We start from the raw sequence: 55,435 nt of genomic DNA on the forward strand, positions 1-55,435 counted from the left end.
ATCGCCCCGATCCAGTGCCACTGGAGCATCCGGGTGTGCAGCATCGACTCCTTGAGCAGCGTCACCGTGCGCCGCCCGGGGTTGTCGTTGCGGCTGATCGGCGTGCCCACGCGGACGGTGCCCACGATGGAGCGCACCGCCCGCACCGTCATCGCCACGGCGACCGCCGTGAACGCCAGGGACACCACGATGGCGAAGGTCTGCATGCGGACGTGCTCCTCGGGTTCTGTTGGCGCGCGGCTTCCTGCGCGCCTGCGTGAGCCTAGGCCCCGGGGCCGACGCCGTCAGGCCTCGGTCGGGGTGAGATGCAGCCTACCGGGCGGTAACTTCAACGCCAGCGACTGTCTGCGCCCTGGGCCCGCCCGGGCCCGCTCCCCTCCTCACGTGCGGCGTACGCCGCGCAGGCTGCCGCGCTTGGTGAAGGTCGCGGTCATCTCGACCTCCGCGCCGCCCTGGGTGGCGCAGAAGCCGAACGTGCGTCCGAGCCGGGTGTAGGGCTGGCCCACGACCTTCATCACCTGCCGCGTGCTCATGCCGCGCTCGAGGCGGCGCTGCACGGTGGCGACCGGCAGCTGCTGCTCGGGGTTGCGGCAGGAGTCGGGGGCGATGCCGTAGGCGCGCTCCCACATCTGCAGGTAGCCCTCGGCGCCGCGCGCCATGTCGTCGAGCACCGCCGACCCGTCGCCCTGCTGGGCGTCGGCGACCTTGCCGAGGTCCTCGATCCAGTCGGGGTAGAGGCCGTACTGCGCGACGCCGTCGGCGTTGATGTCGTAGACCCGCTCGCCGGCACGCTGCTGGCGCACGGTGACGCCGCCCAGGCCCTTGAACGGGTAGGTCACCGGGTTGGGCACGTCGGCACCGCGCGGGTCGCCCTGCGCGCCCAGGCCGTTGATGTCGGCGCCGTAGCCCATCGCGAAGTAGTAGCGCTCGTCGGCCCAGCCGACGTGCTTGCGCCACTTCTCCACGAAGCCGGTCGAGTCGCCGGCGTACGGCGTGATGAAGCCGCCGAGCTCGTAGATGCGCGGGTAGGCGTCGGGGGTCGACCAGGAGTGGCTCGAGAGCAGCCCCTGGTAGCCGAGCTCCTCGATCTGGTCGAGGGCCTGGTTGCGGGCCTTGACGCTCATGTGGTCGGGGTCGAAGACGATCCTGCGCTTCGCCAGGCTGTTGATGGTGTGCTCGCCCAGTGTGGTCAGCCCACGGTCGTTGCAGTGGTTGGTGCGCGGGTAGAGCGGCAGCGCCGGCAGGTTCAGCGAGCCGAAGAGCTGCCCGATCGCACCGAAGAGCGCGTCCTGCTGGTCCGCGGAGATCTCGGGGGCGGCCAGCGTCTGGTTGCGGTCGTGGTTCTCGGTGCCGGCGGGCGAGCAGGTGCGCATGTCCCAGTAGGTGCCGGTCTCGAGGAAGTTGGCGTTGTTGACCGCCACGCCGGTCTCGCCGGCGTCGCCCGCGATGCCCGACAGGGCGTTGTCGAACTTGTTGACCAGCTCCATCTGGCGTACGCCGAGGTCGTGCATCTCGTCCATCTGCTCGTCGATGGTCTCGGCGTCGCACTGGGCGAGGTCGCCCCCGGGCAGCTTCTTGAAGGTGCAGCCGAACGGCACGGAGGTCTCGATGCCCAGGATCACGGCCATCTTGCCCTCGTTGATGACCCGGCGGGCCTCGAAGGGGCTGGTCACGATCCGGTAGAAGCCCCTGCCCGGGCCGCCGAACTGCGCGTCGACGTAGTCCTGGAACTCGAAGGTGCGCTGGATCTGCAGGCGCACCGAGTCCATGTCGTCGCAGGAGTTCCGCTTCAGCGGGTAGAGCTGGCACAGCTGGTTGTTCTCGACCAGCAGGTTGGTGAACAGCCGCTGCCCGCCGCGCCAGGCGCGCTCCATCCAGCGGTAGTAGGTGCCCTCGTGGGTCAGCGAGGCCGGCGCGGGCCAGTCGACGAAGGTGGGCCAGCCGACCGGGTCGTGGCCGACCTCGCCCGACAGCGCGGTCTCGAGCAGCGCGCCGTAGCCGCCGGTGGCGTTGTGGTCGTCGCAGTCGGTCAGCGCGACCTCGACGCCGAAGCGGTCCCACGGCTTGCCGCAGTGCACCTCGCCGCCCAGGAACTCGTAGGCCATGTGGTGGGTGTGCGCGTCGACGTAGCCACGCACCTCCTGGAAGGGGGTGACCCCGGAGTGCGGGCGACCGGAGACGTCGACCTGTGCCTCGGGCCAGGTCGCGCAGCCCTTCGCGGTGGTCAGCCGGAACGCGGTGCGGCCCTCCACCTCGAGGCGCTCGCCGTCGTTGGCCAGCGAGACCAGCCGGCCCTTCTTCGACGCCGTCCAGACCGTGGCGTCGCTGGGCTCGTCGGCCCGCCCGCCGCCGGCGGCGACCAGCTGCTCGTCGGGGGTCAGCAGCAGGTACTCGCCGAGGTCGGTGGCCTGGAAGTACGTCGGCTCGCCGCCGGGCACGAGCGTGTAGCAGCCGCGGGCCATGGCGTAGCGGGTGCGCGGGTGGGTCGTGCGCCGCGGGTAGGCCTTGGTCGAGCCGAGACGGGGGTCGCGGCGCGCCCGCTCCCGGGCCACGTACGCCGCCGCCGCGGCCCGCTCGGTCGCGGTCGTGGGGTCGTGGGTCTCGGCGCCGACCTCCTCGCCGGCGCGCGAGACCGCGTTCTTGGTCGCCGGGTCGACGTCGAGACGCACCTCGTGGCCGTGGGCGTCGGTGAAGGGCAGGGTGCCGCGGCCGCTGGCCGCCTCGTGCGCCGCCTGCAGGCCACCGCGGGCGCGCTCGCCCTGCGCGTCCGTCGGGCCGGCCGGCTCCCCGACCACACCGGGCACCACCACGGCGGCGCCGACGACGAGCGCGGCACCGATCGCGGTCCAGGCCAGGCGGCGGGTGGTGCCGGGCTCGCGCGGGGGACGGGTGGGGGACGTGCTGCGACGCATGGGGACCTCCGGAGGGAACGTGACAAGAAAGTGACACATGTTCACGTCACTGTCGAGGCGCTCGTCACAGTGTGGGCACCGACCCGGTCCCACGTGCGGCGTTTCGCCGAGTCCGGCCCCTGGAGGGTCAGCCGGGGTCGGTGCGTCGCGGCACGCCCGGCAGTGCCGCAGTGGGGCCGGCGGCCACCGCCGCGGCGTTCACGGCGCCCTGCTCGTCGCGGGCCAGCCCGGCCACGGCGGCCAGGATGAGCGCGGCGCCGACGAGCCCCGTGGGCGCCAGCCGCTCACCCAGCACGACCGCGGCCAGTGCCGCCGCCGACAGCGGCTCGACCAGGGTGACCAGCGTCGCGGTCGAGCCGCGCGTGGTGCGCAGGCCCGCGTAGAAGGCGGCGTACGCGGCGGCCATGGTGAAGACACCGAGGTAGGCCAGCAGGGCGAGCACCCCGGGGTCGGCGGTGAGCAGGGGGCCGCCGCCGAGCACGGCGAGCGGCACCAGGACCAGCACACCGACGCCGGTGGTGGCCGCGGTGAGCACGAGGGGCGGGGTGCCGCGGGCCAGGTCACCGCCCCAGCCGGTCGCCAGCGCGTAGAGGACGCCGGCGGCGACGGCGACCGCGAGCCCCGCCGCCGGCCGGGGCCCGACCGCACCGCCGCCGTGGCCGGTGGCGGTGGAGACCAGGACGAGGCCGGCCAGGGCCGAGGCGACCACGACCAGCCGGGTCGGGCCCGGCACCCGTCGGGCGCTCACCGCCTCGCCGACCCCGAGCAGCACCGGGGCCAGCCCCAGGCTCACCACGGTCGCGACGGTGACTCCGGCCCAGGTGACGGCCAGGAAGTAGAGCAGCTGGTAGCCCGCCGTCGCCAGACCGACGGCCAGCACCCGCCGCGGCCGCTGGCGCAGCAGCACGAGCAGGCGGCCGCCGGCACGCTGGGCCAGCACCACCACCAGCAGCGCCACCAGGGCCAGTCCCAGGCGCCAGGCGCTGATGGTCGGCACCGTCATCGGCACTCGTTCGCGCACGAGCTGGACCACCAGGCCGCCGGTGCCCCAGAGGAAGGCGGCCAGGGCGACCTGCGGCACGCCCCACCGGGCCCCGGCGCGGCTCGCCGTCACCGGGCCCGCCCGCCGCCGAGGCGGCGGGTCAGCTGGTCGGCGGTGCGGCGGACCTCGGCGGCCAGGGCCTCGACCCCGTCGGCCCCGGCGGCCCCGTCGACTTCGGCGACCGGGTAGGTCAGCGCCACACCCGCCACGGGGTGGTCGTTGTGGTCGCGCACGGCGGCGGCGACGCTGGCCATGCCCTCGCTCACCTCGCCGTCCTCGGTGGCGTACCCGCGCTGCCGGGTCTGCACCAGCAGTTCCTTGAGGGCGCGCGGGGTGGCCGGGCCCAGGCCGGTGCGCTCGACCATCGACTCGGGGCCGGGAAAGGTCGCGCGGACCTGGGCGGGCGACAGCCCGGCCAGCACGGCGCGGCCGCTGGCGGTCAGGTGGGCCGGGAGGCGGACCCCCACGTCGGTGACTAGGGGAGGGCGCCCGGGGGCGCGCTCCTCGAGCACGTAGAGCACGTCGCGACCGTGCAGCACCGCCAGGTGCGCGTTGTGGCCGGTGCGGTCGACCAGGGTGGCCAGGGCCCGGCGCGCGATGCGCTGCAGCGGCACCTGTCGGGCGTAGCCGGAGCCGACCTCGAAGGCCGCCACGCCCAGGCCGTAGAGGTGCTCCTCGGGCAGGTGGGTCACGAAGCCCTCCTCGACCATCACGCCGAGCAGGTGGTACGCCGTGGAGCGGGGCAGGTCGCAGGCGCGGGCGATCCGGTCGACCGGCACCGGGTCGGGCTGGCCGGCCAGGAAGCGCAGCACCCGGAGGGTGCGGGTCGCTGCCGGCACCTGGGTGCCGGGGCGGCGCGGTGGGAGCGCGGCGGGCTGCATGTTCGCAGCCTCCCAGACCCGCGGGGCGGGTCAGGCGCGGTGTCGGCCCTCGGAGTCGTCGTCGGTGCCGTTCCCGTGGTCATTCGCGTGGTCGTGGGTGACGCCGTTCCCGGGGTCGTTCGTCGGGGCGGTGTCCGTCCCGGTGCTGTGCTCGGCCTCGCGGTGCGGGTCGAGGTCGTCGGCGGCACGCAGTCGGTCCTCCTGCTGCGCCTCGTCGTGGGCCAGCACCTGCTCGGCCAGGTGCACGTCGCGGTCGGCCTCGTCGGCGCGGGCGTGCGCCTCGTCGGCGCGCACCTGCGCCTCCTCGACCCGGTTGCGCGACGCCGCGATCGGCTCGTCGTGGGCGGCCGCCTGCGTGCGCAGCTGGCCGGCCTGCTCGACCCGTGCGGACCGGAGGCGGGCGTTGCGCTGCAGCAGCACCACCACGGCGACCGCGACGAGAGCGGCGACGACCAGGACGGCGATGACGAGGAGGACCAGGCTGGTGGTGGACATGGGTGTCCCCTACCCCGATCGCGGCCTTCTCGAACCCGTTCACCCGGACGGGTCGCATCCCCTCAGGCCAGGTCGCGCTCGTCGCGCACCGGCACCAGGCCCACCGCCAGCAGCGGGAAGAGCCCGGCGAGGGTGAAGGCGGCGGCGTATCCGGCCCGGTCGACCAGGAGCCCCGCGAGCGGCGGCACGGCCGAGGCGGTGAGGTACTGCGCGGTGTTCTGGGCGCCCAGGGCCCGCCCCGACCAGTGCGGCCCGGCGCGCTCGGCGACGGCGGTGAAGGCCAGGCCGTTGTCGGCGACGGTCAGCACGGTGGCCAGCACCACCAGCGGCACCGCCACCGCCGCGTCCTGGCCGGCAGCCAGGCCCAGCAGCACCATCGTGAGGCCCGCGGCGACGGCCACCCACCGCAGCGGGCGCAGCCGGCTGGCCACCACGTCGCTGAGCTGGCCGGCGGCGATCCGGCCGAGCGCGCCGGCCAGTTGGGCGCCGGCGACCAGGCTGCCGGCGGCCGCGGCCGACCAGCCGCGGTCGCTGACCAGCCAGACCAGGGCGAAGGTCCACACCAGGAACTGCGGGACCACCAGCAGCACCGAGACGCCGTGGATGCGAGCGAGGTAGGAGTCGCGGCGGTAGGGGTTGGGGGCGCGCTCCCCGGCGCGGAGCGCGGGACGGGGCGGGTCGACCACCACGAGGGCGACCACGAGCGCGGCGAGGGTCGCGAGGGCGACCGGGACGCCCAGCGCGGCCGCGACGCCGTACGACTCGGCGACGACCGCGATGCTGATGGCCGCCACCGCGACCCCGGTGGGCTGCGCCATCTGGCGCACCCCCATGGCCAGGCCGCGCCGGTGCGGCGGGAACCAGCCGACCACCACCCGGCCGCTGGCCGAGCCGGTGCTCGCCGCGGCGGCGCCGGCGACCAGGAGGGCGACGAACAGCGCGACCGGGCCGCGCACGGCCATCGCGACCACGCCCGCCACGGCCGTCAGCGCGAGGCCGGTGACCAGCACGAAGCGCTCGCCGCGGCGGTCGGTGAGCAGGCCCCAGGCGACCAGGGTGAGCATCACGCCGATCGTCGGCGCTGCCGCGACCAGCCCGGCCTGCGGCAGGCTCAGGCCCTCGTCGCGCAGCACCGGGATCAGGAACGCCGGGCCGTGGATCGTCACCGCGGCCGCGCCCTGGGCCAGCGTCGAGGCACCCAGCATCGCCCAGCGGCGCCGGGTCGTGGGCCGCGTCGCGGGCGGGCTCGTGGACGTGCGGGTGGTCACCGCCCCATCTGACGCCCTCGCTGTGCGGTGGGGCCACTCGTCCCACGCCTCGGCGGTGTGAGAAACCAGACGGCCCGGGACGACGGCCCGCGTGCTGCGGGTCGTCGCCCCGGGCCGGTGCCGGGTGCGGGTCGGGTCAGCGGTCGGCGATCGACAGCTTCGACGTGGCCAGGTCGATCACGGCGCCGGTGCCGTCGAGCAGCGTGATGCGCAGCCCGACGATGCGGATGCCGTCCTTGATCTTCTTCTTCAGGCCGGTCTCGATCTTTAGCACGCCCGGGATCTCGAGCCCGTCGAGGTCCTCGAGGCTCTGCGGGTCACCGTCGCCGCCGGTGATGGAGCCGACCTTGGCGGTGGCGCTGCGCTTGAGCCTGCCGTTCTTCAGCCGGGTGACCGTGGCCTTCGACTCGATGGCGTCGAGCACCAGGGCGCCGCCGCCGAGGTCCAGCTCGGCGATGCGCGCGACCTCGGTCCCGACGGCCTTGCGGTTGGTCTGCTTGCCGCGCTGGCGGGCGCTGGCGGCCTGGACGACGATCTGGTCGCCCAGGTTGACGTCGGCGGCGTCGGCCTCGAGGACCTCGCCGTCGGTGCCCAGGCAGGGCATCACCTCACGGACGACCCGGCCGACCTCGGCGAGCTCGCCGAGCACCTTGGCCTTCACGGGGATGGCGCTGCCGCCGAAGATGCCGGTCTTGAAGCCCCGCTCGAGCTTCGACATGCTGCGCGCCAGCTTGATGGTGGTCCCGGACGGGACCAGCTCGACAACCACGCCGACGGCGTACGCGCGGGAGCGGTCCTTGGCCGGCTCGGGCTTCTCGATCATCCGGCCCAGGGTGATGTTGGCCAGCCCGGGGACGGGGATGGTCTCGCCGGGCGAGGGGATGTCGATCTGGACCGGGTCGCCGCCGGCCGGGGTGAGGGTGATGCCGGCGATCTTGGTCTCGGCGCTCGCCTGCCAGCCGTCCTTCGCGCTGAACGACGCCTGGGTGGTCGACACGATGCCGTTGATCGACAGGCTGCCCAGCGGGGTCTCGGCGAGCACGAGCTCGGCGACCTTGTGCTTGGACTTCTGGAAGGTGGTGCCGCCCTTCTTCTTGCTCACCACCCGGGAGAAGACGCCGCGCACGGTGCCCAGGCCGGGGATCTCGCTCTCCTCGACGAAGTTGCGGTTCTTCCGGCCGGCGATGGTCGTGCAGGCCATCGAGCTCAGGGCCACGCGGCTGGAGTCGACGGGCAGCTCGCCGCCCTCGACCGAGGTGCCGTAGCCGTTGCCCTTGAAGACGAAGGGGGTGCGGGTGCGCTTCTCGAGGACGCTGGGGGCGGCCGCCGTGGCGGCGGTGGACCCCTCGCGCGGGGTCGGCTCGGCGGCGCCGGCGGTGGGTGCCAGGGCCAGGCTGAGCGCCAGGGCAGCGGATGTGGCCAGGCTGGCCACCAGGGGGACAGGCTTGGTGGGGGACATGAGACTCCTTCGACGCGGAGCCCGGTCCCGAGTCAGGAGTCCGCGTGGTCGGTGGGGGGCGGTGCCGGTGAGTTGCCGGTGGGGGCCGTGAGGCTGGTGCCGCTGGTCCACACCAGTGTGCCGATCCTGGGGCGCGCGCGTGGCGTTTTGCCTCACCCGGTCGGTGAAGTCTCACCCCGGCCACCGGTGCGACACACTGGCGCCCATGAAGGCACTCGTGCTCGGCGGCGGCGGCATCACCGGCATCGCTTGGGAGACCGGACTGCTCACCGGGTTGGCCGCGGCCGGCGCCGACCTGACCGGTGCCGACCGGGTCATAGGCACCTCGGCGGGCTCGATCGTGGGCTCCCAGGTCACCAGCGACACCCCGCTCGAGGAGCTCTACCGGCGCCAGCTCCTCGAGCCCGGCGCCCCCGAGGGACCGACCGAGGCGCCGCTGGCGGCGATCGGCCCGCGGGTGCTGGCGACGTACGCCGTCGCGATGCTGCGCGCCCGCGGCGACGCCGAGCGGTTCGGCCGGCTGCTGGGCACCCGCGCGGTGCGGGCCGCGGCGCGCGGGCGGACCCCCAGCATCGCCGAGCGCTACGACCAGGTGCGCCAGCGGCTGACCACGACGCAGTGGCCCGACCGCGACCTGGTCGTCACCGCCGTCGACGCCGCGACCGGTGAGCTGGCCGCCTTCCGGCCCGGCGGAGAGGTCGGGCTCGAGGACGCCGTCAACGCCAGCTGCGCGGTGCCGTGCGTCTACCCCGCGATCCCGATCGGCGCGCGCACCTACGTCGACGGCGGCATGCGCTCGGGCGCCAACGCCGACCTCGCCGAGGGCTGCGACCGCGTCGTGGTGCTCTCGCCGCTGGACCGCTCGCTCGGGCCGATCCGCAGCGCCCGGCAGCAGCTCGAGGAGCTCGGCGTGCCGTACCTGGTGATCACCCCCGACGACGCCTCCCGCGCCGCGATCGGCAAGAACGTGCTCGACCCCGCCGCCCGGCCGGGCTCGGCGCGCGCCGGGCACGCCCAGGCGGCGGCGTACGCCGACCGGGTGCGCGAGCTCTGGGGCTGACTCTGCGGCTGAGCGCGCCTCAGCGGGGGCTGTCGAGGAGCATCGTGACCGGGCCGTCGTTGACGCTCTCGACCTGCATGTCGGCGCCGAAGCGGCCGCGCTCGACGTGCGCGCCCAGGCGCTCGAGCTCGGCGCACAGGGCCTCGTAGAGCGGCTCGCTGACCGGGCCGGGGGCGGCCGCCGACCAGGAGGGGCGCCGGCCCTTGCGGACCTCGCCGTAGAGCGTGAACTGGCTGACCACCAGCACCGGCGCGTCGGCGTCGACGGCCGAGCGCTCCTCGCGCAGCACCCGCAGCTCCCAGATCTTGCGGGCGGTCCAGGCCACGTCGGCGGGGCCGTCGCCGTGGGTGACGCCGAGGTAGACCAGCAGCCCGGGCCGGTCGGTGCGGCCCACCACCTCCCCGTCGACCACCACGCGCGCATGCAGGGTTCGCTGGATGACGGCTCGCACGCGCCCATGGTGGCCCCCACGGGCGCGCGGGCCTGGACGCCACCCCGTGCGTCGAGCAGTCTGTGCGCGTGGCCCACCCGCGGATGTTCGACGACGACCCGGTCCTGGCGCGTGTGCGTGCGATCGCGCTGGCCGGGCCCGACGCCGCCGAGAAGGTCAGCCACGGCCGCCCGGCGTTCTTCACCACCAAGGTCTTCGCCTACTACGGCGGCTCGCTCAAGCTCGACGGCGAGTGGGTGCAGCACCCGCAGTCGGTGATGGTGCTGCCCGACCCCGACGACCGGGCGGCGCTGGTCGACGACCCCCGGGTCTTCGTGCCGGCCTACCTCGGGCCCTCCGGGTGGCTGGGCGTCGACCTCGACCTGGGGCGCAGCGACTGGGACGAGGTCGCCGAGCTGCTCGACGCGTCGTACCGCCACACCGCCGGGGCGCGCCGGGTGGCGCGCCTCGACGGTCGCTGAGGGCGTACGCCGCCTGGCTCAGCCCTCGAGTGCCTGCACGGCGTCGTGGATGGCCAGGGTGCGGCGGGCCGACTCGACGTGCAGGTTCTCGACCATCTTGTTCTTGTAGGTCACCACGCCGGAGCCGCGTCCGTCCTCCCAGGCCTGGATCAGGCCGCGGGCGTCCTCGACCGCCTCGGGCGAGGGAGCGAACTGCTCGTTGGCCGGCGCGACCTGGCCGGGGTGGATCAGGGTCTTGCCGTCGAAGCCCATCTGGCGGCCCTGGGTGCACTCGGCCAGGAAGCCTTCGTCGTCCTTGACGTCGTTGTAGACCCCGTCGAGGATCTGCACGCCCGCGGCGCGGGCGGCCAGAAGGCTCAACGACAGCGAGGTCAGCAGCGGGGCGCGGCCGGGCACGTGCTCGGCGTACAGCTCCTTGACCAGGTCGTTGGTGCCCATCACCAGCACGGCCAGGCGCTCGGAGGCGGCGGCGATCTCGCGGACGTTGAAGATCGCCTCGGGCGTCTCGACCATCGCCCACAGGCGGGTGTGGTCGGGGGCGCCGGCCTTCTCGAGGGCCGCCACCAGGGCGTGCACCTCCTCGGCGCTGTTGACCTTGGGCACCACGACCGCGGCGGGGCCGGCCTGGGCGGCGGCGACGATGTCGTCGTCGTGCCACTCGGTGCCGATGCCGTTGACGCGGATGGTCACGGTGCGCCGGCCGTACTCGCCGGAGGAGGCGGCCGCGGCGGCCTGCTCGCGCGCGGCGGGCTTGGCGTCGGGGGCGACGGCGTCCTCGAGGTCGAGGATCAAGCCGTCGCAGGCGATCGACTTGGCCTTCTCGAGCGCCCGCTCGTTGGAGCTGGGCATGTAGAGGACGCTGCGCAGGGGGGTCACGTCGGTCATCTCAGGACTCCTGTCCGGGCTGGCCGGGAATCTCGATGGCGTCGTACTGCTTCTTGAGCTCGGGGTCGATCGCGGCCAGCTCCTCGGCCAGCTCGACCATCACCAGGCACTGCTTGAGCGAGGCGTCGTCCTCCATCTTGCCGTCGAGCATCACCGCGCCGGTGCCGTCGCCCATGGCGGCGACCACCCGGCGGGCGTGGGTGACGTCCTCGACGCTGGGGCTGAAGACGCGGTTGGCGATGGCGATCTGCTTGGGGTGCAGGCTCCAGGTGCCGACGCAGCCGAGCAGGAAGGCGTTGCGGAACTGGTCCTCGCAGGCCACCACGTCGGCGATGTCGCCGAAGGGGCCGTAGTAGGGGTAGATGCCGTGCATCGCGCAGGCGTCGACCATGCGGGCGATCGTGTAGTGCCACAGGTCCTGCTGGTACGTCGTGCGGGCGGCGTTGACCGCCTCCTCGCCGGAGCCGTCGGGGTCCTGGCGCACCAGGTAGCCGGGGTGCCCGCCGCCGACGCGGGTGGTCTTCATGCGGCGGTCGGCGGCCAGGTCGGCCGGGCCCAGCGAGAGGCCCTGCATGCGCGGGCTGGCGCCGCAGATCTCCTCGACGTTGGCCACGCCGCGCGCGGTCTCGAGGATCGCGTGCACGAGGATCGGCTTCTCGAGCCCGGCCTTGGCCTCGAGCTGGGCCAGCAGGCGGTCGACGTAGTGGATGTCCTCGGCGCCCTGCACCTTGGGCACCATGATCACGTCGAGCTTGTGCCCGATCGCCGGCACCAGCGTGGTCAGGTCGTCGAGCACCCAGGGGCTGTCGAGGGCGTTGATCCGGGTCCACAGCTGGGTGGGCCCGCTAGCCCCTCCGAGGTTGGCGGTCTCGCTCGCGATCTTCACCAGGCCGTCGCGGGCGGCCTCCTTGTTGTCGGCCTTGACGGCGTCCTCGAGGTTGCCGAGCAGCACGTCGACGCTGCCGACCATCTGCGGGATCTTCGCCGCCATCTTGGCGTTGCTGGGGTCGAAGAAGTGGATCGCCCGGCTGGGCCGGGCCGGGATCTCGCTCGGCGGGGTCGGTGCCCCCACGGCGAGGGGGCGGAAGAAGTCCTTGGCGCTGCGGCTCGAGCTGGGCATGCGCGCGAAAGTAGCAGCGAAGCGTTACCCGTGGGTATGACGGATCTGACAGCGGCGGGGTGGTCCGGGTGGCCGCACGAGCGTCAGCGGCGGCGCCACCAGGGTCGCCAGGGGGTGGAGGCGGCGGCGTCGACCTGGGCCTGGCGCTCGGCCTCCGCGCGGGCACGGGCCACCGCCGCACGCGCCGTACGCCGCTCGCGCCAGGCGGCGAGGGTCGCCTCGACATCGCGGGGCATGGTGATCAGCGGTGGGGTGCCGTCGGCGGGGGTGTAGCGGGCGCGGATGACCCGGGCGTTGAAGTCCTCGACCTCGCGGCGGGCCTCGCGCTCGACGGCGAGGGTGTCGAGCCGGGCGTCGAGCTCGGCGTCGTCCTTGCGCAGCTGCAGGCTCGGGGGCAGCACCCCGGTGATCTGCTCGCGCTCGACGAGGCGCTTGACCCACCAGTCGGGGTCGTGCTCGGAGCCGAGGTCCTCGATCGGCCGGCCGCTGCCGGGCAGGTCGTCGAACTCGCCCTTGGCCATCGCCACCCGCACCTGCTGGTCGACCCAGGTGGCCTGGTTGGCGATCCGGGCGGCGGCGATGCTCTCACCGCTGCGCTTGCGCCGCTCGACCTCGTCGGCGGCCCGGGACTCGTCGGTGGGCCGCGCGGCGTCGGCGCGGCGGCGGGGCTCCTCGGACATGTCGCCACCTCCCTCGCCCCGATGATAGGCAGCCCGCCCGAGGCGGGCGGCGGCTCAGGAGCCGAACAGCAGCTGCAGGGAGACCAGCCCGAGCAGGCCGAAGGTGACGACCGAGCCGAGGACCACCAGCGTCCAGGCGTCGGTCCGCAACCGCACCCGTCGGGCCTGGAGGACCATCGCCGCGGAGACCAGGAACGGGACCGCCAGCACGACCGCGACCGCGATCCCCAGCGAGGCCGTCGAGGAGCTGGTGTCGTTCCAGGAGAGGGTGGCCAGCACCAGGCAGCCGACCAGGGCGAGCAGGTCGAGGGTCAGCACGACGCGCGCCAGCCGGATCAGGCCGACGGGACGTGGCGCGACCGCTCGGGGCGTGAGGTCGGTGGTCATGGGCACATCCTGCTCTCCGGTCTCGGCCGGCGTGGTCGTTGTGGGGGATCGGTCAGTACGGGGCCAGGTAGCGACTGGCGGCGAGGCCCACCAGAGCGATGACGGCGAGCGCGGCCCAGGCCAGCGCCTGGCTGGCCCCCGGGCTGTGCCGGCGCACCCGGTGGGCGAGGCCGAGCAGCGTCAGCGACGCGATCGCGGGCACGGCGAGGATGAAGGCGTAGACGAAGAGCAGGCCCGCCCAGGGATCGGTGTCGACCCAGCCCAGGACCGACAGCGCGACGGCGGCGGCCAGGGCCAGGCAGCTGGGCACCAGTGCCAGCAGCGCCGGCACGGCGTACGCCGCCCCGGGCGAGCGCGACGTCGTCGGGGCGCCGTACATCGTCGGGACCGGGTCGGTGCGGGAGCTCATGGGCACAGCCTGCCCCGCGTCGGGGCCTCCGGTCGTGAGCCCGCGTACCCAGATCGGTGCTCAGGGCACCGGCACGGCCTCGACCGGCGTCTCGGGTGCGTCCTCGACGATGCGCGGCGTCATCAGCAGCACCGCGGCCGCGACGACCGCCGAGACCGAGCAGATGGCCCACACGGTGAGGTAGCCCGACAGCGGGGCCTGGCCGGCGCCCGGCTCGTCGAGGGAGCCGGTGGAGGCCAGGGCGATCGCGAAGACCGAGCTGGCGAAGGCGCCGCCGACGGTCTTGGTCGCGTTGGTCATGCCCGTCGCGAAGCCGGTGCGGTCGGGCGGGGCGGCGGCGGCCGCGGTCGCCGGCAGGGCCGCGACGAGGGCGCCGGAGCCGACACCCGCGACCGCCATGTTCACCAGCGTCTGGGTGGTGGAGTCGTGCAGCGGCAGGAAGAGCCCGTAGCCCAGGGCCACCAGCAGCGCGGCCGTCACCAGCGCGCCGCGGGGGCCGAGCAGGCGGGCGCTGAGCGGCAGCGTGAAGGCGCCGACGGCCAGGAAGACGACGTACACGCCGACCAGGGTGGAGACGAACGCCGCGTCGGCGCCGAGGCCGTAGCCGACCACGTCGGGGTCGGTGCGGGCGAAGGTGGAGAGCGGGATCTGGGCGCCGAGCACGGAGATGCCGAAGAGGAACGCCGTCAGCTGCACCGGCCACTGACCGCGGGTGGCGAGCAGGCGCACGTCGATCATCGGGTCGGGGCGGGAGGCCTCGACGCGGTGGAACGGCACCAGCACGGCGAGCCCGGCGACGATCAGCAGCCACGGCAGCACGCTGGCCGGGCCCTGCAGGCGCACCGCGATCAGTCCGCCCATCACCAGCAGCAGCGCGGCGGTGACCAGCCCGAGGCCGGGCCAGTCGAAGCCGCCGGTGGCCTCGCCGGGCACGTCGTCGATGCCGACCCAGATGACGAGCAGGCACAGCGTGACCACGATCGCGGGCAGCGCCAGCAGCACCGTCATCGAGGTGCGCTCCACGAGCATCCCCGAGGTCAGCGCGCCGATGATCACGGCCAGCTCGAGGGCCCCGACCAGCACGGCGGCCGAGCGGCGGGTCAGCACGCCCTGGCGCCCGGAGCCGGCGGTGCGGCGGTAGATGATCGCGACCTCGAGCGGCAGCCACACGACGTAGAAGCCCTGCAGCGCCCAGGCGACCAGGAAGGTCTCGAAGGACGGTGCGAAGGCCACCCCCCAGGAGGCGGCCGCGGTCACCGCGGTCGAGAGCAGCAGCACCTTCTTGTGGCCCACCAGGTCGCCCAGCCGCGCCAGCGGCGGCACGCACAGCGCCGAGACGAGCAGCTGGGCCGCCTCGAACCAGTTGACGTCGGCGTCCTGGATGCCGAGGTGGTCGGCGATGTCGCTGAAGATCGGCGTGTAGTAGCCCTGCAGCACGCCGCTGGCGAGCTCGACGACGACCAGGAAGCCGACGATCGTGGCCAGGCCACGGGCGCCGGGGGGCAGGGAGCGGTTCACGAGAGCCTCTCGATGAGTCGGCGGTACCAGTCGACGCCGTCGAGGAAGGCCTCGACCCCGATGTGCTCGTCGTAGGAGTGGATGGACTCGCGCTGCGCCTTGGTCATCCGGAACGGCGCGAAGCGGTAGACGCGCTCGCAGATCGCGGTGAAGTGGCGCGAGTCGGTGGCGGCCATCATCACGTACGGCGCGGGCACGGCGTCGGGGAAGACTTCGGTGATCGTCTCCTCGAGCAGCGCGAACGCCTCGTCGACCGTGGCGTGCCCGCCGCGTCCGTCGACGGTGGAGTACGGCGAGACCGGGCTGGCCTCGCCGCTCTCGAGCACGTCGACCTCGATGCCCCTGCCGACGGTGCGCCGCACGTGGGCGAGCACGTCGTCGACGGTGTCGCCGACCATCAGCCGCAGGTTGACCCCGGCCTTCGCGGTGCCGGCGATGACGTTGAGCGCGGGGGAGCCCGACAGCGTGGTGACCGCGGCGGTGGTGCGCGCCATCGCGGCGGTCTCGGGCCCGGCGGCCAGCAGCACCCGGGTCAGGGCCGGGCGCAGCCGCTCGGCGTTGGCCATCAGCGGGCGCAGCGGCAGCGGCGCGTGCGGCGCCAGGCGCCGGAAGAGCTCGATCGTCGGGGCGGGCAGGCTCGCCGGCAGCGGCGCCCTCTCCAGCCGGGTGATGGCACGCGCGATCCGCGCGGTCGGGCCGTTGCGGGCCGGGGTCGAGGCGTGCCCGCCGCGGCCCTCGGCGCGCAGCTCGACCGACGTGGCGCCCTTCTCGGTCACCCCGATGACCCCGATCGGCGCCCCGACCCCGGGGAAGGCCTCGGAGGCGATCGCGCCGCCCTCGTCGAGCACGAACCACGGGCGTACGCCTCGCCGGCGCAGCACCTCGACCGCGAGCGGCGCGGCGTGGCCGAAGACCTCCTCGTCGCACCCGAACGAGAGCCACACGTCCTGGGCGGGGGTGTGCCCGGCCTCGAGCAGGGTCTCGACGGCCTCGCAGATGCCGACCAGGCACCCCTTGTCGTCGAGCGTGCCGCGACCCCACACGGAGCCGTCGGCGATGGCGCCGCTGAAGGGTGGGTGCTGCCACTCGCCCTCGACGGGCACCACGTCGAGGTGGGCCATCAGCACCACCGGGCGGGCGTCGTCGGCGCCGCGCCAGTGCAGCAGCAGGCCGTGGGTGTGCACCCGGGTCAGGTCCAGGTGCTCGTGGAGCAGCGGGAACTGCCGCTCGAGCTCGGCGAGGAACTCGTCGAAGGCGGCGGTGTCGACGAGGTCAGGGTCACGGTGGCTCACCGTCGGGATCCGCACCAGCGCCTGCAGCTTGCCCACCGCGCGCGAGTGCTCCGCGCCCTCCCTCAAGGTCACGGGCGCAGGCTACGCGCCCGCCCGGGCGCGACGGACCGGAACGTCGGGTCTCGCATCCGAGACAGCGGTGGCGGTGCGGGCCGTTGACCCACGCGGCTGCGCTGGCTGGACTGGGGGCGTGCCCCAGACCCCTCCCCGCCCGGCCTGGTCAGGCCCAGCCGCCCCGGTGCACGACCTCGTCCACGGGACGCCGCCGCCGGGTGGCGGGCGAGCCCTTGGTGCCGCGGCGCTCGGCCCGGTGCCCGATCGTGATCACCCCGACCGGGTCGACGTCGTCGGGCACCGCGAACTCCTCGCGCACCTCCGGCTCCCGGTGCGGCGGCAGCCCGAAGAAGCACGCCCCCAGCCCCTCGTCGACCGCGGTCTGCAGGATCAGCAGGCTGGCCATCGCCGCGTCCATGTGCCAGTAGGGCACCGTCCACGGGTCGCCGGCGGGCGCGCCGTTGCGCCGGCGGGTGCCGTCCTTGTCGGGCTCGGCGTAGCGCTCGAGATAGGCCGCGCGGCTGCTGCACGGCACGACCACCACCGGCGCCCGCATCATCCCCGCCAGCCAGCGGTCCGGGTCGTCGACGTCGTCGGAGGTGGCGCGCCAGAAGCGGCGTACGTCGTCGGGGGTGTCGAGCACCAGGAACGACCAGCCCTGGCTGAAGCCGGCGCTGGGCGCGCGGGTGGCGTTGTCGAGCATCCGGTCGACCTGCTCGCGCGCGACCGGCCGGTCGGCGTAGTCACGCACCATCCGTCGGCGGCGCACGACGTCCTGGAACTCCATGAGGTCGAGTATGTCCGTGAGCAGTGGGAGCAGTGGGAGCAGCACGACGGGAGAGGCGGGTGGCCCGGTGGCCGATGACTTCGAGGCCATGTGGCGCGCGCTGGCGCCGGTGGGGCGCTCGGACGCCAGCGGCGGCTACTTCCGCCAGCCGTTCGCGAGCGCCGAGGCAGAGTTGCGGGCGTGGTTCGTCGAGGCCTGCGAGCAGCGCGGGCTGCGGGTCGCGGGCGACGGCCTGGGCAACCTCGTCGGCTGGTGGGGAGAGGAGCACGCGACCCGCCCCGACGAGCGGCTGCTGACCGGCTCGCACCTCGACTCCGTGCTCGACGGCGGGGCGTACGACGGCCCGCTCGGGGTGGTCTCCGCGCTCGCCGCGATCGACCGGATGCGCGAGCGCGGCGTCGTGCCGGCGCGCCCGGTCGGGGTCTCGGTCTTCGTCGAGGAGGAGGGCTCGCGCTTCGGGCTGGCCTGCCTCGGCTCTCGGCTGCTGACCGGCGCGACCGCGTGGGCCGACGCGCGCGGGCGGCGCGACCGCGCGGGTGTCGCGCTGCCCGACGCCCTCGAGGCGGCCGGCCTGCCCGGGCCGGCGCCCGACGACCCCGACCTGCTGGCCGGGGTGACCACCTTCGTCGAGCTGCACGTCGAGCAGGGCCGGGCGCTGGTCGACCTGGGTCGCGCGATCGGGGTGGCGAGCGGGATCTGGCCGCACGGGCGCTACCGCTTCGAGCTCACCGGCACCGCCGACCACGCCGGCACGACCCGGATGCAGGACCGCGCCGACCCGATGCTGACCTATGCGGCGACCGCGCTGGCCGCCGACGAGCAGGCCCGCCTCAGCGGCTCGCGGGCCACCTTCGGCCGGGTCGAGGTCGTGCCCAACGGCACCAACGCCGTGCCCTCGCGGGTCACCGCCTGGCTCGACGCCCGCGCGGAGTCGGAGGACGCGCTGGCCGGGCTGGTGGCCGCGCTCGAGCAGCGCGCTGTCAGCCGCGCCGAGACCGACGGCACCGGGGTGCGGGTGGTCGCCGAGTCGGTCTCGGGCCTCGTGCGCTTCGACCCCGACCTGGCCCGCCGCGTCGCCGCCGACCACACCGGCGGCGACTGGCCGGTGCTGCCGACCCAGGCCGGCCACGACGCGGGCGTCCTGTCCGCGGCCGGCATCCCCACCGTGATGCTCTTCGTGCGCAACCCCACCGGCGTCTCCCACTCCCCGGCCGAGCACGCCGAGCTACCCGACTGCCTGGCCGGCGTCGACGCGCTGGCCGACACCCTCGAGCGGCTGTGCACGTGACGGGGCCGATGACGGCGTACCTGCTGGAGCGGGCGTGGGTCGAGGGTCGTGTCCAGGACGACGTGCTGGTCGAGGTCGAGGGCGGCCGGTTCACCCGGGTCGAGCCCGACGCCGCTGGCGCGCGGGAGGTCGAGAGGGTCCCGGGCCTGACCCTGCCCGGCCTGGCGAACAACCACAGCCACGCCTTCCACCGGGCGCTGCGGGGGCGCACCCAGCGCGGGGGCGGCACGTTCTGGACCTGGCGCGAGCAGATGTACGACCTGGCCGAGCGGCTGGAGCCCGACGACTACCTGCAGCTGGCGACCGCGCTCTACCGCGAGATGGCGGCGGTGGGGATCACGACGGTGGGGGAGTTCCACTACCTGCACCACGCGCCCGGCGGGCGGGCCTACGCCGAGCCCAACGAGACCGGGCTGGTGCTCGTCGAGGCCGCGCGGCGCGCGGGCATCCGGATCGCCCTGCTCGACACCTGCTACCTCTCATCGGGCTTCGCGGCGCCGGTCGAGGGTGCCCAGCTGCGCTACAGCGACGGCGACGCCGAGCGGTGGGCCCAGCGCGTCGAGGCGCTCGACGCCTCGGTGGCCGGCGCCGACCACGTCGTCGTCGGGGCGGCCGTGCACTCGGTGCGCGCGGTGCCGCGTGACCAGCTGGCCACCGTGGTCGAGGCCGCCCGGGGGCGGCCGCTGCACGTGCACCTGAGCGAGCAGCGCGCCGAGAACGACGCCTGCCGCGCGGCGTACGACGCCTCGCCCACGCAGGTGCTCGCCGAGGCAGGGGTGCTCGGGCCGCTGACCAGCGCGGTGCACGCGACCCACCTCGACGACGCCGACGTGCTCGCCCTGGGCGACAGCCGCACCCGCGCCTGCTTCTGCCCGACCACCGAGCGCGACCTCGGCGACGGGGTCGGCCCGAGCCGGGCGCTGCACGAGGCCGGCAGCGCGCTGAGCCTGGGCTCCGACAGCCACGCCGTGGTCGACCTGCTCGAGGAGATGCGCGCGGTCGAGCTCGACGAGCGGCTGGTCGCCGAGAGCCGGGGCCACTGGAGCGCCGCCGAGCTGCTCGAGGCGGGCCTGGCCCACGACGCGCTGGGCTTCGCCGACGCCGGCCGGATCGCCGTCGGCGCCCGCGCCGACCTGGTCACCCTCGACACGAGCAGCCCCCGCACCGCCGGCACCGGCGCCGACGAGCACACGGCCGTCTTCGCCGCGACCGGCGCCGACGTCACCCGCGTGGTGGTCGACGGCCGGCTCGTGCACACCCGCGAGCAGTCCGCCGACGTGGGCCGCGAGCTCGCCGCCGCCATCGACCGCCTCTGGAAGGACGCCCGATGACCTCCTTGCTGCTGACCGGCATCGCCGAGCTGGCCACCAACGACCCGGCCCGCACCACCGCGGCCGACCCGCTCGGGCTGGTGGTCAGGGCGGCCGTGGTCGTCGAGGGCGGCCGGGTCGCCTGGGTCGGGGAGGCCGCTGACGCGCCGGCCGCCGACGCCGCGGTCGACCTGGGCGGGCGCGCGGTGCTGCCCGGCTTCGTCGACAGCCACAGCCACCTCGTCTTCGCCGGCGACCGGTCGGCGGAGTTCGCAGCCCGGATGGCCGGCGAGAGCTACTCCGCTGGCGGCATCCGCACCACCGTGGCCGCCACCCGCGCCGCCACCGACGAGCAGCTGCTGGCCCACGCAGCCGGCCTGGTCGCCGAGATGCGGCGCCAGGGCACCACCACCGTCGAGATCAAGAGCGGCTACGGCCTGAGCGTGCACGACGAGGCCCGCTCGCTCGCGGTCGCGCGCGAGCTCACCGACGAGACCACCTTCCTCGGCGCCCACGTGGTGCCGCCCGAGCACGCGGACGACCCGGCGGCGTACGTCGACCTGGTGACCGGTCCGATGCTCGAGGCGGCCGCGCCGCACGCCCGCTGGATCGACGCCTTCTGCGAGCGGGGCGCCTTCGACGCCGACCAGGCGCGCGCCGTGCTGGCGGCCGGCGCGGCCGCGGGCCTGCGCGGGCGGCTGCACGCCAACCAGCTGGGCCCCGGCCCGGGCGTGCAGCTGGCCTGCGAGCTCGGCCTGGTCGCCGTCGACCACTGCACCCACCTCGCCGACGCCGACGTCGACGCGCTGCGCGACAGCGGCACCATCGCGACCCTGCTGCCCGGCGTGGAGTTCTCGACGCGCCAGCCCTACCCCGACGCGCGCCGGCTGCTCGACGCTGGCGTCGAGGTCGCGCTGGCCTCCGACTGCAACCCCGGCTCGTGCTTCACCAGCTCGATCCCGTTCTGCGTCGCGCTGGCGGTGCGCGAGATGGGGATGACCCCGGCCGAGGCGGTCCGCGCGGTCACCCTCGGCGGCGCCCGGGCCCTCGACCGCGACGACGTGGGGGCGCTGGTGCCCGGCCGGCGCGCCGACCTGGTCGTGCTCGACGCGCCCAGCCACGTGCACCTGGCCTACCGGCCCGGGGTGCCGCTGGTGCGCGCGGTCTACCGCCGCGGCGTCGCTCTGCACTGAGGTCTTGCCGATGAGTCCCTGCCGCCGGCCGCACGCGTCAGCGTCGACCGGATCTAGCCGATGTGCGCGCGTCTCGCTGGGCACGTGGGTGGGGGCAGAGAAGTGTGGAGTCCTGGATCAACCTGGTTGATCGCAGACTCCACACTTTCCGTGCGTTAACCTCGCGGCTTGCCGTCGCGCACCAGCCACTCGCGGAACAGCCCGCTGAGCTCCTCGCCCGAGACCCGCTCGGAGAGGCGCACCAGGTCGCGGGTGCGCACGTTGGCGTCGTCGTGGCGTCGCACCCAGGCGCGCAGGATCGCGAAGAAGTCGTCGTCGCCGACCCGCTGGCGCAGCGCGTGCAGGGTCATCGCGCCGCGCACGTAGACCGGCTCCCCGAAGAGGTCGGCGCTGTCGGTGAACCGGGTCGGGGCGGGGCTCCAGAGGTCGTCAGAGGCCGGGCGCGCGTAGAGCGAGTCGAAGCGCTGACCGGGGCGCGGCCCGCCGTGCTCGGCGGCGTAGAGCCACTCGGCGTACACCGCGAAGCCCTCGGCGAGCCAGATGTCGTGCCAGTCGGTGAGGGTGACGGCGTTGCCGACCCACTGGTGGGCGACCTCGTGGACCACCGTCGAGGTGGTCGCCGCGCCCGGCGGGTAGAAGGCGCGGGTCTGGGTCTCGAGCGCGTAGCCGACGCGTGCGTCGTCGACGACCAGGCCGGCCGAGGTGAAGGGGTAGGGCCCGAAGAGCCGCTCGCTGAAGGCGATGATCTCGGGAAGTGCCGCCCGGGCGGCGGCCGCCGAGCCGGTGGTGGGGTCGGTGAAGGACCAGATCGGGATGGTGCGCCCGTCGAGCGAGGTCGTCGTCGACTCGTGCACGTCGAACTGCCCGATCGCGACCATCGCCAGGTAGGTGGGCATCGGGTCGCGCGCGTCCCAGCGCCACGTCGTCGACGTGGCGCTCTCGTCGCGGCCGACGAGGTCGCCGTTGGCGGCCACCTCGTATCCGGTCGGCACCGTGATCGCGTAGCGGAAGCGGGCCTTGTCGCCGGGGGTGTTGTTGGAGGGCAGCCAGGTCATCGCGCCCACCGGCTCGCCCAGGGCCACCGCCCCGTCGGAGGTGCGCACCCAGCCCTCGGTGCTGCCGTCGGCGTCGGTGTGCTCGGGCGGCTCGCCCCGCCACGACACCGCGACGGTGAACCGGCCCCGCTCCACCCGCTCGGCGGGGGTGACGACCAGCTCGTGCGCGCCCGTACGCCGGTGCCGCGCCGCGACCCCGTCGACGAGCACCTCGGTGACGCGCGGCCCGGAGAAGTCGAGGTGGAAGGAGTCGAGGGCCCGCGTGGCCCGCGCCCGCACCACCACCCGGGCCGTGGCGCGGTTGGTCACCGGCTGGTAGTCCATCGCCACGTCGTAGACCCGCACCTGGTAGCCGCTGTTGCCCTGCTGGGGGAAGAGCGTGTCGCCCGCGGGCCGGGCCGTGGCCGGTGCGCCCGGCAGCAGCGCCACCCCCGTCCCGAGCGCGAGGGCGAGCGACGAGGCCAGGCGCGCGCGACGGCGCGGGAGGGTGGGCACGGGCGCAGCGTACGGCCGGAGGGGCCCGCAGGACTCCCGCACGACGCTGTTGACGCGTGTCAACTCTTGGCTCTACCGTGGCCCGCGTCACACCATCCCGGCCCGTCCCGGTCGGCTCCGCCCCTACCCCGGGAGGCCCCGTGCCCGCATCGTCCCTGCCGACCACCGCCGTCATCGGCGCCGGCATCAGCGGGCTGACCGCCGGCAAGATGCTCGGCGACTACGGCGTGCCCTACACCTGCTACGAGAGCTCCGACCGGATCGGTGGCAACTGGGCGTTCGGCAACCCCAACGGGCACAGCAGCGCCTACCGCTCGCTGCACATCGACACCTCCAAGCACCGGCTGTCCTTCAAGGACTTCCCGATGCCCGAGGACTACCCCGACTTCCCGCACCACACCCAGGTCAAGGCCTACCTCGACTCCTACGCCGAGGCGTTCGGCCTGCTGGACCCGATCGAGTTCCGCAACGGCGTCGAGCACGCCGACCCCGCGCCCGGCGGCGGGTGGGACCTGCGCCTGCAGTCGGGCGAGGAGCGCCACGTCGACCTGCTCGTGGTGGCCAACGGCCACCACTGGGACCCGCGCACGGCCGACTTCCCCGGGGAGTTCACCGGCGAGGAGATCCACTCCCACCACTACATCGACCCCCACGACCCGCTCGACTTCACCGGCAAGCGGATCCTGGTGGTCGGCCTGGGCAACAGCGCCGCCGACATCACCGTCGAGCTCTCGAGCCGCAGCCTGCAGAACGAGGTCACGCTCTCCACCCGCTCCAGCGCCTGGATCGTGCCCAAGTACACCGGCGGCCTGCCGGCCGACAAGTACTACGTGACCACGCCGTACCTGCCGCTGGCGTGGCAGCGCAAGGTGCTGCAGAAGATGCAGTTCATGGCCGGCTCGAACCCCGAGCTCTACGGGCTGCCCAAGCCCAACCACAAGTTCTTCGAGGCGCACCCGACCCAGTCGGTCGAGCTGCCGCTGCGACTGGGCTCGGGAGACGTCACCCCCAAGCCCAACGTCTCGCGGCTCGACGGCTCGACCGTGCACTTCGAGGACGGCACCTCGGGGGAGTTCGACGTCATCGTCTACGCCACCGGCTACAACATCACCTTCCCGTTCTTCGACCCCGACGTGGTCAGCGCCCCCGAGAACCAGATCCGGCTCTTCAAGCGGATGTTCCTGCCCGGTCGCGAGGACCTGGTGTTCATGGGGTTCGCGCAGTCCACCCCCACGCTGTTCCCGTTCGTGGAGAGCCAGGCCCGGCTGCTCGGCGCCTACGCGGTGGGTCGCTACCGCCTGCCGGACGCCGCCACCATGGAGCAGGTCATCGACGCCGACCAGCAGAAGTACACCGGCCACGTGCTCGACCGGCCCCGCCACACCCAGCAGGTCGACTACTTCATCTACGAGCACGACCTGCGCGCCAAGGAGATCCCGGCCGGCCTCCAGCGCGCCGAGCGCCTCGGTGGCGGCGTCCTCGCGGGAGCCCGGTGAGCACGCTCGACACCGCCGCCGCCCGGGCGCGCGGCCACCAGCAGGCGCAGGCGCACTCGCCCGAGAACGCGACCCTGCGCGGCGACCAGCGGCGCACGGCGCTGCTCGGCGCCCTCGACGCGCTGCTGCAGGACTCCACGCTCGAGGCCATCAACATCTCGGAGATCTCGCGGCGCGCGGGGGTGACCCGCTCGGCGTTCTACTTCTACTTCGAGAACAAGGCCGCCGCGGTCGCGGCGCTGATGGAGCAGATGTACGACGACACCGCGGCCGCCGCCGCGCACCTCACCGGCGAGGGCAGCCCGCAGGAGCGGATCGAGGGCACCATCCGGGGCCTGTTCGCCAGCTGGGACCGCCACGAGCACCTGTGCCGCGCCACCCTGGAGGCTCGCGCCTCCAGCCCGGCCGTGCGCGAGCTGTGGGACGCCGACCGCGAGTCGTTCGTGCCCGTGGTCGCCGCGATGATCGAGGCGGAGCGGGCCGCCGGCCGCGCGCCCGGCGGCGTACCGGCGACCACGCTGGCCACGGTGCTGCTCGAGCTCAACGACCGGATGCTCGAGCGGGTGGCCCTGGGCGGGCCGCTGGCGCGCGAGGACCTGGTCGAGGGCGTGGTCGCGGTGTGGCTGCGCACCATCTACGGAAGGACGTCATGACCGACACGACCCTGACCCCCGAGGTCACCGCCTCCTCGCAGGCCCACCGCGAGGTGCGCTTCCGCTCCGGTGACGACGAGTGCGTGGCCACCCACGTCGCGGCCGCCCACGACGACCTGGCCGGTCCGGTCGGACGTCCGGTGGTGGTGATGGCCCACGGCCTCGCCGGCACCGTCGACTCCGGCCTGCTGCCCTTCGCCGACGGCCTGGCCGCGGCGGGGCTCGACGTGCTGGCCTTCGACTACCGCGGCTTCGGGCTCTCGGGCGGGTCCACACGCCAGCGGGTCTCGGTGGCCGGCCAGCTCGAGGACTTCGCCGCGGCCTGCCGCGCCGCTGCCGTGCTGCCGGGTGTCGACCCCGGGCGCCTGGTGCTGTGGGGGGTCTCGCTCGCGGGCGGGCACGTGCTGGCCGTGGCCGCCGGGCGCGACGACGTGGCCGCTGTGGTCTCGTTGACGCCGCTGGTCGACGGGGCCGCGGCCGGCCGGCTGGCGCTGCGCCACCACTCGCCACTGACGCTGGCCCGCTCCACCGTCGACGGCGTGCGCTCGCGGGCCCTGGGCTCCCGGCGCGGCCCGGTGATGGTGCCGGTCGTCGCCGACCCCGGTCAGCAGGGCGCGCTGACGCTGCCGGGCTGCAAGGACGACTACCTGGCCCTGGCGGGGCCGTCGTGGCGCAACGAGGTCGACGCCGCCGTGGCCCTCGAGCTCGGCAGCCACCGTCCGGTCAAGCGGGCCAAGGAGGTCGCCTGCCCGTTGCTGGTGCAGATCGCCGACTTCGACCGGCTCGCTCCGCCGCACGCCGCGGCCAAGGCGGCGGTCAAGGGGCGGGCCGAGGTCCGGCACTACCCCGGCGACCACTTCGACGTCTGGCCCGGCAAGGACTTCTTCGCCCCCGCGCTCGCCCACCAGGTGCACTTCCTGACCCGGCACCTGGCGCCGCAGGCGTCCACGGAGCGGGCCGGCGGCCGCTGACCCTCGACATCCCGGGGGTACGTACTCCTAGTATGTGACATGGCCACCCCTCAGAACGCCCTGCTCGACCAGCTCCCCGAGACCGGGGAGCTGACCGAGGAGAGGTTCCGGCGGATGAGCGGAGCCTCGGTCGGGGAGGCCCGCTCACCACGGGTCGCCCCGGAGGGGCTGCCGGCCGGGCCGCGGTGGCCGGCCCTGGTGCAGACGGCGGCGTTGTTGCGCTTCCGGCACTGGATGCACCCCTACCTGCACCGCACCTACGGCGACGTCTTCACCGTCCGGCTGGTGCCGGGCGGGCAGCCGCTGGTCTTCTTCACCCGGCCCGAGCACGCCAAGGAGATCTTCGCCGCCGACCCGCAGTTCTTCCACGCCGGCAAGGGCAACGCCATCCTCGGGCCGGTCATGGGCGAGCACTCGCTGCTGCTGCAGGACGGCGACGACCACAAGCGGGCCCGCAAGCTGCTGATGCCGGCCTTCAACGGCGCCGCGCTGCGCGAGTACCGCTCGCTGGTCACCGACCTGGCCGCCGACGAGGCCGCGCACTGGCCCGACGGGGTGGTGCTGCGCTCGCTGGACCGGATGAACGTGCTGACCCTCGAGGTCATCCTGCGCGTGGTCTTCGGCGTCACCGACGAGGAGCGCCTGGCCGCGATGCGCCCGCGCGTCAACGCCACCGTCGACATCAGCCCGGCGGTGCTGCTGGGCTGGGGCTACCCCAAGCTGCAGCGGTTCGGGCCGTGGCGGCGCACGGTGCAGAACCAGGCCGAGCTCGACCGGCTGATCTATGCCGAGATCCGCGAGCGGCGTACGGCCCCCGACCTCGCCGAGCGCAGCGACGTGCTGTCGCGGCTGATCAGGCACGGGGCCGAGGAGGGCGACGGCCTCGGCCGCCTCAGTGACACCGAGCTGCGCGACCAGCTGATCACCCTGCTGCTCGCGGGGCACGAGACCACCGCCACCTCGTTGGCCTGGGCGCTCTACGAGCTCGGCCGCGACCCCGAGCTGCTGCGCCGCTCGCAGGCCGCCGCCGACGGCGACAGCGCCGAGGACGACGCCTGGCTCGAGGCGGTGATGAAGGAGTCGATGCGCCTGCACCCGGTGATCCCGATGGTGGTGCGCACCCTGATGCGCCCGGCCACCATCGGCGGGGTCGACCTGCCCCGCGGCGTCACCGTCGGGCCCTCGATCATCGTGGCCCACCAGAAGTCGGAGAACCACCCCGACCCCGAGGTCTTCCGCCCCGAGCGGTTCCTGGGCCAGAACCCCCCGACCAACACCTGGATCCCCTTCGGCGGCGGCGTACGCCGCTGCATCGGCGCCGGCTTCGCACAGATGGAGGGCGTCGCGGTGCTGCGCGAGGTGCTGCGCGTCCACGACGTGGCCACCCCCGTCTCCGACGTGCCCAAGGTCCGCAACATCACCTCGGTGCCCCGCGACGGCGCCCGCATCCGCGTCACCCGCCGCTAAATAGATCGCGGCCGGGCCGCGGCGCTGGCAGCCTGGACCCTTGTGATCGAGCATGACCGAGCATGACCTGGGGTGAGCGGCTGCGGGCGCTGCGCATCGACCTGACCCCGCTGCGCACCTCGCGCGACTTCCGGCTGCTCTTCGTGGCCGGCACCGTCTTCTACCTCGGCGCGATGGTCACCTACGTCGCGATCCCCTACCAGGTCTACACCGAGACCGGCTCCAACCTCGCGGTCGGCCTGGTCGGCCTGGTCGAGCTGGTGCCTTTGGTCGTCTTCGGCCTGTACGGCGGCGCGCTGGCCGACCACGTCGACCGCAAGCGGCTGCTGGTGGCCACCGGCGTCGCCCAGGCGGTGGCCACCGCGGTGCTGGCCGCCAACGCGTTCGGCGCCTTCGGGCCCGACCCGCAGCTGTGGCTGGTCTTCGCGCTGGCCGCGGTGCTGGCCTCCACCTCCTCGATGCAGCGGCCCTCCCGCGAGGCGCTGATGCCGCGCACCGTGCGCCACGACGAGATCCCCGCCGCGCAGGCGCTGACCAGCCTGGGCATGGAGATCGGCGTGCTCGTGGGGCCCGCGGTGGGCGGGCTTCTGATCGCCTTCGTCGGGCTGGGCTGGTGCTTCGTGGTCGACGTGGCCGGCCTGGCGGTGGCCACGCTGATGTACCTGGCGATGGGCTCGCACCCGCACCGCGAGGAGACGACTCCGCCGAGCCTGGCCGGCATCGCCATGGGCTTCCGCTACGCGATGGGTCGGCGCGACCTGCTCGGCACCTACCTGGTCGACATCGCGGCGATGCTGCTGGCGATGCCGGTGGTGCTCTTCCCGGCACTGGCCGAGACCGTCTTCGGGCGCCCCGAGCTGATCGGGCTGCTCTACTCCGCCGAGACCGTCGGGGCCCTGGTGGCGACCGCGCTGTCGGGGTGGACCGCGCGGGTGCACCACCACGGGCGTGCGATCGTGCTGGCCGCGGCGGCGTACGGCGTGTGCATCGCGCTTGCCGGCCTGATGCCGACCTTCTGGCTGGTCGCCGGCTTCTTCGCGCTGGCCGGCGCCGCCGACATGGTCTCCGGGGTCTTCCGCGGGATCGTGTGGAGCCAGACGATCCCGGAGGGGATGCGCGGGCGCCTGGCCGGGATCGAGATGCTCTCCTACTCGGTGGGACCGCTGGGCGGGCAGGTGCGCGCCGGCGTCACGGCCGACCTGTGGTCGGTGCGCGGCTCGATCACCAGCGGCGGGGTGGCCTGCGTGGTCGGGGTCGGCGCCACGGCCCTGTGGCTGAGCGACTTCTGGTCCTACGACGCCCGCACCGACGAGCACGCCGTGGCCGAGCGGGCGGTGCGCGCCGCCCGCGGTGAGGGGTGATCTCGTGGCAGGCTGGACCGCCATGAGCGGCTACTACTCCTGCATGGCCTGCGGGCACGAGTTCGACCCCATCGCCACCCGCTGGTTCTGCCCGCACTGCAAGTTCAAGGCGAACTGCTGCGAGGGCGAGCCGCTGGGCTGACGACCACCGTCAGCGGGCGAAGGCCTCGCGCACCCGGGCCTCGGAGAGCCCGTAGTCCTTCAGGGAGTACTGGTGGCTGGGGCGCGCGTGGCCCGAGCGGGCCTCGGCGTCGATGAGGCGCGCCTGCTCCTCCGCCTCGGGGGAGAGGTCGAGGCCGAAGGCGTCGTAGACGCCCTTGACGGTGCCGACCGGGTCGCCCTGCAGGTCGGCGAAGTCGACGTCGACGAACTGCGCCTGGTCGTAGCGGGGCCGGGCGTCGTGGAAGGCGTGGTAGGCCCGCGACCACAGGTCGAGCTGGGTGTGGCCGATCACGCCGTCCACGAAGGTCTCCGAGTGCCCGGCCGTGGTGGCCGCCGACAGCGAGCACGACGAGGCGATGCACGAGACGGGGTCGCGGTGCGTGTAGACCACGAGCGCGTCGGGGTAGACGCTCATCAGCGCGTCGAGCGCCGTCATGTGCGAGGGGTTCTTGAGCACCCAGCGCTTCTCGGGGTCGTTCATCCCGATCAGCTGCAGGTTCTGCCGGTGTCGCGCATAGGCGTCGGTCCAGTCCTGACCGCGCAGCCAGTCGGTGTAGCGCGGCAGGTTGGCCAACGACTCGTAGGAGTTCGACTTGCCCGTCTGGCGCAGCAGCCGCCAGCACTCCTCGACCGAGGTGGCGTCCATGTAGTGGATCCCCATGTACTCCGGATCCTCGATGTGGTGGGCGCTGAACGCCTCCTGCATCGCGGCGAAGATCGGATCGGCCTCCCACGTCTCGCGCGGCGGCCGCGGCTGGGGGAACTGGGTCAGCCACATCTCCAGGCCCTGGTGGGCCGGGTCGGAGACCAGCAGCCGGTGCAGCGCCGTGGTGCCGGTGCGGGGCAGGCCCATCACGAAGACCGGCCGCTCGACGGGTACGTCGGCGTGCTGGGGCAGCGCGTTGAACTGCGCCTGGGTCAGCAGCCGCCCCACCAGCGCGCTCTTGACCTCGGAGCGCTGGAAGTAGTTGCCGCGCCCGGTCAGCCCGGCCTCCGGGCTGGCCAGGTCCTCGACCAGGACCCGCAGGCCCTCCTCGTGGGCGTCCCCGCCGAAGTCGTCGAGGCCGGTGCTGCGCACCGCGGCGGCCGCGATGTCGTCGTACGAGCCGACGTCGGCGCGCTCGCGGGCCATCACGTTGGTGCCGCTCACGAGTGGAACTCACCGCAGTCGACGTTGAGGGTCTGGCCGCTGACCGCGGAGGCGAGGTCGGTGGCCAGGAACAGCGTGGCCCGGGCGATCTCGGCGGGGGAGGCGAGGCGCTGCAGGTCGGTCGGCGCCGCCTTCTCGGCGTACACCTCGCCGTGGCTGCGCCCGGACTCGGCGGCGATCCAGTCGAAGTAGGCCTTGTTGACGTCCTCGTAGATGTAGGACGGCGCGACGCTGTTGACCCGGATGCCGCGCGGGCCGAGCTCGGTGGCCAGCGACGAGGCGAGGTGGGCCAGCGCGCCCTTGGAGAGCTTGTAGCCCGAGAACTCCGGCTGCGAGGAGTACTGCACGCACGAGTTGAGCATGATGATCGACCCGCCCGGCTTGCCCGGCGCCGCGGCCAGCGCGTCGGCGAAGGCCGCCGAGAGCCGCAGCGGCGCGAAGACGTTGGTCTCGTTGGCGGCGCGCAGCGCGTCGAGGCCGATGGTGCTGATCGGGTCCATCGGCGGGATCGCGAAGGCGTTGTTGATGAGGCAGTCGACCCGCCCGAACTCGGCCAGCGCGCGCTCGACGAGCGCCCCCTGCGCCGACTCGTCGGTGATGTCGGTGGGCACCACCAGCGCGCGGCGCCCGTGCGAGCGCACCACGTCGGCCATCTTCTCCAGGCGCGAGGCGGTGCGCGAGACCAGCACCAGGTCGGCGCCCATCCGGGCGGCCTCCTCGCCGAGCGCGCGGCCCAGCCCGGGGCCGACGCCGGAGAGCACCACGACCTTGTCGGCCAGCAGCGGCAGCGGGGCGTACGCCGCGTCGATGGCGTCGTGGTCGGGGACGGCCGCGGGGGTCGTGGCGGGGCTGGCGGGGTCGGCGGTGGTGGTCAACTGATCATCCTCCGGGCTATCGAGCGCTGCCGGGCGGTGATCCGCTCGGCGTGCTGCTCGTGGGTGAGCGGGGCGAGGTGGGGCAGGTGCGCGGGCACCTCGGCGAGCGGCACGACCTGCACGTTCGGCCCGTCGTCGGGGCCGAGGTCGCGCTCGAGCCGCTGCCAGCGCAGCATCATCGAGCCGGTGCGGTGCCCGGTGGTCTCCAGCCAGTTCGCCAGGTACGGCGCCTCCGCGTGGCCGCTGGGCGGGTGCTCGCTGATGACGAAGCGCATGACGCCGTCGGGGTCGGTGACCGCCTGCGCCCTGGTCAGCGAGGTCTGGTGCGTCTCGTAGTCGGTGGAGGCGTACCAGTCGGAGCCGACCTGGATCGCCTGGTAGGAGCAGTCGTCGCAGCGCGGCACCGACACGATCATCGCCTCGTCCTCGGCCAGCGCGTAGTGGCCGATCGAGGAGCGCTGCGAGGCCAGGCCCCCGGGGGTCTGCTGCGGCGCGGTCAGGGTGTTGACCGGCTCGGCGTACTGGAAGAAGTGCGGGAACGCGAACCAGGTGCGGATCGATCCGGTCAGGGTGCGGGCCGCGACGTCGTACCTCCTGGCCAGCAGGTCGCGGGTCAGCTCGCGGGCGGGACGCCCCAGGGTGTCGGTGCGCTCGATGGTGATCGTGCCGCGCTCCTCGGTGTCCCAGTCGTCGAAGACCTCGCGCACGATCATCGTCCTGGCGCCCGGCTCGGCGGTGTAGGTGAACTCGAAGGTGCCGTCGGGGCGCACGTCGAGCTCGCGGTCGTCGAAGGCCATCAGCGACGTGGCGGCCGAGTCGGCGGTGTAGGCGCCGCCCATCACCTGGAACGACAGGTCGGCCGAGCTGCCCCGGCGCCCGCGCACGACGTACTCGACGCCCTCGCGCAGGTAGGCGCTGAAGTAGACGGCGTCGGGGTTGTCGAGGCCCTGGCGGGAGAACTGGTGGGTGGAGTTGATGAACAGCGGCCGGTCGAGGTCGCGGTCGAAGGCTATCTGCATCGCCATCCGGATGCGCCCGGCGAGGTAGTCGTAGCCCTCGAGCCGGTCCTGCTCGGTGCGGATGAACGGGGCGGTCGCGACCAGGTGCTCGCCCTCGGCGATCGCCTCGCGCAGGGGTGCCGTCAGGTCCCAGCCGGGGTCCTCGGTGGGTTCCTGCGACGGGGCCTGGACCTGGGACTGGGCCTGCGTCGGGGTGCTCATGCGCCGACCTTGCCGATGATGTTCTCGGCGTACTGCTCGAGGTGCTTGATCTTCGTCTCGAGCGGCTCGGTGTCGGGCCCCTTGATGTAGGGCACCCGGAAGCCGACGATGCAGTCGGTGACGCCCTTGTCCTCCAGGCGTTTGATGCCGTCGAGGTCGTAGGCGTCGTAGGAGATCACGTGCACCTCGAAGTCGTCACGGGTGTCGCCCTCCTCGCGGCGGATCTCGGCGAGGCGGGACAGCAGCCGGTCGAGCTCCTCGCCGTCGCCGCCTGCGTGCATCCAGCCGTCGCCCTTGCGCACCGCGCGACGCAGCGCGGCGTCGGCGTGCCCGCCGACCAGCAGCGGCACGGGCCGTCCGGGCGCCGGGCGCTGCTGCATCGACTCGATCGAGAAGAACTCGCCCTCGTAGGAGAAGAACTCCCCCGAGGTCAGGCCGCGCACGATGTCGAGGCACTCGTCCATCCGCTTGCCGCGGCGCGCCCAGGGCACTCCCATCGCGGTGAAGTCCTCGGGCCAGGGGGAGAGGCCCACGCCCAGGCCCAGCCGGTCGCCCGACAGCGCCGCGAGGCTGGAGGCCTGCTTGGCCACCAGCACCGGCGGGCGCACCGGCAGCTTGAGCACGAACGGCGTCAGGCGCAGCGTGGAGGTGAGCGCGAAGAGGTGCGCGCACATCACCATCGTCTCCACGAAGTCCTTGCCGGCCAGGAACTCCCGGTCGCCGGTGTCGGTGTAGGGGTAGGTCGAGTCCGACACCTCGGGGTAGATCAGGCTGTCGGCCACCGTCATCGACGTGTAGCCGGCCGCCTCGGCAGCCTGGGCCAGCGGCGCGTAGAGCTCCAGGCGGGTCATCGCCTCGGCATAGGTGAAACGCATGCCGTCACACTAGAACGTGTTCCAGTTTTGTGCCAGAGTCTGCGCGTGGACCTCCGAGAGATCAGCGACCGGCTCGAGACAGCAGACGTGCTGACCCGCTACACGCGTGCGATCGACACCGGTGAGTGGGACCTGCTCGACACCGTCTTCACCCCCGACGCGACCATCGACTACACCGAGTCCGGCGGCATCGCCGGCGAGTACGCCGCGGTGAAGCCGTGGCTGGCCGAGGTGCTGCCGGCCTTCTTCCTGCGGCGCCTGCACATGCTGGGCCAGGTCGAGAGCGTGGTCGACGGGGACACCGCGAGCGTCACGGCGTACTTCCACAACCCGATGGCGATGGCCGACGGGGCGGGTGGCGAGAAGGTCGTCGAGCTCGGTGGTGTCTACCACCACGAGATGGTGCGCACGGCCGAGGGCTGGCGCAGCCGGCGCCTGCACGAGCAGATCACCTGGAAGCGCGGGCTCTGACCGATCGCTGCCAGGGGTGCGTGGCTTGGTCGCGGACGTCCTCTCCGCGACAATGAGGAGCACTGCACGCCGAGACGACGGAGACCCCTGTGGCCCTGCACGACGACCGCCCGGTCCTGACCGGTCTGCTCGCCCTGGTCGGTGTCGGCCTCGCGGTCGGGCTGGTGCTCGGCGGCGGCGCGCTGGCCGTGACCCGGGTGCTCGGCGTCGACGGCTCCTCGGCGACCACCACCGCCACGGACGCCGGCTCGCTCTACCTGCCGCGTCCCTCCGAGACCGGCGGCCCCTCCGGCCCGCTGCTGACGCTCGGCGCCGACCCCGGGCAGAGTGCCAGCCAGGAGCCCACCCAGGAGCCGACCAAGAAGAAGGCCGAGAAGCAGATCTCGCTCTCGGCCGGGCAGACCCAGGTCGCGCCGATGGGTCAGATCGACCTGACCGGCGTCTACCCCGGCGGCGAGGGCTCGGTGCTGCAGGTGCAGAAGTTCGTCAGCGGCGGCTGGCAGGACTTCCCGGTCACCGCGGTGGTCAGCAACGAGACCTTCGCGACCTACGTGCAGACCAGCGCCCAGGGCGTCAACCGCTTCCGGGTCGTCGACAACGACTCCGAGACCGCCTCCAACGAGGTCAAGGTGACGGTGGGCTGAGCTCCACCGCCCGTGGCGCGGGCGTGGCGCGCCGCGCTCGCAGCCGTCGTACGGCGCTCGCGGCCACCGGCTGGCCGGCGACCACACCGCCGAGAGCCAGGGCCGTGCCCAGTGCCTGGGCGGAACCGAAGACCTCGCCGACGACCAGGACGCCGAGGACGGTCCCCACCACCGGGTTGAGCAGCCCGACGAGTGCCACAGCGCCGGCGGGCATCCGTGTCAGCCCGTGGAACCAGCAGGCGTAGGCGAGCACGGTGCCGACGCCGCCCAGCCACACGTAGCCGGCGACCGCGGACGCGTCGAGCGCGGGTGGGGCACCCTCGACCGCGAGCGCCACCGGCACCAGGACGACACCGCCCACGACCAGCTGCCAGCTGACCAGGCTCAGCATCCCCACCGGCGGGGTCCACCGCTTGACCAGGACGAAGCCGAGGCCGGAGACCGCCACCGAGCCTGCGGCGCCGAGCAGCCCGACGGGATCGACACCCTCGGGCGAGCGCAGTACCAGCAGCCCCACGCCGCTCAGCCCGAGCAGGGCGGCGCCCACGCCGACCCGCCCGGCCCGCTCGCCCAGCAGCAGCCAGGCCAGCGCCATGACGGCCAGCGGGGAGGAGGCCTGCAGTGTCGCCGCCAGACCGCCGGGAAGGCGATAGGCGGCCAGGAAGAGCAGGGGGAAGAACAGGCCGATGTTGCACAGGCCCAGGACCGCGGCTCGGCCCCACCACCCCGGGGGCGGCAGCTCGCGGCGGAGCGCGAGCAGCAGCAGTCCCGCCGGCAGGGCCCGCAGGGCGGCCGAGAAGAGTGGACGGTCAGGGGGCAGGAGGGCCTCGGTCGTCAGGTAGGTGGTGCCCCACGCCAGGGGTGCGACCGCCGCCACCAACAGCGCTCTCGACGAATTAGTTTCCACGGAAGATATAATATCTTCCTGTTCAGATATATTCCGGCGGGTGACGACGCACAGGCATGACCCCGAGCCGCACCGAGAGCCGCACCGCGAGCCGGACCACGTCGGACGGATCCTCGAGCAGTGGGCCCGGGAGCGGCCCGACCTCGACGTCTCGCCGATGGCCGTGATCGGTCGGGTGCACCGGGTGGGCGAGGCGCTGCACGCCCGGCTCCGCCCGGTCTTCGCAGCTGCAGGCCTCTCCGACGGCGACTTCGACGTGCTGGCTGCGCTGCGGCGTGCGGGCCGCCCCTACGAGCTCGGCCCCGGCGCCCTGGCCTCGAGCACCATGGTCACCAGCGGTGCGGTGACCAAGCGTGTCGACCGCCTGGAGCGGGCGGGGCTGGTGCGCCGGCGCGTCGCCGACGAGGACGCCCGTGCCCGCGTGGTCGCCCTGTCACCCTCGGGCGTCGACCTGGTCGACCGCGTGCTGGAGCAGCACGTGGCGAACGAGCACCGGCTCGTGGCGGCCCTGACGAGCCAGGAGCGCGACACACTGGCAGGTCTGCTCGCGCGGTGGGCGCAGGCGCTGGAGGGTCCGTAACCTGGAGGCATGCGGACGACTCGGCTCGTGGGCCTGCTGCTGGTCGCGGCGGGAGCCGGCGGCTGCGCCGAGGGCGGTTCGTCGCCCTCGCAGCCGAGCCCGGGGGAGGGCGTGACGCCGAGCGCGGCCGGCGGGCCGGCGGCCTTCCAGGCCCGGCCGGTGCTGGCCGTGCAGGGCCGCGACCTCGACGACTCCGCCGTCGAGCCGGGGCTGGTGCGCCGCCTGGAGACGCTGGACTGCCTGCGCAAGCCCCCCACGACCAACGCGCCCACCGCCGAGGCGATGCTCGCCTGCGACGCCCGCGGCGCGGGCTTCCTGCTCGGCCCGGCCGGGGTCGACGGCGGTGTGGAGCAGGCCGAGGTCGTCGCGGTGCGTGGCGGCGGGTACGCCGTGCAGGTCGATCTCGACCGGGCCTCCGCCGACGCGCTGGGCGACCTGGTGGGCGGTCTGGTCGGCTCCGAGGGCCGCTTCGCCGTGGTGGTCGACGGCATCGTGGTCGACCTGCCCAGCGCCGCCGACGGGGTCGGGGCCAGCCTGCAGGTCGGCGGCGACTGGACCCGCGCCGAGGCCGACGACGTCGCCGCCCGGCTCACCTGAGGCGGGCCGGGCGGCGTACGGGCTGACGGTTTCCCCGGGTACCCGGGGATCCCGTAGGCGTTGGGGTGAAATTTCAGCCCAACGCGTTCAGCTTCCCCGGGTACCCGGGGAAACCGAACGGGGCGTGGAGCCGCGATTCAGCCAGGCACGTAGTCGAACGTGTCGGGGTCGGGGCCACGACGACCCTCGGGGCCGCGGTCGAGGGAGGCGATCGTCTCGACCTCCTCGGCGGTGAGGGAGAAGTCGAAGATGTCGAAGTTCTCGCGCATCCGCTCCTGGCTCATCGACTTGGGGAAGACGATGTCGCCGCGTTCGACGTGCCAGCGCAGCGTCACCTGCGAGATCGACTTGCCGTGCGCGGCCGCGATCTTGCCGATGGTGTCGTCCGAGAGCACCGCGCCCTGGGCGATGGGCGACCAGGCCTCGACCTCGACGCCGTGGCGGATCGAGGCGGCCCGGGCCTCCTCGTTGGTGAAGTAGGGGTGCACCTCGATCTGGTTGACCGCCGGCACGACGCCGGTCTCGGCGATGATCCGCTCGAGGTGGGCGGGCTGGAAGTTCGAGACACCGATCGAGCGGGCGCGCCCATCGGCTACGAACTCGGCCAGCGTCTGCCAGGTCGAGACGAAGTTGCCGTCGTACAGCGTCGGCAACGGCCAGTGGATGAGGAACAGGTCGATCTGGTCGAGGCCGAGCTTGTCCATCGTGTCGTCGAAGGCGCGGCGCGCGTCGTCGGGGCGGTGGAAGCCGTTGTTGAGCTTGCTCGTCACGTAGAGCTCGTCGCGGGGGATGTCGGCGTTCGCGATGGCGACGCCGACCTCCTGCTCGTTGCCGTACATCTGCGCGGTGTCGATGTGCCGGTAGCCCACCTCGAAGGCCTTGGTCACGGTGTCCGCCGTCTGCTCGGGCGGCACCTGGAACACGCCGAAGCCGAGCTGCGGGATCTGCGTCTGGTCGTTCAGGGTGATGGTGGGAACGCTCATGGGATCCACAATGCCCACGACGCCCTGCGTCATTCCTGCCACGGGGGTGGGGAGAGGATGCTCACGTGCACTACACCGACTACGACACCCGGCTCGCGGCGTACGCCGTCATCACCGACGACCAGGGCCGCGTGCTGCTCGCGCTCTGGAACGAGGGCTCTCGCCGGCAGTGGACGATGCCCGGTGGTGGCGTCGAGCTCGACGAGGGCGTCGAGCAGGCCGTCGTGCGCGAGGTGCGCGAGGAGACCGGGTACGACGTCGTGGCCGGTGCGCTGCTGGGCGTCGACACCTACGTGCTGCCCCCGCACCGCCGGCTCAACGACAGCAACCGGTCGCTCAAGGCCGTGCGCACCGTCTTCCGCGCCGAGATCGTCGGTGGGGAGCTGACCCCCGAGCGCGACGGCAGCACCGACGAGGCGCGCTGGTTCACCCTCGACGAGGTGCGTGGCCTCGACCGGGTCTCGATCGTCGACATCTCGCTGCGCCTCGCCGGCCTGGTCTGAGGGGCGGCCGCTCGGCCGGTCGCCGCGCGGGACCGCGGGTTTGGTCCCCACGCTGCCGGGCAGGATCGGCCCATGCTCGAGGTGAGTCCCGACACGGTGGCCACGGCCGCCGGCCGCGTCGACGCCGCCGCGTCCGCGATCCTGGACGTCGACGCGGTGACCCCGTTCTCCGCGGGCGAGGCTCTCCCCGGCTCCCAGGTCGCCCAGGCGTGCCTGTGGGTCTCCACCCGGTTGGGCGCGGCCCTCCAGGTCTACGGCGACAGTCTCGGCTCCCTGGCCACCGCCGCGCGGGAGACTGCCGCCACCGTCTCCGCCGCCGACGCCGGCGTCAGCACCCAGCTCGGGCGGGGCATGACCCGATGAGCGGGTTGAGCATCGCGTTGGTCCGCTCGTGGCGACCCGAGGCCCTGTCCTCCTCCGCCGCCGACCTGGGGAGGGCCTCGAGCGTCGTCGACGACCAGGTCGACCAGCTGCGCCGCTCGCTGGAGCGGATGCTCGAGGACGCCGGGGGCCACTGGGCGCAGGCCGCCGGCGAGCGAGCTGCCGAGGAGGTGCGAACCGGCGTGCGCCTCGCGGATGCGCTGGACACCGCCCGGAGGGTCCTGCGCGACGGGGCCGGCGAGATCGGCGCAGCCCGCACGACCCTGATGACGCAGATCGACGCGGCCCGTGGCGAGGGGTTCGTGGTGGGCGACGACGGGCGCGTCACCGCCCCGACGCTGCCGCCCGTCATGTCCGCCCCCGACGACGCCGCGGTCGCCCTCGCGTCGCGCGACGCACGACAACGCTCTCTCAACGAACGGGCCCAGCAGGTCGCCGACGGCATCAGCTCCGGCCTCGCCTCCGTGGCCGCCGCCGACGCGGCGACCGCACGGCGCCTGGCCGACGTGGAGCTCCCGCAGACCCTAGAGTCGGCTGTGGAGGCCTACCTCGAGCGTGCCCTGGCCTCACGTGACCTCCTGGGCGCGCTGGGGGCCGCCGGGGCCGGAGGTGCGGCGCTGGCCCTGACGCTCAAGAATGCCGCCAGGCTCTTCGGCAAGACCAGGGCGCTGAGCCAGTTCCTGCGGGCCTCGTCGGCGTCCATCACCGACTACGGCACCTTCCTGCGCAACCTCGGGGCCGCCGACGACGCCCTCGACGTCTTCCGGCGTGGACCCGCGGACGGCGGTCTGGCGCGCTTCCTGGTCGGCACCCGGGCGGCGGGCGTGCTGGGCAAGGCGTTCCTGCCGCTCACCGTGGTGACCGGGTTGGCCGACGTCGTGACCGGGGGCGGTCACGACGGCGCGCGCGGGTGGGCGACGCGTGGCTTCGGCGTCGCCGGCGTGGCGGGGGCCGGCACGCTGGTGGCCTCCTCGCTGGGCCTGGTCGCGCTGGGGCCGGTGGGTGCCGGGATCGCCGGCGTCGCCGTGCTCGGCTACGGGCTGTGGACCGCGGGCAGCCTCGTCCACGACCACTGGGACGACATCACCGAGTTCGGTGGCAGGGCGGCCGGCTGGGTCGGGGACCGCTGGGACGACACCACCGCGGCGGTCGACTCGGCCACCGACTGGGCCGGCGACCGGCTCGCCGACGCGGGTGGTGCGCTGGAGGACATGGGCCGCTCGACCGTCTCCACGCTCAGCTTCGGGGTGCTCGGATGAGCGCCCCCCTCCCGTCCGTCGACGGCGCGGTCTTCGTGGAGGTGCTCACCGACGAGGAGCTCTCGGTGGTGGCCCGACCGGGACCGATGCCGGTGACCCCGTTCCTCGACGAGCTCGACGAGGCCCAGCGCGAGACCGCCCGGCGCACCGCCTACCGGTCCCTGCTGGCCCGGGGCGTCCTGGACCCGCCGACGCCCGAGGCCGTGGCCCGGGCCGCCGCGGTCCGTGACGGGTCGGTCGAGCTGCCCGTGCGCGACGACGTGCGATCGCTGGTCGCGTTGCGCGAGGGTGCGGAGATGGTGGTGGCGGTGGCCCGCAGCGCCGCGGCCTGGCAGGACTTCTGGTACGCCCACGTCGTCAAGGACGTGGTGCTGCTCGAGCAGGTCAGCAGCGACGGGCTGCACCGCTTCGCGCTCCTCGAGGCCGAGGAGCTGGCTCGTGCGGTGCTGGGCGCCGCCGTGCACCCGGACGCGGGGGCCGCCCCCACGGGCGGGCCGGTGCCGGTCCCGGCCCAAACCGAGGATCCGACCCCGCCTGACGAGGTGCTCGAACGGCTGGGCGCGGCCTTCCTGCGCACCGACGTCGTCGTACGCCGGGTGGGCGACACCGATCCGCCCGCCCTGACGATCTTCTCGGGACCCGGCGGCTGCTGGCTGGTGGACGCGGCAGCCGCGCCGCGATTGGCCGAGCCCCTCGACGTGGAGACCGCTCGTGCCCGGTTGAGCGAGACGCTCGCCGGTGTGCGGGCCGAGCTGGAGGTGCTGCGTGGCTGAGGGCGGGCGGGTCGAGGTTCCCCGGCTGCTGTCGCGCCGACCCACCATGTGGCTGTCGGCCGGGGCCACCGTGCTCGGCGCCGTCGGCGTCGTGGGCTGGGGTGTCGCCACCCAGACGGGGACCAACCTGGTGATGGCGGTGCTCCTGGCGGTGCTGCTGCCGCTCGCGCTGGTCGCGGTCGTGTGGCGCCGCACGTGGCTCGACACCAGCCACGGCATCGTGCACCACCGCGTGGCACTGCTGCCGGCCCGGAGCGTGGCCTGGGCCGAGGCCACCACCCTGGACCTCGAGCGCAACCGGGCCGGCCAGCTGGCCCTGCGGGCCCGCGGCCAGCGCGGGACGGTGCGCGTCACGCTGCTCGCCGACGACGTCGGGGGCGAGCGCAGCGCCGGCCCCGACCTGCTCCGGCTCCTCGCCGACGAGATCGACCGGTGGGCCCCCGAGCGGCAGCGGCTCACCGCCCGGCTGCGGGGCCAGGCCGACCACGTCGAGGCCGGCGGCGCGCCGCGCGAGTCCCCGCTGGCGCGACACCTCTGACGAGTCGCCCCCCGGGTCGAGGGGCTCAGAGCCCGGTCGGCACCCAGTAGCGCTGCTTCGCAGCGACCGACTGCGTGGCGGGCGCGACCCCGTCGGGCGCCCCGCCGCAGGCCTCGATCACCGCCGCCGAGCCCACGTTGTCGACGTCGCAGGTGACCAGCGCCTGCTCGATGCCGTGCTCGCGGCACACCTCGAGGCAGCCGCGCAGGATCGCGGTGGCGTGGCCGCGCCGGCGGTGGGCCGGGCGCACGCCGTACCCGACGTGGCCGCCCCAGGTGGCCAGGAAGTCGTTGAGCTCGTGGCGCACCGAGGCCCGCCCGACGATCTCGCCGTCGACCTCGGCGACCAGGAAGGTGGCGGCCACCATCCAGTCCTCGAGGCCCTGGCCGCGCCGGTGCTGCTCGAGGAGGGCGACGTAGTCGTCCCAGTCCCGGTCTGCGGGCTCCGGCATCAGGAACCCGAAGCCGTCGGCGGCCAGCTCGGCGTGCGCGGTGCGCGCCTGCGCCTCGTCGTCGGGGCCCAGCGGTCGCAGCAGGAGGTCGCTCATGGTGCGCAGCCAAGCACGGGAATGAAAGCGGTCGCCATTGCATTGAGCCCAGTGAGCAAAGTTGAGTTGAACGGACTCAGGTAATTTGCCAGACTCTCGGCAGCGACGCACGATGGTCGCACCGGACTTCCCCAGCACGTCCCCCTAGATGGAGGTAACACCATGGCCCGAGCGGTCGGAATCGACCTCGGCACCACGAACAGCGTCGTGTCGGTCCTCGAGGGTGGCGAGCCCACCGTCATCGCCAACGCCGAGGGCGCTCGCACGACCCCCTCGGTCGTCGCGTTCGCCAAGAACGGCGAGGTGCTCGTCGGCGAGGTCGCCAAGCGTCAGGCGGTCACCAACGTCGACCGCACCATCCGGTCGGTCAAGCGCCACATGGGCACCGACTGGAAGACCAAGATCGACGACAAGGACTTCACGCCGCAGCAGATCAGCGCGTTCGTCCTGCAGAAGCTCAAGCGCGACGCCGAGGCCTACCTCGGCGAGACGGTCACCGACGCGGTCATCACCGTGCCGGCGTACTTCTCCGACGCCCAGCGCCAGGCCACCAAGGAGGCCGGCGAAATCGCGGGCCTCAACGTCTCGCGCATCGTCAACGAGCCCACCGCGGCCGCGCTGGCCTACGGCCTCGACAAGGGCGACGACCAGACGATCCTCGTCTTCGACCTCGGTGGCGGCACGTTCGACGTGTCCCTCCTCGAGATCGGCGAGGGTGTCGTCGAGGTCAAGGCGACCTCCGGCGACAACCACCTCGGTGGTGACGACTGGGACTCCCGCGTCGTGGAGTGGATGGTCAAGAAGTTCAAGGACAACAACGGCGTCGACCTCGCCGCCGACAAGATCGCCAAGCAGCGCCTCCAGGAGGCCGCCGAGAAGGCGAAGATCGAGCTGTCCTCGAGCTCCGAGACCACGATCCACCTGCCCTACATCACCCACGGCGAGTCGGGCCCGCTGCACTTCGAGGAGCGCCTGACCCGCTCGGAGTTCCAGAAGCTCACCTCCGATCTGCTCGACCGCACCAAGGCCCCCTTCCAGGCCGTGCTCAAGGACGGCGGCGTCGCGATCGACAAGATCGACCACGTCGTGCTCGTCGGCGGCTCGACCCGGATGCCCGCGGTCACCGAGGTCGTCAAGGACCTGCTCGGCGGCAAGGAGCCCAACAAGGGCGTCAACCCCGACGAGGTCGTTGCCATCGGTGCGGCCCTGCAGGCCGGCGTCCTCAAGGGCGAGGTCAAGGACGTGCTGCTGCTCGACGTCACCCCGCTCTCCCTGGGCATCGAGACCAAGGGCGGCGTGATGACCAACCTCATCGAGCGCAACACCACGATCCCGACCAAGCGCTCGGAGATCTTCACCACCGCCGACGACAACCAGCCGTCGGTGGAGATCAAGGTCGCCCAGGGCGAGCGCCAGATGTGGGCGCAGAACCAGCCGCTGGGCAACTTCGAGCTCACCGGCCTGCCGCCGGCTCCGCGGGGCGTGCCCAAGATCGAGGTCACCTTCGACATCGACGCCAACGGCATCGTGCACGTCTCGGCCAAGGACCAGGGCTCCGGCAAGGAGCAGTCGATGACCATCTCCGGCGGCTCCGCGCTGTCGAAGGAGGAGATCGACCGGATGGTCAAGGACGCCGAGCAGTACGCCGAGGAGGACGCCAAGCGTCGCGAGGCGATCGAGGTCCGCAACCAGGCCGACCAGCTCGTCTACACGACCGAGAAGTTCCTCTCCGAGAACGCCGAGAAGCTGCCCGACGACGTCAAGACCGAGGTCCAGGCCGACGTCGACGCGCTGAAGGCCACCCTGGAGAAGGACGACGCCGACGCCGACGAGCTCAACGCCGGGCTGACCAAGCTCAACGAGTCCAGCCAGAAGATGGGCGCCGCGATGTACGCCGCCGCCGAGGCCGACCAGGCCGCCGCGGGTGGCACCACCGGCGCGACCGGTGAGGCCGACGACGACATCGTCGACGCCGAGGTCGTGGACGAGGAGCCCGGCACCGAGGGCACCGACGGCACCGACGGTGCTGCCGAGGGTGAGAGCAAGTGACCGAGCCCCGCGACGAGCAGAACATCCCTCCGCCCGAGGGGTCCTTCCCCGACGAGGCGGCCGAGATGGTCGCCGAGACCGACGTCGAGGCGGGTGCGGCCGGTGGTGACCCCGCCACCGCCGACCCCGCCGCCGACACCTCTGTCGACACTGACGCCGGGGGTGAGGGCGCCGACGACGAGCTGACCCTGGCCCGCATCGCCCTGGAGGAGCGCACGCTCGACCTCCAGCGCCTGCAGGCCGAGTTCGTCAACTACAAGCGCCGCGTCGAGCGGGACCGCGAGCTGGTCAAGGAGAACGCGACGTACGCCGCGCTCGCCCCGATCACCGAGGTCCTCGACACCATCGACCGGGCGCGTGAGCACGAGCCCCTCGAGGGTGGCTTCAAGGCCGTCGCCGAGCAGCTCGAGCGCACCGTGGGTGCGGCCGGGCTGATCCGGTACGGCGCGCCCGGCGACCCGTTCGACCCCAGCCTCCACGAGGCCCTCTCCCACGTCGGGGAGGATCCCGAGGTGAGCGTGACCACCTGCAAGATCGTCGCCAAGGCGGGATACCGCATCGGTGACCGGGTGGTCCGCGCCGCGCAGGTGCTGGTGGTCGACCCGGCTGACGACGGTGCGCAGGCCGCGCCCGAGGAGCAGGGACAGCAGGACCAGCAGGACCAGCAGGACCAGTAGCACCACGGCTGCGGGCCGGCCCCCACCAGGGCCGGCCCGCACCGGCACGGGACCAGCACCAGACCAGCAGCGAGGGGAGGCCACGTGAGCGACACCGACGGCATGCGCGCCGACTGGGCGGGCAAGGACTTCTACGCGGTCCTGGGCGTGAAGAAGGACGCCCCGGCCGACGAGATCAAGAAGGCCTACCGGCGCCTCGCGCGGGCCAACCACCCCGACTCCAACCCCGGCGACACCGCCAAGCACGACACCTTCAAGAAGGTCGCCGAGGCCTACGACGTCGTCGGCGACCCCGCCAAGCGCGCCAAGTACGACGAGATGCGCCGCCTCTACGCCTCCGGCGGATACCCCGCGGGCGGCGCCGGCGGCGGGTTTGGCGGCGGCTTCGGCGGCCAGGGCGGCGGGATCAACCTCGAGGACCTGCTGCGCGACAGCGGTGGGGCCGGTGCCGGCGGCTTCGGCGACATGTTCGGCGACCTCTTCGGCGGCGCCGGTGGCGGACGGCGGCGTACGACGCGTCCGCGCCCGACCAAGGGCGGCGACGTCGAGACCACCGCCACCATCAGCTTCACCGACGCCATGGACGGCGTGACGGTCTCGCTGCGGCTCTCCTCGGAGTCGGCCTGCACGACCTGCGGCGGCTCGGGCGGCAAGCCCGGCACCCGGCCGCACATCTGCACCACCTGCGAGGGCGCCGGCTTCGTGGTCGCCTCGATGGGCGGCTCGTTCTCGGTCAACGAGACCTGCCCGGCCTGCGGCGGTCGCCAGCTGGTCTACGACGAGCCGTGCCCGACCTGTCGCGGCACCGGTCGCGGCACCTCCGCACGCACCATCCAGACCCGCATCCCTGCCGGCGTCAAGGACGGCCAGCGGATCCGGGTGCGCGGCAAGGGCTCGCCCGGCGAGAACGGCGGGCCCGCCGGCGACCTCTTCGTGACCGTCAAGGTCTCCCCGCACCGCGTCTTCGGCCGCAAGGACGACAACCTGACCATCGACGTGCCGGTCTCCTTCGACGAGCTCGCGCTCGGCGCAGAGATCCGGATCCCCACGCTCGGCGGCGCCCCGGTGACGCTGCGGGTGCCGGCCGGCACCCCCAACGGGCGCACCTTCCGGGTGCGCGGCAAGGGCGCCAAGAAGGCCGACGGGTCGCGCGGCGACCTGCTGGCCACCGTCGAGGTGCAGGTGCCGGCCGTCCTCGACGCCCAGACCCGGGCCGCGGTCGAGGCCTACCGCGAGGCGACAACGTCGAAGCCGCTGCGCGCCAACCTGTTCGAGCAGGCCGGTGCCTGATGGCCCGGCGGTCGGCCAACCCCTTCGGTGACGCCCACCCCGACGCCGCCGTCTTCGTCATCTCGGTGGCCGCCGAGCTCACCGGGCTGCACCCGCAGACGCTGCGCACCTGGGAGCGCCTGGGCCTGATCACGCCCGGGCGCACCGGTGGCGGCGGGCGGCGCTACTCCGGGCGCGACATCGAGCGGCTGCGCGAGATCGCCGAGCTCTCCGGCGCCGGGATCGGCATCGAGGGCGTCCGGCGCATCCTCGACCTGGAGAACCGGGTCAACGCCCTCTCGGCGCGCAACGAGGAGCTCGTGGCCGAGCTCGAGGCGACCCGCGCCGCGCTGCGCCAGGCCGTCGCCGTACGCCGTGGCGACCTGCCCCCCAACAAGCTGCCCGTCCTGCGCGCCCCCGACGCCTCCGGCTCCGTCGTGGTGTGGCGCCGCCCCCGCTGACCCGTCCCCAACTTCCCGCCGACCCGGCCTGAATCTCCCGCTGACCCGTCCCGAACTTCCCGCCGACCCGGCCCGAACTTCTCACTGACCCGGCCCGGATCTCCGCTCGTCGGAGCAGGTGCGTGCGGCGGGAGGTTCGGGCCGGCTCGAGGCGAAGTTCAGGCCGGGTCAGCGCGATATTGGGGCCGGGTCAGCGGGCGGGGGCGGTGAGCCAGGAGACCGCGTAGGGCGCCAGCAGGACGTGGCCGTCGGCGGCGCGCACCGGTCCGCCGGCGAGGTGGTCGTGCACCGGGGCGCCATCGCGGCCGAGCCCGGCCTGCTCCAGGAGCCACCACGGCACCCGGCGCTCGACGGCGGTCATGTTGTGCAGCGCGAGGAACGAGCCCTCCGGGTGGCGGCGCAGCACGTGGAAGACACCCGTGTCGGGCGGGTCGAGCACCTCGGCGGGCGTGGCGGCGTGCAGGTGCGGCAGCGAGCGGCGTACGCCGACCAGGTGACGCAGGCGGGGCAGCAGGCCGTGCGGGTCGGGCACGGTGCCGTCGGCGGCCCAGGGCATCCGGGGCCGGTGCACCCAGCGGTTGTCGTCAGCGTGCTCGGGCTCGGCGTCCCAGTCGGGGTCGTTGAGCAGCCCCACCTCGTCGCCCATCCAGATCACCGGCACCCCGCCGAAGCCGAGCACCACCGCGTGCGCCAGCACCACCCGGTCGAGGGCGTGCGGGTCGCCCGCCTCGAGCCCGGCCAGCGAGGCCAGCGAGCCCGAGATGCGCTTGTCGCCGGTGGCCGGGTTGGCCTGGAAGACCAGCCCGCGCGACCAGGAGCCGGGGAACGAGCCGTCGTAGAAGTCGGAGAGGAAGCGGCGGTGGGCGAAGCCCTCGAGCCCGGCCGCGGCGGCGTCCTCGTCGGAGACCGCCCAGCCGATGTCGTCGTGGCAGCGCGCGTAGGTGATCCAGGCCGTGCTCGAGGGCGGCGTCGGCAGCGAGGCGAGGGCGTGCGAGCTCATCCACGTCTCCCCGGTGGCCAGCATCGACCACAGGTGCACCATCAGCGCGTTGTGGTAGGCCAGGTCGCTGACCTTGCCGTGGTGGCGGCCCTCGCCGAGGTAGGCGACCAGGTCGCGCGGACCCACGATCGCCTCGGCCTTGAAGGCCACCGCCGGGCAGGCGATCCGGGCCACCATCCGCAGCGCCTGGGTCAGCGCGTGCACCTCGGGCTGGTTCTGGCAGTCGGTGCCCAGCCGCTTCCAGGTGAAGGCGATCGCGTCGAGCCGGAACACCTCGCACCCGGCGTTGGCCAGGTCGCAGATGATGTCGGCGAACTCCTCGAGCACCGCCGGGTTCGACCAGTCGAGGTCCCACTGCCAGGAGTTGAAGGTGGTCCACACCCAGCCGTCGAGCTCGTCGTCCCAGCTGAAGCTGCCGGGCGCGAAGTCGGGGAAGACCTCGGGCAACGTCTGCTCCCAGCGGTCGGGCTCGGTGCGGTCGGGGTAGACGTGGAAGTAGTCGAGGTACGCCGCCTCCCCGGCGCGGGCGCGCGCGGCCCACTCGTGCTCGCGGGCGACGTGGTTGAGCACCAGGTCGAGGCACAGGCTCATCCCCGACTCGCGCAGCCGGGCCGCCAGCGCCCGCAGGTCGTCCATGGTGCCGAGGTCCTCGCGCACGCTGCGGTAGTCCATCACCGCGTAGCCGCCGTCGTTGGGCGCCGGGCGTGGGCGCAGCAGCGGCATCAGGTGCAGGTAGGTGACGCCGAGGTCGCGCAGGTGGTCGAGGCGCTCGCCGACGCCGGCGAGCGTGCCGGCGTAGCGGTCGGCGTACGCCGCGTAGCCGAGCATCCCGGGCCGCTGGAACCAGTCGGGGGCCAGGGTCCGGCGCTCGTCGAGGTCGTGCAGGTCGTCGTCGCGCTCGGCGAAGCGGCGCGCCGCCACGGCCAGCAGCCGCTCGGCGAGGGCCTCGGCCTCGGCGGGACCGGGCGTGACCTCGGTGAGCGCGGCGACCAGGTCGGGACGCCACCGCTCGACCCGGGCGGCGAAGGTGCGCTGCCGGTGCTCGGGGAGGGCGGCCAGCGGGTCGCGTGGTGCTGACGACGTGTCGTGGGTCACCCCACCCACGCTATCGGGCCCCTTCCGGGCCCTGTCGCGGCGAGGGGTGCGGCGCTAGTCTCGCCAGGTCAGCCCGGGTGCCCGGCACCGGGTCAGGCTCTGGGGAGGGTCGGACGAAGGACGAGGCCGTCGGTGGACTGGATCAACGAGTGGGTCGCGGGGATCCACTGGGTCCACTTCCTGACCATCCCCGTCTTCACCGGCGTCGTCGGCTGGCTGATCAACTGGTCGGGCCTCTTCATGCTCTTCAGCCCGCTGCACTTCAAGGGCGTGCGCATCCCCGGCATGCGCGAGCTCGCCGGGGTGCTGCCGCGCAAGGTCCAGGAGGTGCCGGGGGTCCTGCAGGGCGGCATCGGCTGGCAGGGCATCGTGCCGGCGCGCGCGGCCAAGATGGGCTCGATCGCGGTCGACAAGGCGATCTCCAAGCTCGGCACGCCGGCGGAGTTCTACCAGCAGCTCGAGCCCGAGCGGATCGCCGAGCACATCGTCGAGTCCTTCCGCCCCGAGGTGCCCGGCCTGGTCGAGGAGGTGATGCGGCGCGAGCACCCACGGCTCTGGCGCGACCTGCCGCGCCCGATCCGCCAGGCGATCGTCGAGCGGGTGCAGTCGCAGCTGCCGGGCGTGGTCAGCGGCATCACCACCGAGATCGGGGTGCACATCGACCAGCTGCTCGACCCCAAGATCATGGTGATCGACCACTTCCGCGACAACCCGTCGCTGGTGGTGCGGATCTTCCGCGACTTCGGCCAGCGCGAGCTCAACCTGATGGTCGCGTTCGGGTTCGTCTTCGGCTTCGCGCTCGGGGTGCCGGTCGCGGTCGTCGACAGCATCTTCGGCCAGTGGTGGCTGCTGCCGGTGATGGGTGTGGTGGTCGGCTGGATCACCAACGCCCTGGGCATGTGGCTGATCTTCGAGCCGCCCGAGCCGCGCCGCATCCTGGGCGTCAAGGTGCACGGGCTGTTCCTGCGCCGCCAGTCCGAGGCCGCCGAGGTGTACGCCCGGATCATCGCCGAGGACGTCATCACCCTCGAGCGGATCGGCGACTTCCTGCTCGACGGCCCCAGCGGTGACCGCACCCGCCAGATGCTGGCGCACTCGCTGCGCCCGGCGATCGAGCGGGCGGTGGGTCCCGCGCGCGGCGCGGTGCGGGTCGCGGTCGGCACGCGGCGCTTCGACACGATCCGCGACCAGGTCGCCCAGGAGGCGGTGGGCCGCACCCTCACGCCGTTCCGCGACCCCGAGTTCAGCCGGCAGCAGGCCGACAAGATCCAGGTGCTCATCGCGCGGCGCACCAAGGAGCTGCCGCCGCGCGACTTCGTGGAGATGATGCGCTCGGCCATCCGGGAGGACGAGTGGATGCTCTACGCCCACGGCGCCATCATGGGTCTGGGCGGCGGGTTCCTGCACCTGTGGATCTTCGGTGTCGCATGAGCCGCACGAGCCGTCAGAGCCGCCAGGACCGTCAGGAGGGTGGGGCATGACCGATCTGCACGACGAGGTGGCGCCCCCGGGCGCGCCGCTGCCCGCCGAGCCCGCCGAGCCCCCCGAGGCCCCCGAGCCGCCCGAGCCCCCGGGGCCCGCCGCGAACGGGCACGCCCACGACCGGCTCGCGCCCGCCGTCGAGGCGTTGCCGGGCCTGGCCCGGGTCGCGGCCTCCGCCGCGTGGCACACCACCGGGTGGGGCGTGCGCACCTCGCTGCGCAGCACCGCCCGCCTGGCCCGCGCGGTCACCGACCCCCACGAGGCGGCCACCCTGGCCCACGAGGCCACCGAGGCGGTGCAGGTGGTCAGCGACCTGGCCCGCTCGGTCTCCGCCGGCATCCCCGTCTCCTCCGCCCTGGTGCGCGCCGGCGAGACGCTCGGGTCGTTCACCGAGGTCCCCGAGCGGCCCGAGCGTGGCCGCCGCGACGCCGAGGACGCGCCACGGCACGACCCGCGCCGGCCCTCCCTGCGCGAGCGCGGCGCCCAGCTGCTGGAGCGCTCGCGCGACGTGTGGAGCGAGCGCGACGGGCACCCGGCGTACGAGCGGATGCTCGGCGAGCTCGCGCCCGACGAGGCCAGGGTGCTGCTGCTCCTGCTCGAGCACGGCCCGCAGCCCAGCGTCGACGTGCGCACCGGCGGCCCGATCGGCATGGTCAGCAGCCAGCTCATCGCGCCCGGCCTGACCATGATCGGCGCCCGGGCGGGGTGCCGGTACGTCGACCAGGTGCCCGCCTACCTCAACAACCTGTTCCGGCTCGGGCTGGTGTGGTTCTCCCGCGAGCCGCTGCGCGACCCGATGGACTACCAGGTGCTCGAGGCGCAGCCCGACGTCGTCGAGGCCTGCCACAGCGTGAAGTTCGCCAAGGTGGTGCGCCGCAGCATCCACCTCACGCCGTTCGGCGAGGACTTCTGCCGCACCTGCCTGGTCGACGAGGTCACCGCCGAGCGCTCCTTCCCGGCCCACGAGGCGCCACCTGAGGCGGAGAGCGGCGAGCCGTCGCAGCACCGCTCCGACTGAGCCGGGCCCCCGGCCCGGCACCGGGCCGGGGGCCGCTCCGCCGGCGCGGCCGGCTACTGCTCGACCGCGCCGCCCACTCCCTCCACGGGCGACGCGGTGAGCGGCTCCTGGGCCGCGGCCAGGGAGATGGTGAAGACCGAGCCGCCGTAGCGGCCCGGCGCGTAGGCGACGCTCGCGTGCTGGGCCTCGGCGAGGGTGCGCACCACGTGGAGCCCCAGCCCGGTGCCGGTGGCCACCGCGCCGCTGGCGCGGGTGAACTCGCGGAACAGGTCGGCGCGGAAGTCCTCGGGCACGCCGGGGCCGTGGTCGACCACGTCGATGCAGACCCGATCACCCTCGCCGCGCACGTGCACCAGGAACGGGGCGCGGCCGTACTTGAGCGCGTTGCCGAGCAGGTTGCCGACCATCTGCTCCAGGCGCAGCGCGTCGGCGCGCACCTCACGGTCGTCGTCGACGCGCACCTCGACGACCAGGTCGGGGACGCCGCGGTGGCGGTCGTGGACCAGCGACTCGACCACCTGTTGCGGGCGCACCGGGCGTAGGTCGAGGCGCAGGGTGCCGCGCTGGACCTGGGCGGCGGTGAGCAGGTCGGCGGTGATCGAGTCGAGCATCCGCGCCTGCCGGGCCACCGAGCCCATCAGCCTGGTGCGCAGGTCGGGCTCGAGGTCGTCCTCGCCCCACTCGCTGGCCTCGGCGATCCCGCAGATGACCGCCACCGGCCCCCGGATCTCGTGGGCGGTGGTGGCGATGGCGCGGCGCAGCAGTCCCACGTCCTCGGTCGCGGAGTCGAGGAAGACCAGCACCGACCAGCCGGTACGCCGCATCGTCGCGCGCACCGTGCCGCCGTCGAGCTCGACGTCGAAGGAGGCGTCGGCGTCGAGGCGGTGGTAGGCCACCAGGGTGGCGAGCGGACCCGAGGTGAACCCCAGCGGCGTGCCCGGGCCGGCGCTCGCGCCGAGCAGGCGCTGGGCGGTGGCGTTGGTGAAGACGATGCGGAACAGCGGCTCGTCGGCGAGCTCGAGGATGCCCATCGGGGCCATGCTCAGCGCCTGCCACCACGAGATCTGCGAGGCCGGACCCGGCGGGGGCGCGTCGGCCCCCGGTGCCCTGGAGGCCATGGAGGCCGTGCAGGTCCTCGGGGTGTCCGGCGCCTCGGGCCGCTCGGGCTCGGGCGCGCCGTGGCCGTCCGTCCCGCGGCCACTGGCGGTGACCTCGGCGACGTACGCGAGGAGCGAGTCGAGCGAGGCGCCCTTCTGCACGTAGCCGTCGGCGCCGGCGGCCAGGGCCCGTTCCGACATCTGGGTGGCGCCGAAGCCGGAGAGCACCACGACCTTGGCGCTCGGCACGCTGCGCCGGATCGAGGGCAGCGCCTCGAGGCCGTCCATCACCGGCATCGACAGGTCGAGCAGCACCAGGTCGGGGCGCTGCTCGCGCACCACCGCGATGCCGGCCCGCCCGTCGCCGGCCTCGCCCACGACGTCGTACCCGCCGCGGCCCAGGGCCAGGCGCAGCAGGTCGCGCAGGTCGGCCGTGTCGTCGATGACCACGACCCGCAGCGGTCGGGCGGGGGCGGCGGCGCTCACGGGGCGGGCCTCTCCGGTGGGCCGTCGGGTGCGCCGGGTGCGCCGGGTGCGTCGGGGCCCGGCTCGCGGACGACGTCGGCGGCGGCGCTGCGCACCAGCGCGAGGGACTGGTGGGCGCTGGCGCTGCCGAGCAGGTCGGTGATGATCCGGCTCGCCGAGTCGATGGAGGCGGTCAGCGCGGCCTGGGCGCGGGCGGTGTCGTCGAGGTCGAGGGCCATCTTGGCCACCACGAGGCCCTGCAGCACCGTGTCGTTGAGCTCGAGGGCCTGCTGCTCGCGCTGGCGCAGGTCCTGGAAGAGCTGGGCGCCCTCCATCAGCGAGGAGTACTGGCGCCGCTGGGTCCAGTAGTAGATGCCGACGGCGGCGCCGACGACGTCCCACAGCGCCAACGGCCAGCCCCACGCGGTGCGCATCGCGAGGCCCTGGGTGTCGGCGACGCCGAAGGCCGGCAGCAGCATGTGCAGCGAGTGGGCGCCGTGGTGGACCGCGCAGGTCAGGAAGATCGCGGCGGTCGCGGCGCCCAGGGGGTTGGTGCGCAGCTGGTTGGAGCGTGCGAGCGGCACCAGGAGGGCGGCGCTGATGAGCAGGTAGGCGATCGCGATCAGGGCGTTGCAGACCAGCCCGACGATCCACGGCTCCACGCTCATCCCCCCGCCCCGCTCAGCGACAGCAGGGCCAGCGCGGTCACCGACACCCCGAGGAACACCGTGGCGGCGGGGTGCCAGCGCACCGGCGTCGTACGCCGCCCGGCGTGCGCGTCGCGCAGCAGCGCCAGGCAGGCGCCGACGACGACGAGCTCCCACACCAGCGCGGCGAGGTCCCACGCGCCGACGGCCTCGGGGGCGGGCAGCAACCCCAGGGGCAGCCCGACGGTGCGGCTCAGCGCCCACAGCGCGATGCAGGTGGTGTTGCCCACGACGCCGGCCACCAGCAGGCCGCGCCCCGGGCGGGTGCCGAGAGCCAGCGCGGTCCAGGCGAGCTGGGCCGCGGCGGCCGCGGCGAAGAAGAGCCCGACGACGGTCTGCTCGCGCAGGTGCGCGGGCGCCATCGCGGCGTGCACCCCGGCGACCGCGGCGCTGGCGACCAGGGCGAGCGGCCAGAGAGCCGCCGCGGGGCCGGAGCTCGTGGTGCGGGACGGGGCAGCGGCCACCGGCACCGGGCGCACCCCCAGCGTGCCCGTGGTGGCGGCGCGGCGCAGCGCGGCGACCCGCAGGTCGTGCGGGTCGGGCGGGCGGTGGCCCGTGGGGACCAGCCGCGCTCCCAGCACTGCGGCGAGCGCGACGATCCCGCCCACCACCAGCGCGTAGTGCACGGTGTGGGCGGCTGCGCTCGTGGCACTCATGGCGCTCATGGCGCCGATCCAGGCCGTCACCGGCTTCCCCTCCGGGCCCGTCCTCCCCAGGTGGGCCCTGCTCCGGGCCACACGCTAGGGCGCCCGCGCGGTGCTGAGAACGAAATCGCAGAAACTTTGACGATCGCCAAAGTTGAGCGGAACAGACTCAACTCCTGGCGCGTTGAGCAGGGTGACAGCGACAATCGTCGTGTCGGCGAGATCCGTCCCGCCCGCCGGGACCCGTACCTGGAGGAGAACCGCAGTGAGCCAGTTCGGCGCCGAGAAGTTCACCACCCGCAGCCGCGAGGCCATCGAGACCGCCCAGCGCCTCGCCACCACCTCGGGCCACAGCCACACCGAGCCCGTGCACCTCCTCGTCGCCCTGCTCGGCCAGGACGACGGCACCACCCGCAGCCTGGTCACCAAGGCCGGCGTCGACGTGCAGCAGCTCGTGGCGGGCGCCGGGTCGGCGCTCGAGGCGCTGCCGCGCGCCAGCGGCGCCACGGTCCAGCAGCCCGCCGCCTCCGCCGCCCTGACCCGGGTGCTGGCCGGCGCGCTCGACCTGGCCGCCTCGATGAAGGACGACTACGTCGCCACCGAGCACCTGCTGATCGCGATGGCCGGCACCGAGTCGAGTGCCCAGAAGGTCCTCGCCGACGCCGGGCTCACCGAGGCCGGCCTGCGCGAGGGGCTCACCGCCGTGCGCGGCAACCGCCGGGTCACCAGCCAGGACGCGGAGTCGACGTACGAGTCGCTCGAGAAGTACTCCGTCGACCTCACCGCCGCCGCCGAGGAGGGCCGCCTCGACCCGGTCATCGGCCGCGACGCCGAGATCCGCCGCGTCGTGCAGGTGCTGAGCCGGCGCACCAAGAACAACCCCGTGCTCATCGGCGAGCCCGGCGTCGGCAAGACCGCCGTCGTCGAGGGCCTGGCCCAGCGCGTCGTCGACGGCGACGTGCCCGACTCGCTCAAGGGCCGCCGGGTGCTCAGCCTCGACCTGGCCGCGATGGTCGCCGGCGCGAAGTACCGCGGCGAGTTCGAGGAGCGGCTCAAGGCCGTGCTCGAGGAGGTCAAGGAGGCCGGTGGGCAGGTCATCACCTTCATCGACGAGCTGCACACCGTCGTCGGCGCGGGCGCCGGCGGCGACTCCTCGATGGACGCCGGCAACATGCTCAAGCCGATGCTGGCGCGCGGCGAGCTGCACATGATCGGCGCCACCACCCTCGACGAGTACCGCGAGCGGATCGAGAAGGACCCGGCGCTGGAGCGCCGCTTCCAGCAGGTCTTCGTCGGCGAGCCCAGCGTCGAGGACACCATCCAGATCCTGCGCGGCATCCAGGAGAAGTACGAGGCGCACCACGGGGTGCGGATCACCGACGCCGCGCTGGTGGCTGCCGCCACCCTCTCCGACCGCTACATCAGCGGGCGCCAGCTGCCCGACAAGGCCATCGACCTCATCGACGAGGCCTCCTCGCGGCTGCGGATGGAGATCGAGTCCTCGCCCGAGGAGATCGACCAGCTGCGCCGCCACGTCGACCGGCTCAAGATGGAGGAGTTCGCGCTCGCCAAGGAGAGCGACGAGGCCTCCATCGAGCGGCTCGAGTCGCTGCGCGCCGACCTGGCCGACGCCGAGGAGGAGCTGCGCGGGCTCGAGGCCCGCTGGGAGTCCGAGAAGGCCTCGCTCGAGGGTGAGGGCGAGCTGCGCCGCCAGCTCGACGGGCTGCGCATCGAGGCCGAGCGGCTGGAGAGGGACAGCACGGCACTGCCGGAGGGCGAAGAGAAGTACGGCTTGCTGGAGAAGCGCTACCAGGCGAGTCAGCGCATTCGCGAGCTCGAGCAGCAGATCGAGGCCGCCGCGGCCGCCGAGAGCGGCCAGGTCGAGGGCACCGAGCCGCTGGTCGGCGAGGAGGTCGGCCCCGAGCAGATCGCCGAGGTCGTCGAGGCCTGGACCGGCATCCCCACGGGGCGGATGCTGCAGGGCGAGAGCGCCAAGCTGCTCGAGATGGAGCAGGTGATCGGGGAGCGGCTGATCGGCCAGCGCCAGGCGGTCACCGCGGTCAGCGACGCCGTACGCCGCTCGCGCGCCGGCATCGCCGACCCCAACCGGCCCACCGGCTCCTTCCTCTTCCTCGGCCCCACCGGCACCGGCAAGACCGAGCTGGCCAAGTCGCTGGCCGACTTCCTCTTCGACGACGAGCGCGCGATCGTGCGCATCGACATGAGCGAGTACTCCGAGAAGCACTCGGTCTCGCGGCTGGTCGGCGCGCCTCCGGGCTACGTCGGCTACGACGAGGGCGGCCAGCTGACCGAGGCGGTGCGCCGCCGGCCCTACTCGGTGGTGCTGCTCGACGAGGTCGAGAAGGCGCACCCGGAGGTCTTCGACATCCTGCTGCAGGTGCTCGACGACGGCCGGCTGACCGACGGCCAGGGCCGCACCGTCGACTTCCGCAACACGCTGCTGATCCTGACCTCCAACCTGGGCTCGCAGTACCTCGTCGACCCCGCTCTCTCGCCGGAAGCCAGCCGCGAGCAGGTGCTGGCGCTGGTGCGGGC

55 protein-coding genes (2 of these 55 only partly in view) are annotated in these 55,435 nt (G+C 73.8%); 27 read left to right on the forward strand and 28 right to left on the reverse strand.

The features are described 5' to 3' along the window. The 7 genes from QWJ41_RS01045 to QWJ41_RS01075 form a co-directional block, all read right to left on the reverse strand. Positions 1-206, reverse strand: the beginning of a protein-coding gene (locus tag QWJ41_RS01045) for a (Fe-S)-binding protein (RefSeq protein WP_302705271.1). Its footprint begins 3,502 nt before the window's first position; 206 of the gene's 3,708 nt are visible here — the first part of the coding sequence; it begins with the start codon at positions 204-206; the stop codon falls past the left edge of the window. 174 nt (positions 207-380) lie between these two features. Then, complete coding sequence (locus QWJ41_RS01050; protein WP_302705273.1) at positions 381-2,912, reverse strand: amidohydrolase family protein; 2,532 nt, start codon at positions 2,910-2,912, stop codon at positions 381-383. Between the two features lie 127 nt (positions 2,913-3,039). After that, complete coding sequence (locus tag QWJ41_RS01055) at positions 3,040-4,026, reverse strand: DMT family transporter (protein WP_302705274.1); 987 nt, start codon at positions 4,024-4,026, stop codon at positions 3,040-3,042. Further along, the gene (locus QWJ41_RS01060; protein WP_302705275.1) at positions 4,023-4,835 is read right to left on the reverse strand and encodes an IclR family transcriptional regulator; all 813 of its coding nucleotides are present in this window, start codon (positions 4,833-4,835) and stop codon (positions 4,023-4,025) included. Before QWJ41_RS01060 ends, QWJ41_RS01055 begins: the two co-directional genes overlap by 4 nt. A 30-nt stretch (positions 4,836-4,865) precedes the next feature. Next, positions 4,866-5,330 (reverse strand): hypothetical protein, encoded by a 465-nt coding sequence (locus QWJ41_RS01065; RefSeq protein ID WP_302705276.1) that lies wholly within the window; start codon positions 5,328-5,330, stop codon positions 4,866-4,868. A 62-nt stretch (positions 5,331-5,392) separates the two neighbouring features. Further along, on the reverse strand, positions 5,393-6,598 hold the full coding sequence (locus QWJ41_RS01070; RefSeq protein ID WP_302705277.1) for an MFS transporter: 1,206 nt from the start codon (positions 6,596-6,598) through the stop codon (positions 5,393-5,395). A 136-nt stretch (positions 6,599-6,734) separates the two neighbouring features. Beyond that, positions 6,735-8,057, reverse strand: coding sequence for a choice-of-anchor P family protein (locus QWJ41_RS01075; protein ID WP_302705278.1), 1,323 nt, complete (start codon positions 8,055-8,057; stop codon positions 6,735-6,737). A gap of 205 nt (positions 8,058-8,262) precedes the next feature. Here QWJ41_RS01075 and QWJ41_RS01080 point away from each other — a divergent pair, with 205 nt between their 5' ends. Further along, on the forward strand, positions 8,263-9,117 hold the full coding sequence (locus tag QWJ41_RS01080; protein WP_302705279.1) for a patatin-like phospholipase family protein: 855 nt from the start codon (positions 8,263-8,265) through the stop codon (positions 9,115-9,117). Between the two features lie 19 nt (positions 9,118-9,136). On the opposite strand, the gene dtd is transcribed toward QWJ41_RS01080, so the two are convergent. Beyond that, positions 9,137-9,568, reverse strand: coding sequence for a D-aminoacyl-tRNA deacylase (dtd, locus tag QWJ41_RS01085; protein WP_302705280.1), 432 nt, complete (start codon positions 9,566-9,568; stop codon positions 9,137-9,139). A gap of 68 nt (positions 9,569-9,636) precedes the next feature. Here dtd and QWJ41_RS01090 point away from each other — a divergent pair, with 68 nt between their 5' ends. Continuing rightward, the gene (locus QWJ41_RS01090) at positions 9,637-10,029 is read left to right on the forward strand and encodes an MmcQ/YjbR family DNA-binding protein (protein ID WP_302705282.1); all 393 of its coding nucleotides are present in this window, start codon (positions 9,637-9,639) and stop codon (positions 10,027-10,029) included. Between the two features lie 18 nt (positions 10,030-10,047). Here QWJ41_RS01090 and QWJ41_RS01095 read toward each other — a convergent pair whose 3' ends face one another. From QWJ41_RS01095 to QWJ41_RS01130, 8 genes are all read right to left on the reverse strand, one after another. Beyond that, positions 10,048-10,914 carry an HpcH/HpaI aldolase/citrate lyase family protein gene (locus QWJ41_RS01095; RefSeq protein WP_302705283.1) on the reverse strand — a complete coding sequence of 289 codons (867 nt, stop codon included), beginning with the start codon at positions 10,912-10,914 and terminating at the stop codon, positions 10,048-10,050. Between the two features lies 1 nt (position 10,915). Next, entirely contained in the window at positions 10,916-12,034 is a 1,119-nt protein-coding gene (locus QWJ41_RS01100; protein WP_302705284.1) for an HpcH/HpaI aldolase/citrate lyase family protein, read from the reverse strand. 83 nt (positions 12,035-12,117) lie between these two features. After that, positions 12,118-12,714, reverse strand: coding sequence for a DnaJ family domain-containing protein (locus QWJ41_RS01105; RefSeq protein WP_302705285.1), 597 nt, complete (start codon positions 12,712-12,714; stop codon positions 12,118-12,120). Between the two features lie 54 nt (positions 12,715-12,768). Next, positions 12,769-13,101, reverse strand: a complete 333-nt coding sequence (locus QWJ41_RS01110) for a hypothetical protein (RefSeq protein WP_302705287.1) — start codon at positions 13,099-13,101, stop codon at positions 12,769-12,771. Between the two features lie 52 nt (positions 13,102-13,153). After that, positions 13,154-13,510 (reverse strand): hypothetical protein, encoded by a 357-nt coding sequence (locus QWJ41_RS01115; RefSeq protein WP_302705288.1) that lies wholly within the window; start codon positions 13,508-13,510, stop codon positions 13,154-13,156. A 60-nt stretch (positions 13,511-13,570) separates the two neighbouring features. Then, positions 13,571-15,028: an MFS transporter gene (locus QWJ41_RS01120; protein WP_302705289.1), complete on the reverse strand. Its 1,458-nt coding sequence runs from the start codon at positions 15,026-15,028 to the stop codon at positions 13,571-13,573. After that, on the reverse strand, positions 15,025-16,392 hold the full coding sequence (locus QWJ41_RS01125) for a M20/M25/M40 family metallo-hydrolase (RefSeq protein WP_302705290.1): 1,368 nt from the start codon (positions 16,390-16,392) through the stop codon (positions 15,025-15,027). The genes QWJ41_RS01120 and QWJ41_RS01125 overlap by 4 nt, the downstream gene beginning before the upstream one ends. 148 nt (positions 16,393-16,540) lie before the next feature. Then, positions 16,541-17,161 carry a nitroreductase family protein gene (locus tag QWJ41_RS01130; protein WP_302705291.1) on the reverse strand — a complete coding sequence of 207 codons (621 nt, stop codon included), beginning with the start codon at positions 17,159-17,161 and terminating at the stop codon, positions 16,541-16,543. A gap of 67 nt (positions 17,162-17,228) precedes the next feature. On the opposite strand from QWJ41_RS01130, the gene QWJ41_RS01135 reads away from it, so the two are divergent. The 3 genes from QWJ41_RS01135 to hutI are packed head-to-tail and all read left to right on the forward strand — an operon-like array spanning position 17,229 to position 20,952. After that, on the forward strand, positions 17,229-18,449 hold the full coding sequence (locus QWJ41_RS01135) for an allantoate amidohydrolase (RefSeq protein WP_302705293.1): 1,221 nt from the start codon (positions 17,229-17,231) through the stop codon (positions 18,447-18,449). Beyond that, complete coding sequence (locus QWJ41_RS01140; RefSeq protein WP_336623269.1) at positions 18,446-19,780, forward strand: formimidoylglutamate deiminase; 1,335 nt, start codon at positions 18,446-18,448, stop codon at positions 19,778-19,780. Before QWJ41_RS01135 ends, QWJ41_RS01140 begins: the two co-directional genes overlap by 4 nt. Beyond that, a complete protein-coding gene (gene hutI, locus QWJ41_RS01145; protein WP_302705294.1) occupies positions 19,777-20,952 on the forward strand; it encodes an imidazolonepropionase in 1,176 nt (391 codons plus the stop codon). The genes QWJ41_RS01140 and hutI overlap by 4 nt, the downstream gene beginning before the upstream one ends. A 155-nt stretch (positions 20,953-21,107) precedes the next feature. On the opposite strand, the gene QWJ41_RS01150 is transcribed toward hutI, so the two are convergent. Further along, positions 21,108-22,502 (reverse strand): M1 family metallopeptidase, encoded by a 1,395-nt coding sequence (locus tag QWJ41_RS01150; protein WP_302705295.1) that lies wholly within the window; start codon positions 22,500-22,502, stop codon positions 21,108-21,110. Positions 22,503-22,642: 140 nt separating this feature from the next. Between QWJ41_RS01150 and QWJ41_RS01155 the strand changes: the two genes are divergently transcribed. The 6 genes from QWJ41_RS01155 to QWJ41_RS01180 all read left to right on the forward strand — a co-directional run bounded on the left by QWJ41_RS01155 (position 22,643) and on the right by QWJ41_RS01180 (position 28,592). Beyond that, positions 22,643-23,998, forward strand: a complete 1,356-nt coding sequence (locus tag QWJ41_RS01155; protein WP_302705296.1) for a flavin-containing monooxygenase — start codon at positions 22,643-22,645, stop codon at positions 23,996-23,998. Continuing rightward, positions 23,995-24,651: a TetR/AcrR family transcriptional regulator gene (locus QWJ41_RS01160; protein WP_302705298.1), complete on the forward strand. Its 657-nt coding sequence runs from the start codon at positions 23,995-23,997 to the stop codon at positions 24,649-24,651. Before QWJ41_RS01155 ends, QWJ41_RS01160 begins: the two co-directional genes overlap by 4 nt. Then, positions 24,648-25,622 (forward strand): alpha/beta hydrolase, encoded by a 975-nt coding sequence (locus QWJ41_RS01165; RefSeq protein ID WP_302705299.1) that lies wholly within the window; start codon positions 24,648-24,650, stop codon positions 25,620-25,622. The genes QWJ41_RS01160 and QWJ41_RS01165 overlap by 4 nt, the downstream gene beginning before the upstream one ends. 39 nt (positions 25,623-25,661) lie before the next feature. After that, positions 25,662-27,089 (forward strand): cytochrome P450, encoded by a 1,428-nt coding sequence (locus QWJ41_RS01170; protein ID WP_302705300.1) that lies wholly within the window; start codon positions 25,662-25,664, stop codon positions 27,087-27,089. Between the two features lie 62 nt (positions 27,090-27,151). After that, positions 27,152-28,450 carry an MFS transporter gene (locus tag QWJ41_RS01175; RefSeq protein WP_302705301.1) on the forward strand — a complete coding sequence of 433 codons (1,299 nt, stop codon included), beginning with the start codon at positions 27,152-27,154 and terminating at the stop codon, positions 28,448-28,450. Positions 28,451-28,454: 4 nt separating this feature from the next. Continuing rightward, the gene (locus QWJ41_RS01180) at positions 28,455-28,592 is read left to right on the forward strand and encodes a hypothetical protein (protein ID WP_302705302.1); all 138 of its coding nucleotides are present in this window, start codon (positions 28,455-28,457) and stop codon (positions 28,590-28,592) included. Positions 28,593-28,601: 9 nt separating this feature from the next. On the opposite strand, the gene QWJ41_RS01185 is transcribed toward QWJ41_RS01180, so the two are convergent. From QWJ41_RS01185 to QWJ41_RS01200, 4 genes are read right to left on the reverse strand one after another with little or no spacing between them, the layout of a single operon-like run. After that, entirely contained in the window at positions 28,602-29,762 is a 1,161-nt protein-coding gene (locus tag QWJ41_RS01185) for a sulfotransferase family protein (protein WP_302705303.1), read from the reverse strand. Next, positions 29,759-30,637: an SDR family oxidoreductase gene (locus tag QWJ41_RS01190; protein WP_302705304.1), complete on the reverse strand. Its 879-nt coding sequence runs from the start codon at positions 30,635-30,637 to the stop codon at positions 29,759-29,761. The genes QWJ41_RS01185 and QWJ41_RS01190 overlap by 4 nt, the downstream gene beginning before the upstream one ends. After that, a complete protein-coding gene (locus QWJ41_RS01195) occupies positions 30,634-31,857 on the reverse strand; it encodes a hypothetical protein (RefSeq protein ID WP_302705305.1) in 1,224 nt (407 codons plus the stop codon). The genes QWJ41_RS01190 and QWJ41_RS01195 overlap by 4 nt, the downstream gene beginning before the upstream one ends. Continuing rightward, a complete protein-coding gene (locus QWJ41_RS01200) occupies positions 31,854-32,732 on the reverse strand; it encodes a TIGR03619 family F420-dependent LLM class oxidoreductase (protein ID WP_302705307.1) in 879 nt (292 codons plus the stop codon). Before QWJ41_RS01200 ends, QWJ41_RS01195 begins: the two co-directional genes overlap by 4 nt. A 45-nt stretch (positions 32,733-32,777) precedes the next feature. Between QWJ41_RS01200 and QWJ41_RS01205 the strand changes: the two genes are divergently transcribed. Beyond that, entirely contained in the window at positions 32,778-33,203 is a 426-nt protein-coding gene (locus tag QWJ41_RS01205; RefSeq protein WP_302705308.1) for a nuclear transport factor 2 family protein, read from the forward strand. A gap of 89 nt (positions 33,204-33,292) precedes the next feature. Further along, the gene (locus tag QWJ41_RS01210) at positions 33,293-33,847 is read left to right on the forward strand and encodes a hypothetical protein (protein WP_302705309.1); all 555 of its coding nucleotides are present in this window, start codon (positions 33,293-33,295) and stop codon (positions 33,845-33,847) included. On the opposite strand, the gene QWJ41_RS01215 is transcribed toward QWJ41_RS01210, so the two are convergent. Beyond that, positions 33,828-34,724, reverse strand: coding sequence for an EamA family transporter (locus QWJ41_RS01215; protein WP_302705310.1), 897 nt, complete (start codon positions 34,722-34,724; stop codon positions 33,828-33,830). The genes QWJ41_RS01210 and QWJ41_RS01215 overlap by 20 nt on opposite strands. A gap of 70 nt (positions 34,725-34,794) precedes the next feature. Here QWJ41_RS01215 and QWJ41_RS01220 point away from each other — a divergent pair, with 70 nt between their 5' ends. Together QWJ41_RS01220 and QWJ41_RS01225 are read left to right on the forward strand one after the other, a co-directional pair. Next, positions 34,795-35,334, forward strand: coding sequence for a MarR family winged helix-turn-helix transcriptional regulator (locus tag QWJ41_RS01220; RefSeq protein ID WP_302705311.1), 540 nt, complete (start codon positions 34,795-34,797; stop codon positions 35,332-35,334). Between the two features lie 9 nt (positions 35,335-35,343). Then, on the forward strand, positions 35,344-35,931 hold the full coding sequence (locus QWJ41_RS01225; RefSeq protein ID WP_302705312.1) for a SecDF P1 head subdomain-containing protein: 588 nt from the start codon (positions 35,344-35,346) through the stop codon (positions 35,929-35,931). A gap of 137 nt (positions 35,932-36,068) precedes the next feature. Here QWJ41_RS01225 and QWJ41_RS01230 read toward each other — a convergent pair whose 3' ends face one another. After that, positions 36,069-36,914: an aldo/keto reductase gene (locus QWJ41_RS01230; RefSeq protein WP_302705313.1), complete on the reverse strand. Its 846-nt coding sequence runs from the start codon at positions 36,912-36,914 to the stop codon at positions 36,069-36,071. Positions 36,915-36,979: 65 nt separating this feature from the next. Between QWJ41_RS01230 and QWJ41_RS01235 the strand changes: the two genes are divergently transcribed. From QWJ41_RS01235 to QWJ41_RS01255, 5 genes are all read left to right on the forward strand, one after another. Continuing rightward, positions 36,980-37,417, forward strand: a complete 438-nt coding sequence (locus tag QWJ41_RS01235) for an NUDIX hydrolase (protein WP_302705314.1) — start codon at positions 36,980-36,982, stop codon at positions 37,415-37,417. Positions 37,418-37,489: 72 nt separating this feature from the next. Then, complete coding sequence (locus QWJ41_RS01240) at positions 37,490-37,780, forward strand: hypothetical protein (RefSeq protein ID WP_302705315.1); 291 nt, start codon at positions 37,490-37,492, stop codon at positions 37,778-37,780. Continuing rightward, a complete protein-coding gene (locus tag QWJ41_RS01245) occupies positions 37,777-39,057 on the forward strand; it encodes a WXG100 family type VII secretion target (protein ID WP_302705317.1) in 1,281 nt (426 codons plus the stop codon). Before QWJ41_RS01240 ends, QWJ41_RS01245 begins: the two co-directional genes overlap by 4 nt. Further along, positions 39,054-39,830 (forward strand): hypothetical protein, encoded by a 777-nt coding sequence (locus QWJ41_RS01250; protein ID WP_302705318.1) that lies wholly within the window; start codon positions 39,054-39,056, stop codon positions 39,828-39,830. Before QWJ41_RS01245 ends, QWJ41_RS01250 begins: the two co-directional genes overlap by 4 nt. Next, positions 39,823-40,368, forward strand: coding sequence for a hypothetical protein (locus tag QWJ41_RS01255; protein WP_302705319.1), 546 nt, complete (start codon positions 39,823-39,825; stop codon positions 40,366-40,368). The genes QWJ41_RS01250 and QWJ41_RS01255 overlap by 8 nt, the downstream gene beginning before the upstream one ends. Before the next feature lie 25 nt (positions 40,369-40,393). Here the strand turns inward: QWJ41_RS01255 and QWJ41_RS01260 are convergent, their stop codons facing one another. Continuing rightward, entirely contained in the window at positions 40,394-40,915 is a 522-nt protein-coding gene (locus tag QWJ41_RS01260; RefSeq protein WP_302705320.1) for a GNAT family N-acetyltransferase, read from the reverse strand. A gap of 162 nt (positions 40,916-41,077) precedes the next feature. Between QWJ41_RS01260 and dnaK the strand changes: the two genes are divergently transcribed. The 4 genes from dnaK (at position 41,078) to QWJ41_RS01280 (ending at position 45,371) form a co-directional block, all read left to right on the forward strand. Beyond that, positions 41,078-42,964, forward strand: coding sequence for a molecular chaperone DnaK (gene dnaK, locus QWJ41_RS01265; RefSeq protein WP_302705321.1), 1,887 nt, complete (start codon positions 41,078-41,080; stop codon positions 42,962-42,964). Next, a complete protein-coding gene (grpE, locus tag QWJ41_RS01270) occupies positions 42,961-43,641 on the forward strand; it encodes a nucleotide exchange factor GrpE (protein ID WP_302705322.1) in 681 nt (226 codons plus the stop codon). The genes dnaK and grpE overlap by 4 nt, the downstream gene beginning before the upstream one ends. Positions 43,642-43,743: 102 nt before the next feature. Next, positions 43,744-44,931 (forward strand): molecular chaperone DnaJ, encoded by a 1,188-nt coding sequence (dnaJ, locus tag QWJ41_RS01275; RefSeq protein ID WP_439117296.1) that lies wholly within the window; start codon positions 43,744-43,746, stop codon positions 44,929-44,931. Further along, positions 44,931-45,371 (forward strand): heat shock protein transcriptional repressor HspR, encoded by a 441-nt coding sequence (locus tag QWJ41_RS01280; protein ID WP_302705324.1) that lies wholly within the window; start codon positions 44,931-44,933, stop codon positions 45,369-45,371. Before dnaJ ends, QWJ41_RS01280 begins: the two co-directional genes overlap by 1 nt. A 190-nt stretch (positions 45,372-45,561) precedes the next feature. Here the strand turns inward: QWJ41_RS01280 and QWJ41_RS01285 are convergent, their stop codons facing one another. Further along, a complete protein-coding gene (locus QWJ41_RS01285) occupies positions 45,562-47,199 on the reverse strand; it encodes an alpha-amylase family glycosyl hydrolase (protein ID WP_439117297.1) in 1,638 nt (545 codons plus the stop codon). Positions 47,200-47,598: 399 nt separating this feature from the next. On the opposite strand from QWJ41_RS01285, the gene QWJ41_RS01290 reads away from it, so the two are divergent. Then, entirely contained in the window at positions 47,599-48,897 is a 1,299-nt protein-coding gene (locus tag QWJ41_RS01290) for a DUF445 domain-containing protein (RefSeq protein WP_302705326.1), read from the forward strand. 46 nt (positions 48,898-48,943) lie between these two features. Then, positions 48,944-49,966, forward strand: a complete 1,023-nt coding sequence (locus QWJ41_RS01295) for an Abi-alpha family protein (protein ID WP_302705327.1) — start codon at positions 48,944-48,946, stop codon at positions 49,964-49,966. Between the two features lie 53 nt (positions 49,967-50,019). Here QWJ41_RS01295 and QWJ41_RS01300 read toward each other — a convergent pair whose 3' ends face one another. The 3 genes from QWJ41_RS01300 to QWJ41_RS01310 are packed head-to-tail and all read right to left on the reverse strand — an operon-like array spanning position 50,020 to position 52,900. Then, positions 50,020-51,549: a response regulator gene (locus tag QWJ41_RS01300; protein ID WP_302705328.1), complete on the reverse strand. Its 1,530-nt coding sequence runs from the start codon at positions 51,547-51,549 to the stop codon at positions 50,020-50,022. After that, complete coding sequence (locus QWJ41_RS01305) at positions 51,546-52,196, reverse strand: hypothetical protein (RefSeq protein WP_302705329.1); 651 nt, start codon at positions 52,194-52,196, stop codon at positions 51,546-51,548. Before QWJ41_RS01305 ends, QWJ41_RS01300 begins: the two co-directional genes overlap by 4 nt. Further along, positions 52,193-52,900, reverse strand: coding sequence for a hypothetical protein (locus QWJ41_RS01310; RefSeq protein ID WP_302705330.1), 708 nt, complete (start codon positions 52,898-52,900; stop codon positions 52,193-52,195). The genes QWJ41_RS01305 and QWJ41_RS01310 overlap by 4 nt, the downstream gene beginning before the upstream one ends. A 244-nt stretch (positions 52,901-53,144) precedes the next feature. Between QWJ41_RS01310 and clpB the strand changes: the two genes are divergently transcribed. After that, positions 53,145-55,435: the 5' portion of an ATP-dependent chaperone ClpB gene (clpB, locus tag QWJ41_RS01315; RefSeq protein WP_302705331.1), read on the forward strand. It continues 334 nt past the right edge of the window; only the first 2,291 of its 2,625 coding nucleotides appear in the window; it begins with the start codon at positions 53,145-53,147; its stop codon lies beyond the right edge, outside the window.

Origin of the sequence: Nocardioides cremeus, from assembly GCF_030518195.1 — a bacterium.
Lineage (GTDB): Bacteria > Actinomycetota > Actinomycetes > Propionibacteriales > Nocardioidaceae > Nocardioides > Nocardioides cremeus.

Bases quoted from the DNA above. Each gene is read 5' to 3' on its own strand.
- QWJ41_RS01050 (WP_302705273.1), bottom strand. From the start codon at position 2,912: ATGCGTCGCAGCACGTCCCCCACCCGTCCCCCGCGCGAGCCCGGCACC.
- QWJ41_RS01060 (WP_302705275.1), bottom strand. From the start codon at position 4,835: ATGCAGCCCGCCGCGCTCCCACCGCGCCGCCCCGGCACCCAGGTGCCG.
- QWJ41_RS01065 (WP_302705276.1), bottom strand. From the start codon at position 5,330: ATGTCCACCACCAGCCTGGTCCTCCTCGTCATCGCCGTCCTGGTCGTC.
- QWJ41_RS01075 (WP_302705278.1), bottom strand. From the start codon at position 8,057: ATGTCCCCCACCAAGCCTGTCCCCCTGGTGGCCAGCCTGGCCACATCC.
- QWJ41_RS01080 (WP_302705279.1), top strand. From the start codon at position 8,263: ATGAAGGCACTCGTGCTCGGCGGCGGCGGCATCACCGGCATCGCTTGG.
- QWJ41_RS01095 (WP_302705283.1), bottom strand. From the start codon at position 10,914: ATGACCGACGTGACCCCCCTGCGCAGCGTCCTCTACATGCCCAGCTCC.
- QWJ41_RS01100 (WP_302705284.1), bottom strand. From the start codon at position 12,034: ATGCCCAGCTCGAGCCGCAGCGCCAAGGACTTCTTCCGCCCCCTCGCC.
- QWJ41_RS01105 (WP_302705285.1), bottom strand. From the start codon at position 12,714: ATGTCCGAGGAGCCCCGCCGCCGCGCCGACGCCGCGCGGCCCACCGAC.
- QWJ41_RS01110 (WP_302705287.1), bottom strand. From the start codon at position 13,101: ATGACCACCGACCTCACGCCCCGAGCGGTCGCGCCACGTCCCGTCGGC.
- QWJ41_RS01115 (WP_302705288.1), bottom strand. From the start codon at position 13,510: ATGAGCTCCCGCACCGACCCGGTCCCGACGATGTACGGCGCCCCGACG.
- QWJ41_RS01130 (WP_302705291.1), bottom strand. From the start codon at position 17,161: ATGGAGTTCCAGGACGTCGTGCGCCGCCGACGGATGGTGCGTGACTAC.
- hutI (WP_302705294.1), top strand. From the start codon at position 19,777: ATGACCTCCTTGCTGCTGACCGGCATCGCCGAGCTGGCCACCAACGAC.
- QWJ41_RS01165 (WP_302705299.1), top strand. From the start codon at position 24,648: ATGACCGACACGACCCTGACCCCCGAGGTCACCGCCTCCTCGCAGGCC.
- QWJ41_RS01170 (WP_302705300.1), top strand. From the start codon at position 25,662: ATGGCCACCCCTCAGAACGCCCTGCTCGACCAGCTCCCCGAGACCGGG.
- QWJ41_RS01175 (WP_302705301.1), top strand. From the start codon at position 27,152: ATGACCTGGGGTGAGCGGCTGCGGGCGCTGCGCATCGACCTGACCCCG.
- QWJ41_RS01195 (WP_302705305.1), bottom strand. From the start codon at position 31,857: ATGAGCACCCCGACGCAGGCCCAGTCCCAGGTCCAGGCCCCGTCGCAG.
- QWJ41_RS01200 (WP_302705307.1), bottom strand. From the start codon at position 32,732: ATGCGTTTCACCTATGCCGAGGCGATGACCCGCCTGGAGCTCTACGCG.
- QWJ41_RS01225 (WP_302705312.1), top strand. From the start codon at position 35,344: ATGCGGACGACTCGGCTCGTGGGCCTGCTGCTGGTCGCGGCGGGAGCC.
- QWJ41_RS01230 (WP_302705313.1), bottom strand. From the start codon at position 36,914: ATGAGCGTTCCCACCATCACCCTGAACGACCAGACGCAGATCCCGCAG.
- QWJ41_RS01240 (WP_302705315.1), top strand. From the start codon at position 37,490: ATGCTCGAGGTGAGTCCCGACACGGTGGCCACGGCCGCCGGCCGCGTC.
- QWJ41_RS01245 (WP_302705317.1), top strand. From the start codon at position 37,777: ATGAGCGGGTTGAGCATCGCGTTGGTCCGCTCGTGGCGACCCGAGGCC.
- QWJ41_RS01250 (WP_302705318.1), top strand. From the start codon at position 39,054: ATGAGCGCCCCCCTCCCGTCCGTCGACGGCGCGGTCTTCGTGGAGGTG.
- QWJ41_RS01260 (WP_302705320.1), bottom strand. From the start codon at position 40,915: ATGAGCGACCTCCTGCTGCGACCGCTGGGCCCCGACGACGAGGCGCAG.
- dnaK (WP_302705321.1), top strand. From the start codon at position 41,078: ATGGCCCGAGCGGTCGGAATCGACCTCGGCACCACGAACAGCGTCGTG.
- dnaJ (WP_439117296.1), top strand. From the start codon at position 43,744: ATGCGCGCCGACTGGGCGGGCAAGGACTTCTACGCGGTCCTGGGCGTG.
- QWJ41_RS01280 (WP_302705324.1), top strand. From the start codon at position 44,931: ATGGCCCGGCGGTCGGCCAACCCCTTCGGTGACGCCCACCCCGACGCC.
- QWJ41_RS01285 (WP_439117297.1), bottom strand. From the start codon at position 47,199: ATGCTCGGCTACGCGGCGTACGCCGACCGCTACGCCGGCACGCTCGCC.
- QWJ41_RS01295 (WP_302705327.1), top strand. From the start codon at position 48,944: ATGACCGATCTGCACGACGAGGTGGCGCCCCCGGGCGCGCCGCTGCCC.
- QWJ41_RS01305 (WP_302705329.1), bottom strand. From the start codon at position 52,196: ATGAGCGTGGAGCCGTGGATCGTCGGGCTGGTCTGCAACGCCCTGATC.
- QWJ41_RS01310 (WP_302705330.1), bottom strand. From the start codon at position 52,900: ATGAGCGCCATGAGTGCCACGAGCGCAGCCGCCCACACCGTGCACTAC.